Here is a 57,671-nt window from a genome sequence, read left to right as displayed (position 1 = left end):
GAACCCGGACCCGGCCGTCTCGTGGACCGAGCGCGAGCGCCTGTTCCGCCTGCCGCGCAGCACCTGGGAGAGCTACGACCCGTCGCTGATCTCCGAGGGCGGCGGCGTGTACCCGCGCACCGCGAAGTCCGTCCCGATCACCCCGCAGGTCCGCGAGGTCCTGGGGATCGACGAGGGCGTCACGGCGCTCACCCCGGACGAGCTCATCCGGTGCGTGCTCACCTCGCCGGTGGACCTGCTGTGGAACGGCGGGATCGGCACCTACGTCAAGGCCAGCGGCCAGACCCACGCGGACGCGGGCGACAAGGCCAACGACCAGGTGCGGGTGGACGCCACCGAGCTGCGCGTGAAGGTGGTCGGTGAGGGCGGCAACCTGGGCCTGACCCAGCCCGCCCGTATCGAGTTCGCCCGGGAGGGCGGCCGGGTCAACAGTGACTTCATCGACAACTCCGCCGGTGTGGACACCTCCGACCACGAGGTCAACATCAAGATCATGCTCGACCGCGAGGTGCGGTCCGGCGAGATGGCCAAGGCCGACCGCGACCAGCTGTTCATCGACATGACCGACGAGGTCGCGTCGCTGGTCCTGGACAACAACTACTCCCAGAACGCCGTCCTGGCGGCCGCGCGCAAGCAGACCCACGAGATGCTGCACGTCCACGGCCGCTACATGCGTCACCTGGAGCGCACCAAGGTCCTCAAGCGCAAGCAGGAGGACCTGCCCTCCGACAAGGCGATCGCCGAGCGCCGTGCCCAGGGCAAGGGGCTGACCGGCCCCGAGTTCGCCACGCTGCTCTCCTACACCAAGATCAGCCTCAAGGAGCAGATCGGGCTGTCCGACCTGGCCGACGACCCGTACCTGGCGTCGACCCTGACGGACTACTTCCCGACTCCGCTGCGGCTGGACCGCTTCGCCGCCGGTGTGCAGTCGCACCCGCTGCGCCGCGAGATCATCGTCAACCAGGTGACCAACCAGATGGTCAACCGGTCGGGCACGACCTTCGCGTTCCGCCTCAACGAGGAGCTGGGCTCCAGCGCCGCGGACATCACCCGCGCCTACCTGGTCACGCAGGAGATCCTGGGCCTGCGCCAGTACTGGGGCGAGATCGAGGAGCTGGACCACGAGATCTCCGTGGACAGCCAGCTGGTGCTGCTGCTGGAGATCCGCAAGCTGGCCGAGCGCTCCGCCCGGTGGCTGCTGCGCAACCGGACCTTCCCGTTCGACCTCGCCAGCGAGATCGGCTTCTTCGCGGAGGGCGTGGGCGAGGTGCTGCCGCAGCTCCGGGAGCTGCTGCGCGGACGCGACCTGGAGGCCTTCGAGGAGCGCCGCGACCGGTACACCTCGCTGGGCGTGCCCGAGGACCTCGCGGAGCGCGTCGCCGTGATGGTCCCGGCCTACTCCACTCTGGACCTGGTGGAGATCGCGCACCGCACCGGCCAGCCGGCCGACCGGGTCGCCAGCCTCTACTTCGAGCTGGCCGACCGGTTCAACATCAGCTGGTGGCGTGAGCGGATCATCGACCTGCCCCGGGACGACCGCTGGGGCACGATGGCGCGTTCGGCGCTGCGCGACGACCTGTACTCGGCGCACGCGGACCTCACCAACCGGGTGCTGGAGTCCGGCGGCGAGGGCTCCAACGAGGAGCTGATCGCCACCTGGGCCGAGCAGAACGAGGACTCGGTGCAGCGCGCCGGGATCACGCTCTCGGAGATCCAGGAGAACGAGCGCTTCGACCTGGCCACCCTCTCGGTGGCCCTGCGGTCGATCCGCTCGCTGGTCGACTAGCCGACCGAGCACGGAGGGGCGTCCGGACGACCGGGCGCCCCTCCGGCGTGTCCGGGCCCGTGCCCGCCCCGGGACCCGAACCGTGACGGCGGCCTCTCCGGGCGGGGTCGGCGGGCACGAGTGGGGGGCGCCCTCCCGCTGGGACCTACACTGGGTCCCGTGGCAGAACTGGACCCAGCAGAGAAAATCAAGGAACTCGCGGCGACCCTGGCGAGTGTGACCGCCGTGTTGGACCTGGAGGCGATGCAGACCCAGATCGCCGAACTGCGCGAGCAGTCCGCGGACCCCGAACTGTGGGCCGACCAGGCCAACGCGCAGAAGGTGACGCGCCAGCTCTCCAGCCTGGAGTCCATGGTCAACAAGGTCAACGGCATCGGGCAGCGCCTCGACGACCTCGGGGTGCTCTACGAGCTCGCCGAGGCCGAGGACGACCCCGACACCAGGGCCGAGGCCGACCGTGAGCTCGAACAGCTCCGCAAGGAGATCGGTGAGCTGGAGGTGCGCACGCTCCTCAACGGGCCGCACGACGAGAGCGAAGCGATCGTCACCATCAACTCCCAGGCCGGCGGCGTCGACGCGGCCGACTGGGCGCAGATGCTCCAGCGCATGTACCTGCGCTGGGCGGAGCGGCACGGCTACCCCACGGACGTCTACGAGACCTCCTACGCGGAGGAGGCGGGCATCAAGTCCACCTCGTTCGCGGTCAAGGCCCCCTTCGCCTACGGCACCCTGCGGGGCGAGCACGGCACCCACCGGCTGGTGCGCATCTCGCCGTTCGACAACCAGAACCGGCGCCAGACGTCGTTCGCGGGCGTGGACGTCGTCCCGATGGTGGAGCAGAGCGACCACATCGAGATCGACGAGACCGAGCTGCGGGTGGACGTGTACCGCTCCAGTGGTCCCGGCGGTCAGGGCGTCAACACCACCGACTCCGCCGTGCGCATCACCCACATGCCCACGGGCATCGTGGTCTCCTGCCAGAACGAGCGCTCGCAGTTGCAGAACAAGGCGACCGCGATGTCGATGCTCCAGGCCAAGCTCCTCGCCCGCAAGCGCGAGGAGGAGCAGGCCGCGCTGGACGAGATCCGCGGTGACTCGGTGAGCAGCTGGGGAACCCAGATGCGCAACTACGTCCTGCACCCGTACCAGAGCGTGAAGGACGTGCGCACCGGCGCCGAGACCGGCAACACCTCCGGCGTCCTCGACGGCGAGATCGACGCGTTCATCGACGCCGAGATCCGCTGGATGCGCAGCCGGGAGAAGAACGAGCAGAACTGACCCGTGGCGTCCCCGCCCGAGCGGCGGGGACACGCCCGGTCGCACGAGTGGAACCAGGAGGGGTGGAACCCGCCCCGTAGCCCGCCGGTGACGCGCACGACTCCGCAGTTTTACCGAAACTGCTATATGTGAACGTTATCATCGGTTGACACCTCCGATATGCTCGTGGCTGTTGTCCGATAGTGCTCTGATCTCCACAGATCTCTCGGGTGCGACAGGACCTGGACAATCCGGGCCCCTGCCCCCTCTAAACTGTCGGTGGCCATGCGGCCGGTACGATCCCGCGCGGAGCTCAGTCCGCCGGGTGCCCATACCTTCGAGAGCCTTGTGATGCGCCTGTGATCCACTTCGATAACGTCACCAAGCTGTACCCAACTCAGAAGCGCCCCGCGCTCGACGGTGTTTCCATCGACGTGGACAAGAGCGAGTTCGTCTTCCTGGTCGGCCCGTCCGGCTCCGGCAAGTCGACCTTCCTCAGGCTGGTGCTCAAGGAGGAGAAGCCCAACGAGGGACGGGTGCACGTCGCGGGCAAGGACCTCGCGCGCCTGTCCAACTGGAAGGTCCCGCACCTGCGCCGCCGCATCGGCTGCGTCTTCCAGGACTTCCGCCTGCTGCCGAACAAGAACGTCTTCGAGAACGTCGCCTTCGCCCTGGAGGTCATCGGCAAGCCCCGGCGGTTCATCAAGAAGGTCGTCCCCGAGGTCGTCGAACTCGTGGGGCTCGAAGGCAAGGCCGGGCGTATGCCCGGGGAACTCTCCGGTGGTGAGCAGCAGCGCGTGGCCATCGCCCGCGCCTTCGTCAACCGCCCGCAGATCCTGCTGGCCGACGAGCCCACCGGAAACATCGACCCGGCGACCTCCATCGGCATCATGAAGGTGCTGGACCGAATCAACCGCACGGGCACGACCGTCGTCATGGCGACGCACGACGCCGCCATCGTCGACTCGATGCGCAAGCGCGTGATCGAGCTTGAAGAGGGCTTGGTGGTGCGCGACCAGACGCGCGGCGTCTACGGCCAGGCGTACTGACCCCTGGCACGCTCGTCGCCGGGCGGTCGGCGACCGCGAGACCACCGGCACGGCGAAGCCCCGAAGGATGGACCTTTAACAGATCATGCGAGCACAATTCGTTCTCTCCGAGACGTGGATCGGCCTACGTCGCAACCTGACGATGACCATCGCGGTCATCACGACCGTGGCCATCTCCCTCGCCTTGTTCGGTGCCGGTCTGCTGGTCAACCAGCAGGTCTCCGAGATGCGCAACTACTGGGACCAGCGGATCACGCTGACCATCTACATGTGCAACGACATCTCACCGACCGCGGCCTGCCAGGAGAACGGCGCGGCGACCGAGGAGGATCGCGAGGCCCTCGAGGCGCAGCTGACGTCGCTGTCCGAGGTCGAGGACTTCCGGTACCTCACCGCCGCCGAGGCCTGGGCCGACTTCCAGGAGCGCATCGGCTCCTCCAACGAGGCCCTCGCGGAGGCCGCGCAGGAGGGTGACATCCCGGAGAACTACCGGGTGCAGCTCACCAACCCCGACAACTACGACACCGTGCGCGCGGCCGTCGACGGGGCCGCGGGTGTCGACTCCGTCTCCAACGACCAGCGCGTCCTCGAACAGTTCTTCGGGCTGCTCGACGGTCTCAAGTGGGCCGCCCTGGTGGTCGCCGGTGTGCAGCTGGCCGCCGCCGCGCTGCTGATCGGCAACACCATCCGGCTGTCGGCCTACAGCCGCCGCCGGGAGACCGGCATCATGCGCCTGGTCGGTGCCTCGAACTTCTACATCCAGCTGCCCTTCCTCCTGGAAGGCGCCATCGCCGGTCTCATCGGTGGTGTCATCGCGTCCGGGTTCATCGTGGCCACGAGGTACACGCTGCTCACCCAGATCGAGGAGTGGTTCCAGTTCGACGTGGCCCTGGGCACGGGCTCGCTGCTGTACGTCATCGGAGTCTCGATGATCCTCGGTGTGCTCCTGTGCACCGTGACCTCGTTCCTCACCCTGCGCCGCTACCTGAAGGTCTGACGGGTCACCGCCGGAATCAGGCGGGCGCCGGGTACCGGGGGGCCACACGACGTGGCCCCCCGGACGCATGAAGGGAGACAACCGTGGCCAAGGAAACCGGGCGGAAACTGATCGCCCAGAACCGCCGCGCCCGGCACGAGTACCACCTCGACGAGACCTACGAGGCGGGGCTGGTCCTGACCGGCACCGAGGTGAAGTCCCTGAGAGAGGGACGCGCCTCCCTGGTGGACGGCTTCGCGCACATCCACGACGGTGAGGTGTGGCTGGAGGCCGTGCACATTCCCGAGTACTCACAGGGCACCTGGACCAACCACTCGGCCCGCAGATCACGTAAGCTACTCCTGCACCGCGAGCAGATCTCCCGGCTGATCGGCAAGACCCGGGAGCCCGGGCGCACGCTGATCCCGCTCTCCCTGTACTTCAGTGACGGGCGGGCCAAGGTGGAGATCGCTCTGGCTCGCGGTAAGCGTGAGTACGACAAGCGCCATGCCATCGCCGAACGCGAAGCCAAGCGTGACATGGAGCGCGCGCTTCGCCGTCGGCGTTGAGCTGTCCCACATGAGGCGCCTGAAAGGAACACACAAGGTGTCCCCCCGTCCCCTCGGCCGCAGGATCGCGGCCGCCAGCAGTGGCCTGATCGTCGCCCTGAGTCTCGCGGCGTGCACGACCCACCCCAGTCCCGAGGTGGCAGTCAGGTCCTTCCTGCTCGCCTGGCAGGACGGGAACCACGCCGAGGCCGCCCGCTACACCACCGGTGACCCGGAGGAGGTCGAGCGGGCGCTGACCGACGTCCACGACCAGCTCGACCTCGCCTCCATCCGGTTCGACCTCGGCCGGATCTCCACGGAGGGCGGGTCCGCGAGCGCCGAGTTCGGTGCCACCGCGGACCTCGGCATCGGTGACCCGGTGTGGAACTACACCGGGCGGATGTCGCTGACCAACGGCCCCACCGGCTGGGTCATCGACTGGTCCCCCAGCGTCATCCACCCCGACCTCTCCGAGGGCGAGCGCCTCGCCGTCAGCTACGAGATCAAGGACCGGGGCCAGATCCTCGACCGGTCCGGCGAACCCCTGGTCTCCGCCGACAGCGTCACCGCCTTCGGCGTGCTGCCCGCCGACATGGAGGACAAGGAGGCGGGCGTCACCGAGCTCGCGGAGCTCCTCGACGAGGACCCCGACCCGCTGCTCAACCGCGTGCGCTCCGCCCCGCCCGAGCAGTTCCAGCCGCTGGTGCTCATGCGCGACGCGGACGACGCCCTCCTGAACGAGGCCCGGAGCATCACCGGCGTCGACACCCAGGAGGTCGAGGTCAACCTGTCCCCGACCGTGGCCCCGTCCGTCCTCGGAGAGGTCGCGGGCACGTCGGAGCACCGCGTCTCCTCCCGTGTCGCGGGCGCCTACCAGGCGGGCGACACCGTGGGCCTGAGCGGCCTCCAGAACATCTTCCAGCAGGAGCTGGCCGGCACCGCCACCACGCAGGTGGTCAGCCTGGGCGAGAACGGCGACCAGACCGACGTCCTGGAGTCCTGGGAGGGCGTGCTCAGCGGCGGCGTCGAGACCACCCTGGACCTGGCCACCCAGCACGCCGCCGAGAACGCGCTGGAGGCGCTGCCCGGCGACGGCTACCTCGTGGCGGTGGACACCACCAACGGCGAGGTCCTCGCGGCGGCCAACGCCTCCGGCAGCACGGCTGACGACGCCGCCTTCACCGGCTCCTACGCCCCCGGCGGCACCTTCACCATGGTGTCGGCCCTGGCGGCCCTGGAGTCCGGCGCCGCCACGGCGGACAGCGCCATGCCGTGCGGGTACCAGTCCGAGGTGGGGGACCAGGTGTTCACCAACCCCAGCAACGGCTTCCTCGCGGAGAACCCCACACTGGTCCGCAACATGACCTACATGTGCACCGTCGGCTTCGTCGACATCGCGCCCGAGGTCGGCGCCGACACGCTCACCGAGGTGTCCGCGCGGCTCGGTCTGGGTGCCGACTGGCAGCTGCCGCTGCCCGCCTCCCCGGGCACCGTGGACATCGCGGACGGCGACGCGGAACTGGCGTCGGCCATGATCGGTGACCACGGGGTCCAGGTCAGCCCGCTCTCCATGGCCCTGGCCGCCGGGGCCGTCGCGGACGGTTCCTGGCACGGCCCGACCCTCGTCCGGGAGGAGGGGCCCAGCCCGGCCAACGCCAACGAGCTGGACGAGGCCCATCTGGAGGTGGTGCGGGAGGGGCTGCGCGACGCGGTCACCCTCCGGATCCCCGAGGTGAACGTCGGTGAGGAGCAGGTGTACGGTCAGGCGGCCCGCGCCGAGCAGGACGGTACCGCGCTGCACTGGTTCGTGGGCTACCAGGGGGACGTCGCCTTCGCGGTGCTCGCCGAGATCGACCCGCAGATGAGCCAGTACCAGCAGTACGCCGTCACCTCCGCGACCAGCTTCCTCAACGGTCTGGCCACCGGTGCCGTCCCCGGGAGCGAGGGCGTTCCCGGGGCCGAGGGGCTTCCCGGCGAGGAGTCCGCGCCGCCGGAGGGCCTCGGCGTCGAGGGCGAGGCGGGAGCCGACCTCGCCGGCCAGTGAGAAACGGCCGGTGAGAACACGGATTCAGGACGCCGCCGGAGCAACCCACGGGTGCTCCGGCGGCGTCTTTCCGTGTGACTGGTGTCGCGCCAGGGGGAGCGGACCAGTGTGAGAGGCAGGACCTCGTCTCGGGGGAGGCCCTGTCGCCTTTCCAGGGCGGCCCCACCCAGGCCGACCGCCCCCGTGAGCCGCGTGGACCGCTCTGGAGTCCGCCTCACGGGGGTTTCTCCCTGCCCGGGGCAATCCCCCGCCGTCGCGGGGAATCAGCTTGGTTCCCACACCGTTCAACAGGTAGAGTGACGATCACGCGAGTGCTCGTTCACTCGCTTGTCGGCCGCCCGGAACCCTCGGGTGACAGGTGGTCTTGACAACTTCACAGGGGGTGATCGGTTTCGACTTTGGTAGCCGTTCCAGGGGAAGCGGGTCGAGGGTTGTGTTTGTGACCTCGTTAATCCTGCATTCGCGTAAATTCAAGTGCCAATTCCAAGCGCACTGAGTTCGCTCTCGCTGCCTAAGCGATAGCGACTCTGTCGGCCCGGGCTCGTCATCGGCTCGGGATCCGGCACCATTCAGATGACTCACCGCTCAGATCAGGCCACGGGGCCTGAGCGGGACATTTTCGTGGCTGGGCCCGTCAGCGATGTGTCTGTACAAGCGCTGGGGCCGAGTAGAACGACACTACAGACTGCACCCGGAGAAGCCCTGGCTCGATGCTGAAGGACGCGGGTTCGATTCCCGCCACCTCCACTTGTCTCGAAGGCGACCCTGCTCGCGCGTGAACGCGCTCGCGGGGTCGCCTTCGTCGTTTCTTCGGGGGGACGACCCCCCGGACCCCCCGATGTGCACTCGCTGGCGCTCGCGCCCAACGCGCCCCGTGGTGTGGGGGCCTCCGGCCTCCTCCCTGTGGGGCGCGTCGTCGTGTCCGGGGTGGTGCGGAAGGTGCCTGTGTGCGCCCTGGGGGTGTGCGGCCCGAGAGTGCCCGTCGTGGAGCCCGCTTCCGCCCTGGAGTCCGTATGACTACATAGGTTGTTATCCTAACTAGATTGCTCTACGGTCTAGGTAGATCAACCGACGGCGCACCGGTCCGGGCGCCCCCACGCCAGTGAAGGAGAACGGATGGACCGTCGATCGAGCTGGTTGAAGGGGGTCCTGGACCTGCTGGTCCTGGCCGGGCTCACGGAGGGCGAGAGCTACGGCTACGCCCTGGCGGCCCGGCTGGACGAGGCCGGGTTCGGCCGGATCAAGGGCGGGACCCTGTATCCGGTGCTGAACCGGCTGGAGGAGGCGGGCCTCGTCGTCGCGGAGTTCCGTGCGGCGGAGAAGGGGCCGGGGCGGCGCTACTACCACCTGACCGACCAGGGCCGCGCGGTCCTGGCCGAACAGGGCGCCGCGTGGCTGGAGTTCGACGCATCGGTGCGTGAGGTACTGAGGAAGGGCGGCATCGGATGAGCTACATGGACGAACTGGAGACCCTGCTGCGGGCCCGTGGCGTCACCGAGGAGCGGACCCGGGAGACGGTGGACGACCTCGCGGCCTTCGTCGCCGAGAGCGGTGTGGAGCCGGAGGAGGAGTTCGGTCCCGTCGCGGAGTTCGCGGACGACCTCGCGGGAGAGGACGCCGAGGCCGGGCCCGAGGCCCTGGTGTGGGGCGCGGACTCCTTCGTGGCCCAGGGGCGGATGAACGAGCTGGGCGCCCAGGGCTGGGAGATCGTCCGGCTGGACCGTCAGGGCCGGTTCGTGAGCCACCGGGACGAGCCCCCGCAGGCCTGGGAGTACCGGCAGGAGTCGGCGCTGGGCCGTGGCGAGCGGGAGCGGATGGCGCGGCGCCTGGCCCCGGAGGGCTGGGAGCCGTGCGGGCACTACCTGACCCACGCCTACTTCAAGCGGGCTCGGGCGGCCGTGGTCGGGCCGGAGGCGGTGCTGGAGGAGCGCCCCGAACCCACGGGGAGGCGCTTCTTCTGGGGCGTGCCGGGCGTGGCCGTGACCGTGTTCTTCCTGGCGGTGCTGGTGGTCTCGCTGGTCAGCCTGGGAAGGACCCTGTGGGAGGGCGACGCCGCCGACCGGGTGGCGACCCTGCTGGGCGCGGTGGTGGGCGGCGCGGTGGGTCTGGCGGCCATGCTCGTCGTGGTCTGGCTCGCCTTCAAGCTGCTGGCGAGGATCAGGAACCGCTGACCGCGCGGTCAGCGGACTTCGGTCAGTGAACCGAAGTGGTTTCGGGTGTCCCGCACGAGGGAGGCGAGCAGGGTCTCCGTGAGGGGCTTCCCCAGTTGGACCGCGCTGTCCAGGCCCTTCCACGGGGCGAAGGCGAACGACCACACGAGCTTGCTGCCGACGTCGAAGGGCAGCACGTGGTAGTCCTCCGCGAAGGCGCTGAACACGGGGAGGGTGGCCTCGGTGGCGTGGAACGACTTGCGCCGTCCGGCCTCGTCCCAGCGGAAGAACTCCTCCCGGATCCGGTAGGTGCCGAGCACGCTGGCCTCGCGGGTGGTGCCCACGCCGTAGGGCGCCTCGGAGGTGTGGAGCACCTCGGGCAGGGCCCGGCACCAGGACAGCGGCCGGGCCGAGGTGAGGCCCGCCCAGACCTCGTCGGGCGAGGCCGCGAGTTCGAGGCCCACCCGCCAGCGCATGGGCGCGGTCTCGAAGAAGGTCTCGTCGACGGGGTCGAGCCCGTAGCGGAAGGCGGTCACGGGAGGTCCTTTGCGTCCGGGGTCACCTCTGGCGAAGGTACCAAGCCCTCGGAAAACGCCTGACGGGGGCGGTACCCGTCGGCATCGCCCCCGTCGGTCGTCGCCTACTCCTTGGTGGCCCCGACGAGCCACGCCACCTTGTGGGCGGTCAGCGACACACTGCCGCTGTTGCCCAGGTGGACCCCGAACGAGGCGATGAACGCGAAGTCGTGCTCGCGGCGTTCGCAGATCACGTCCTCGACCGCGTAGACCGAGACGGGGTTGCGCACCCGCAGGCACAGGTCGGGTTCGTCCATCACCTCCGCCTGGACCTCGTAGCGGGTCAGCTCGCCTGCGAGCTTGCCGAGGTGTTCGCGTTCCTCGGAGGGCACGCGGGTCGGCTGCTGGTCGTTGGCCTGTCTCGACTGAGCCATGGTGGTTCCTTTCGTGTCAGGCACGGTGCTTTCCTCGACGCCCTGTCCGCAATTGTCGCTCAGGGTCAAGTTACTCATCCGTACCGTGCTCACGACACGCCGTTAGAACACCGAAGTGTCCGAAATCCAGCCGCCACGGTACATCACCGAGGAGACCGTGAGGTCGTCGTCCAGGACGAGGAGGTCGGCGTGGCCCCCGACCTCGATCCGGCCCGTGTCGGCCAGGCCCAGGGCGGCGGCGGGGACGGAGGAGGCCGACCGGATCGCGTCCGCCGCGGGCACGCCCAGGGCCGTCGCGTTGCGGACCGCCTGGGGGAGGACGATGGTGCTGGAGGCGATCGCCCCGTTCTCCACCAGGCGGGCCTCGCCGTCCTCGACCCGGACCCGCAGGTCGCCCAGGGTGTACTCGCCGTCGCCCAGACCGGTCGCGGACATCGCGTCGGTCACCAGCGAGACGCGCTCGGCCCCGGCCGCGTCGAACACCAGCCCGGCCGCGCCCGGGTGGACGTGCACGTTGTCCAGGATCAGCTCCACCGTCACCCGCTCGTCGCCCAGGACCGCGGCGATGGGCCCCGGGTCGCGGTGGTTCAACGGCCGCATCGCGTTGTAGACGTGCGTGGCCACGGTGGCCCCCGCGTCGATCGCGGCGAGGGTCTGCTCGTAGCTGGCCTCGGTGTGACCCACCGCCGCGACCACGTCGGAGGAGCGCGCGGCACCGATCAGGTCGAGTGCGCCCGGCAGTTCGGGCGCCACCGTGATCATGCGGACGTGGCCGCGGCCCGCCTCGACCCACGCGTCGAACTCCTTGGTGTCGGGGTCGCGCAGCAGCTCGGGGTCGTGCGCCCCGCACTTGGAGCGCGCGATGAAGGGCCCCTCCAGGTAGATTCCGGCCAGCTCGCCCTCCTCGCACAGGTCGGCCAGCGCGGAGACCTGGCGCAGCGTGTTCTCGGGTGTGGCCGCGACCAGCCCGCCGACCAGGGAGGTCACCCCGGACCGGCGGTTGAAGGCGACGATCTCCCGCACGCCCTCCGGGTCGGCCTCGGGGAACGCGTGCCCCGCCCCGCCGTGGACGTGCGTGTCGACCAGTCCGGGCGCGACCAGTCGTCCGCCGACGTCGTGCCGTTCTCCCGGGCCGGGGTCGCCCGTGCCGAGCTCGGCGACTCGACCGTTCTCGATCCGGATCCAGCCGTCGTGGGTGCGGTCGGCCGTGATGACGCGCGCGCCGGTGAGGGTGAGGGGTGTCTGGGCCATGTCTGGGCCTTCCCTGTCTCTGGGGGGTACCGCCGTGGGGCGGGGTGTCGGTTCGTGTGTCGTAAGTTACATTTCCGTGAACGCGCGGTTCGCCGGTGGTCGTGCGCCCCCTCCGGGCCGTCGCGTATCCCCAGCGGAGCAGGGTGATCCCGCTCCCTGGGACGGTTGTCCGCGAGGTGGACCGGCCCACGCGGAGCCCGACACCCCCAAGGAGGGGTGGCGGCACGCATTGACGATAGCGGCCGCCGCGCCTCATGATGGAGACATGTCCGCCGGTGAGCTGCTTGTCCAGCGCCTGCATGTCGATCTTCGACAGCAGGCGAGCGCGCTCTGTCGTAGCTAGCGCCCCGCGGGGCCCCGCCCCGCCACGGTTCTGACCCGTGCCCCCGTGCCCTTACGCAGACACCGGACGCTCATGACTCCCACCTGGGTCCCGGACCATCTCTCCCGGTCCGTGTGAGCACCCCCGACTGGACCACCGCACACGAGTCCCGGACGACGAGGTCCCACTCGGTCGAGGTCCACGAGGAACAGCGGTTCCCCTCCGGTGTCTTCCGATCACCGCCCCCCGCGTTCCTTCCGGTCGATCCGGCTCGCTCTGACCGAACCCAGGAGTTCTCCGCCATGACTCGCTTCACTGTGCTAGTCGCCGCTCCCCAGACCCACTCCTCCGTGCACACCGCCGCGCTGCGCGCCGCCGCCGAGGTCGCCACCCGCGCCGGGGTCACCTCGACTCCCGAGGTCATCGACCTGGCCGCGCTCGGCCAGGACCTGCTGGCCGAGTCCGCCGACTCGGTGACCGAGGCCCTGGAGAGGGTGAGCCGGAGCGACGTGCTCCTGGTGGCCTCGCCCCAGGTCCACGGCACCTACACGGGGCTGCTCAAGGTCTTCCTGGACCGACTGCCCGAACTCGGCCTGGGCCACACCGTCGCGGTGCCGCTGGCGGTCGTCGACGACCTGCGCAACAGCCACGGGATCGAGGAGGACCTGCGCATCCTCCTGGCCGACCTGGGCGCCTGGGTGGCCGAGCCGGGCCTCATCCTGGCCTCGGACGAGACCCACAGCCCCGAGAGCGTCGTGCGCGCCTGGGCCGACGTGGCCGCTCCCGGCCTGCGCCAGGCCGTCTCCGTCGCCGCCTAGCGAACGTCCGTGGTCCGGGTGGGGTCGGCCCCGCCCGGATCCCGTGTCCCGGTGGGGGTCGGTTCGCCGCGCAGCCGGCTGGTGTCGGCCTCGGCCTGGGCCACGTTGCCCCGGACCAGGACCACCACGACCAGGGTCAGCGCGAACCCGCCGACCCGCAGCGCCAGCGTGAGCGGGTCCTCGGGCAGCTGCTCACCGAAGAGCAGCGTGCCGACCACGACCACGAAGACGTTGCCGACCACGTTCGACACCGGCGCCGTGATGGAGGCCCGGGAGCGCTGGAGCGAGGTCTGGAAGAGCACGATCCCCACCGCCCAGCCCAGCGCGTACAGGTAGGGGAAGGGTGAGAGCAGGGCGGGCACGATCGCGGACAGGAAGCCGTTGTCGGCCAGCAGACCGCCCAGCCCCTTGCCCTGGAGCCCGGCACTGCCCTGCGCGAGCCCGGCCGCGGCGCCCATGGCGGCCGCCGACACGTACCGGCCCCGGCCGCCCACGAACCCCATCACGGCCACGCACGCCACGACGGTGACCACGCTGACGGCCACCAGCAGCGGGGTGTTCGCCGTGGTCCCGGTCTCGGCCCCGTCCACGGTCGACAGGCTGAGCAGGCCGAGGGCGACCGGCATGACGCCGAGCGCCACGTACTCGCCCCGGGTGATCCGCTCGCCCCCGACCAGGGTGACGATCAGCAGGGTGGTGGCCACACCGGCGGCGAAGGCGGGTTGGGCCACGGACACGGGGGCCAGACCCAGGGAGACGATCAGGCCCACGCTGCCCAGGGCGGCGAAGACGCATCCGAACACCCACCTCGGGTTACCCAGCAGTACCCTGGCGAGGTGGAGGGGCCGGTTGATCGAGATCGACTCGGAGCCGTGCAGCGCCCGCTGTTCCACGGTCAGGCCGATCGTGTAGACCAGCGCGGAGAGCAGCGCGACCAGGAGTCCGATCACGGTGGGGGCCTTTCGGCTCGGTGCCGCTGGACCAGGCTGGGCCAGAAGGTTGACGGCATCCATATAACCAGTTCTAGTCTTGTCTGGCGAGTGACTACCCCCTGGTGGGCTGACGAGGGGGGTCGTCGCTCCGGTGCTGAACAGGAACCTGTAGCTATCGCGGCGGCGAGAGATGGGGCACGGTGCAGGACCCGGGCGAGGACGCCATCCCCGAGCAGCGCGACCCCGACGGACGGGCGCCCCGCGCCGACGACGACGCCCCCGCCCAGGCCGGTCGGAACCGCTGGTCGTGGCGCCTTCCGTACCGGCTGACCGCCGACTACTGGCGTGACCGCGACTGGCGCGACCTCGTGGTCTGGCGCCGCCCCGGCTCCCGGTTCGAGCCGGGCCCGCTCGGCCTGCTCGGCGTCATGCTCTCGGCCATGGCCGTCACCATGCTGCTCCTCCAGACCGGTTCGGGCGGGCTCGACGGGGGGCGGGACGCCGCCGACGACGCCCCCGTTCCGGTGCCCGGACCGCCCGACGGCGAACTGCGGATCATGATGGTGGGCGACGCCGCCACCCAGGGGAGCAGCGGGGACCACACCTGGCGCTACCACCTGTGGTCCCACCTGTCCCAGCAGGACGTGGAGTTCGACTTCGTCGGCCCCAGCGACGACATGTACTCCCTCGACTCCGAGGAACCCGGCGACCTCAACTACGCCGAACCCGACTTCGACACCGACCACGCGGCGCGCTGGGGCGCCACCGCGCGGGAGCTGTCCTCCGACATCGCGCAGGTCGCCGCGGAGCACGACCCCCAGTACCTGTTGCTGCTCGCCGGGACCGAGGACATCCTCGCCGGGGGCGGGGCGGACCAGGCACTCGACGGCGTCGCGGAGACCGTCTCCACGGTGCGCGTGGTGCTGGACGACGCCCGCTTCGTGGTGGGCGAGCTCCCCGACGTGGACGGCACCGACGACGACCGCCGGATCAACGACGAGATCGCCCGCTTCAACATGGGGCTGGTCGACCTCGCCGGTCAGCTCACCTCGGCCACCTCGCCCGTGGTCGTCGCGCAGGTCGCCAGGGAGTACGCGCCGGCCTTCGACAACTGGGACGCCACCCACCCCAACGTGCGCGGGGAACTCAAGATCGCCGCCGCCTTCGCGGACGCGCTGGCCGCGCCGTTGGGTGTGGGGGACGGGTTCCCGCGCCCCCTGCCCGAGCTCTCCGCCGGTCCGCTGACCGCGCCCGAGCCCGAGTACGAGGAGACCGACGACGGGCTGCTGCTGAGCTGGAAGAACGTGCCGGGGGCCACCGACTACCGCGTGGTGCAGCGCCGGGTGGAACCGGACCCCGACGACGCCGGGGTGATCCCCGCCGACGTCGAGAGCGCCGATGACGACCGGTTCGTGTTGGTCGGATCGCTCTTCAGCGGTGCCCGGTACGAGTTCGTCGTGCGTCCGCTCAAGGGCCGCGACGAGGGCACCGAGTCCGAACCCCTCCAGCTGGTGTGGGACGACGACCCCCCGCCCGCACCCTCCTGGGTCCGCGTGCACGACGGCGGGTCCCTCGTGACGTGGGAGGACGTGGCCGAGGCCGGGCACTACGAGGTGTGGCTCCGGCAGCTGGAGTGCGTTCCGGACCGGCGGGCCGCCACCGGTGACCGCCGCGTGTTCACCACCCCGCGCGACCTGACCGGCCCCCGTCCGGGGAACCCGGCCACCGACGACCAGGAGGTCCCCGGCGGCACGGAACCGGGGGTCGAGGAGCCGGGCCCGACCCCCACCCTGCGCCCGGAACCGCCCCGTGTCGACCCCGAACCCGCCCCCGAACCCTCCGTCCCGGCGGCCCCCGCACCCCGCGAGTCCTGCGCTCCCCTCGACGGGCGGGGTCCCGGATCCGGCGACGGCTGGCGCTCCCTCGGCTCCGTCGGTGAGAGGCCGCGCTGGGCGGCGTCGGTGTCCGGTCCCCACGAGATCGTGGTCCGCAGCCACCGGGACCACGTGGAGGGCGGCTACTCCGGCAGCGTCGTCCTCTCGGAGCACTGATGCGGACCGCTGCGCGTGTGGCGGTCGGAGCGCTGCCCTGGCTGGTGGGCCTGCTCGCCGGGGCGCTCGCGCTGGGGCCCGCCCTCGGCCCGGGGTACGTGCTCCGGTACGACATGCTCTTCGTCCCCGGACTCTCGCTGCCCACGGTGCTGGCGGGCGCGGACGGCTTCCCGAGGGCGATCCCGAGCGACGCTGTGGTCGCCGCCCTCTCCCTCGTGCTTCCCGGGGACGCGGTGCAGACGCTGGCCCTGCTGGCGGTGTTCATGGTCGGGGGCGCGGGCGCCTTCCGGCTCCTGGTCCGCCTGGCGCCCGGGGCGTCCGCCGGTGGCGGGCGCGTGCTGGGCGCCGGGGCCGCCGGTGTCCTGTACGTGTGGAACCCGTTCGTGGCGGAGCGGCTGCTGCTGGGGCAGTGGGCGGTGCTCCTGGGGTACGCGGGTCTGCCGTGGGTCCTGTGGGCGGTGGTGCGGTTGGCGTCGGACCGGACGGGGCTGGCCGGGGTGGTCCGCGCACTGGTCCCGGCGGCCGTCGGGGGGTTCTCCTCGGTGGTGCTGAGCGCGCTCACCGCCGGTCCCCAGGCTCTGGTCGGCCCGCGCCGTCTGCGGAACGCGGGCCTGTTCGCCCTGGCTCTGGTCCTGGTGTCGCTGCCGTGGCTGCTGCCGTCCCTGACCAGCGGCGCCGCGACGGACCCCGCGGGGGTGGAGGCCTTCGCGGCGCGCTCGGACACGCCCTTCGGCACGGTGGGGTCGCTGCTCCTGCTGGGCGGGGTGTGGAACGCGGGGGCGGTGCCGCCCGGCTACGGCGAACCGGTGACCGCCACGGCCCGGGCGCTGGTGTGCGCGCTCTCCCTGGCGGGCTGGGTCTGGTGGCTGTGGCGGGCCCGCCCGGTGGTGGGGGTCGGGCTGTCGGTGTCGGCGGCGGTCGGGTTCGGGATCGCGCTCCTCGGGGTCTCCGCTCCGGGCCGGGAGTTCCTGGCCGCGCTGATCGGACTGTGGCCCGGGTTCGGTCCGCTCCGTGACGGCCAGCTGTACCTGGCGCCGCTCTCCCTGGTGCAGGCGCTGGGAGCGGGCGCCGTGGTGCTGTGGCTGCTGCGTGTCCTGCCCGCCCATGAGGGGGCGGGCCGGGATCGAGCGGGGGCCACCGGGGAGGGGGAACGCCCCGGGGGCTCCCCGGTCCCGTTGTGGCGGGTGGTGACGGCGGTACTGGTGGTGCTGGCGCCCGTGGTGGTGTTGCCAGGACTGCTGTGGGGGGCCGGGGGACGGCTGACACCGGTGGAGTATCCGAGGGAGTGGGTGGCGGCCCAGGAGGTGGTGGCGGCCGACGACCGCCCGGGGGCGGTGCTGGTCCTGCCCTGGAGCGCCTACCGGGGACCGGAGTGGTCGGGTACGCCCGTGGTCGTGCTCGACCCGGCGACGAAGCTGTTCGACCGCCGCACGATCTGGAATGACGACCTCAGCGTCGGCACGGCCGACGGGGGCCGGGTCGTGGTGACCGGCGAGGACGCCCGAGCCCGGGAGGTCGCGCGCCTGCTCGAACCCGATCCCGCGACCGGCCTGCCCGGGGAGCGGTGGCGCTCCGATCCCGACGCCCTGGCGGAGCTCCTCGGTGCCCTCGGGGTCCGCTTCGTGGTCGTCTCGGCGCCGGTCGAGAACCGGTTCTGGTCTGGGGCGGAGTTCCTTTCCCCGGTGGTCGAAGGTGCCGATCTGGCTCTTCTGGAAGTGGATGACCAGCACATCAATGCGGACAAAGACCCGCGATCGGGGTTGGAAGTTACCAGTGGGTTAGTTACAGTTGGGGCAATCATCTGGTCTATGGCTAGATCAGGTTCTAGTCTCGGGTTCCAGCGTCCCCAACCAAGAACGGAGCGGGGCGCGCGGAAGGAGATCCCCAAGTGATCAAGGTAATCGCCGCCTGCGTGATCGGCGCGGCTCTGGCGGGGGGTGCCACCGTGGTGGCCACCAACCTCGCCACCGAGTCCACGGCGACCGCGGAACCGGTGAACGAAACCCTCTACAACTACGGCGACCGCTAGACGTCCGTACTTGCCGAGGCAGGCGGGCGCCCCGCCGCCAGTGGGGCGCCCGCCCCGCCCCCACGGTCGCACCCCTCGTGACCGACCATCCCCAATGACGCCCGGTCGACGGGCCCCTTCGGCGTGCGCTCGACGCTTCCCCCGAGTGCTCGCCCAGCGTGCGCACGCGTGTTCTCCGAGTGCGCGCCAGGGTCCGCCGGGCACCGCGCGGAAGGAGAGCGTGTGGTCTTCCAGAAGGTCCCAGCCCGGGTGGAGCCCGACCTCCCCACGGTCACCCCCGCCCAGGCCACCGTTCCCTCCCCGGCCGTGGCCCCCGAGTCCGCCACGACCTCCGCGCGGGTCGAACCCGACGACCCCGGGACCGACCCCGGCCCCCGCCTCGACGGCGTCCGGATCGTCATGATCAACTGGCGCGACCCCTGGCAGTCCACCGCCGGCGGCGCCGAGGAGTACGCCTGGCGGATCAGCCGCCACCTGGCCGAACGCGGCGCCATCGTCACCTTCCTGACCAGCCGCGAACCCCACCAGGCCCGGGTCGAGACCAAGGACGGCATCGTTATCCGTCGCATGGGCGGCCGGTTCACCGTCTACCCGCGCGTCATGGCCTGGCTCGCCCTGTGGAGACGCGAGTACCACCTCGCCTTCGACTGCATGAACGGCGTCCCGTTCTTCTCCCGGCTGGTCCTGCGCCGCCGCACCAGGGTGGTCAGCGTGGTCCACCACGTCCACGACCTCCAGTTCAACGCCTACTTCCCGGCGCCGCTGGCCTGGCTGGGGCGGTTCCTGGAGTCGGCCGTGGCCTCCCGCGTCTACCGGAACTGCACCACCGTCACCGTCTCCGAGTCCTCCCGCGCCGCCATGCGCGACAAGCTCGGCTGGCGGGCGCCCATCGAGATCGTCCACAACGGCGGCCTGCCCGCGGCCCCGCCCGGAACGGACACCGCCCCGCCCCCGCTCACCGCCGACACCGCCCCCGCGCTCGTCAGCCTGGGCCGCCTCGTCGTGCAGAAGCGGGTCTCCCGCGTCGTCGACCTCGTGCGCGCGCTCGACGGCGCCCACCCCGGCCTGCGCGTCCACATCATCGGCAGGGGGCCCGAGGGCGAACACCTCGCGACGCAGGTGGCGCGGGACGGCCTCCAGGAGCGCGTGGACCTGCACGGATTCCTCTCCGAGGAGGACAAGGACACCGTCCTGGCCTCCTGCCACCTGCACGTGACCGCCTCCGAGTTCGAGGGGTGGGGCCTCACCGTCATCGAGGCCGCACGGCTCGGCGTGCCCACCGTGGCCTACGATGTGGACGGACTTCGCGATTCGGTCCGCGACGGCGAGACCGGATGGCTCGTCCGCGAGGGCCAGACCCTCCAGGACGTCGTCTCCCGTGCCCTGGCGGAACTGTCCGACCCCCGGCGCTCCGAGGAGGTGCGGCGGGCCTGCCGCGCCTGGGCGTCCCGGTTCACCTGGGAGGCCAGCGGGGCCCGCATGACCCGCCTGGTCGCCGCCGAACTCGGTCTGGACGCCCCCGCCCGCACCGCCCCCGGCACCCCCGACCCCACAGCAGGCAAGAAAGCGAAGATGTGACTTCGGCGGAATCCACCGCCAGGCGCGAACCGGAGGATTCCAGAACACCGACCGCCCCGGGCGGAGTGGACGAGCGGCTGCTGGCGCGGCTCAAGGTCCTCGCGGTGTGTCTGCTCCTGGGAGCACTGGCTGCGAGCATCGACCCCGGCAGGATCGTCAGCGACACCAAGATCGACCTGACGGTCAACCCCCTGGGGTTCATGGAGCGCGCCCTGCACCTGTGGGACGCCGCGTACTTCGGCCAGCTCCAGAACCAGGCCTACGGGTACTTCTTCCCCAACGGCCCCTTCCACCTGCTGTTCGACGTGCTCGGCATGCCCGAGTGGCTCATCCAGCGCCTGTGGATGGCCGTGCTGCTCATCGCCGCGTTCGTGGGGGTGTACAAGGTCGCGGAGGCCCTGGGCCTGGGCACCGTCAACACCCGCATCATCGCCGGTGTGGCCTACGCGCTCGCCCCGCGCGTGCTCACCCTGCTCTCGTACAACTCGGCCGAGCTCCAGCCCATGCTGCTCATGCCGTGGATCCTGCTGCCGCTCGTCCTGGGCGCCCGGCACGGCTACCCGCCCGCGCGCATGGCGCTGCTCTCCGGGCTGGCCTTCCTCCTGTGCGGCGGCACCAACGCCGCCTCCGAACTGGCGGTCCTGGTCGTCCCCGGCCTCTACCTGCTGACCCGGGCGGGCGGGCCGCGCAAGTGGCGGCTGATCCTGTGGTGGTCGGGCGCGCTCGTCCTCGCGTCGTTCTGGTACATAGTCCCGCTGCTCATCATGTCGCGGTACGTGTACTCGTTCATGCCCTACACGGAGGACGCCGCCGTCACCACGGGGATCACGTCCCTGTTCAACGCCCTGCGCGGCACCTCCAACTGGATGGGCTTCCTGCCCGACATGGGCAACACCGCCCTGCCCTCGGGCGCGGAGCTCTCCCTGACCCCCTGGCTGGTCGCGGTCACCGCGCTGGTCGCCGGGCTGGGCCTGGCGGGGCTGATCAACCGGCGCACGCCCGAACGCCTCTTCCTCATCAGCTGCCTGCTGGTGGGCACCGCGATCGTCGTCGCCGGGTACACCGGTGCCCTCACCGGCCCCTTCGCTCCGACCATGCGCGAGCTGTTCGACGGCGCCCTCGCGCCCTTCCGCAACGTCCACAAGTTCGACGCGCTCATCCGCCTGCCGATCGTCCTGGGCCTCGCCCACCTGCCGGTCGTGGTCGCCCGCGACTGGGCCGATCGTCGTGGCGTCGGCGACCCCGGGGCCGTCGCCCGGGTCCGCAGGACCGTGGCCGGGGCCAGCGCCGCCGTCTTCCTCGTCACGCTCGCCCCCATCGCGACCGTCGGCATCGCCCCCAAAGGCGGGTTCGAGGAGATCCCGGACTACTGGTACGAGGCCGTGGAGTGGCTGGAGGACCGGGGCGACGAGCGCGGCATGACCATGGCGCTGCCCGGGTCCGCGCGCGGTGAGTACGAGTGGGGCCGCCCGCTCGACGAACCCGTGCAGCCGCTGCTCTCCGGTGCCTGGACCAACCACCAGATCATCCCGTGGGGCTCCTCCGGCATCTCGCGGATCAACCACGAGATCGACCAGCGGGTCTCCTCGGGGCGGGGGTCCGAGGGGCTCGCGGACACCTTCGCCCGGCTGGGCGTCACCCACCTGATCGTCCGCAACGACCTCCAGCGGGTGGGAAACAACGGCGGCTGGCCCGCCCGTGTCCACCAGTCGCTCCAGAACTCCCCGGGCATCAGTGAGGCCGCCGAGTTCGGGCCGGTGATCGGCTCGGTCGACCACTCGTCCGCCTCCCAGTGGTTCGACCAGCCGTACCCGTCCCTCACCGTCTACGAGGTGGAGGACGCCGCGCCCACGGTCGGCACCGTGCCTTCGGGCGACGCGCTCAGGGTCACCGGCGGCCCGGAGTCCGTCCTCCACCTGGCCGAGCAGGGCATGGTCAACGACGACCGCCCGATCCTGATCGGGGACGACCCCGGCGCGGACGCCGTCGCCGCCGAGGACACGATCGTCACCGACACCGTCCGGCGCCGCGAGGTCGTCTACTCCGACGTGCGCCGCAACGTCTCCGCCACCCTGACCGAGGACCAGGAGCTGGAGCGCGACGTCCCCGCGCCCGACATCATGGACCCCGCCTGGGAGGAGTACGTCTCCCACGCCGAGGACCTGGGCGTGGCCGGGGTGACCGCGTCGAGCTCCGAGGCCGGGGTGGAGTCCCGGGCCAGCGACCGCGACCCGGGGCACGCCCCCCACGCGGCCCTGGACGCCGACCTCGGCACCGCCTGGCGCTCCAGCGCGTTCGCGGGAGCCATCGGCCAGTGGATCGAGGTCGAGTTCGAGGAGCCCCGGGACCTCAGCGGTCTGAGCGTGGCCTTCGAGCAGCTGTCCGGAGAGCCGCCGCCCTCGCGGGTCACCCTCGTCACCGACGAGGGGCGCACCGAGGCGGCCGTGGCCGCCACCGACGAGCCCCAGGAGCTGGCCGCCCCGCCGGGACCCACCACCACGCTGCGGGTGCGGATCGACGAACTGGCCTGGGAACCGGAGTACCGCTTCGGCACCCGGGTCGGGATCTCCATGATCTCCCTGCCCGGTCTGGAGGCCACCCGCACCCTGCGGGTGCCCGGGCCCGCCGACGCCGGATCCCACCTCTTCACCGGGTCGACGGGCACCGCCCCCGGCTGCATGGAGGGGTCGCACGTGTGGGTGTGCAACCCGCGCCTGGAGGTGAGCGGTGAGGACTCCAGCAGGCTCGACCGCACCTTCGAACTCTCCGAGGAGGCCGCGGCCGGACCGCACTCCATCTCCGGCGAAGTGGTGCTCACCGACCCCCGGGAGGCGGAGAACGCCGCCAACCGCGCCGACGGGTACCCCCGGGTGACCGGCTCCTCCACGGCCGTCGGCCACCCCGCCGCCATGGGCCGGGGCGCGCTCGACGACGACGAGACCACCGTCTGGTACCCCGACCCGGAGGAGAAGGCCCCCTGGCTCGACGTCGAGCTGGGCGAGCCGACCTCGATCGACCACATGAGGGTCGAGTTTCCCCGCGCCGACAGCGTGATGCGGCCGATCCGCGTCACCGTGGAGGGAGGCGGCACCGTCCGTGAGGGATGGCTGGACGGCAGCGGTCGCGTCGACTTCGCGGAACTGACCGCCTCGTCCCTCCGGGTGACCTTCGAGCGCCCCGAGGGGCAGGCCCTGGAGATCGGCACGGTCGACCTCCCCGGGGTCCCCGCCGTGGACCCGCTCCCCGAAGGCGACGCGTCCACCACCTGCGGTCTGGGCCCGACCCTGCGCGTCAACGACCGGCGCGTGGAGACGAGGATCAGCGACGGCACCCTCGCGGACCAGCTCACCGGACGTCCGTTGCGCTACGAGACGTGCACCGACCTCGACCTCACCGAGGGCGAGAACCGGATCGTGGTCGACCCGGGCAACCGCTACCAGGTGCGCTCGGCACTCGTCGGGACCGGAGACGGCCCCGGCACCGCCGGAGGGACGCCCGAGGTCCGCATGGCCGAGGTCGACACCGTGCACTCCTGGGGGCCGGGGGAGCGCCGCTTCGACGTGGACGTCGACGAGGACAGCCTCCTGGTGGTCAACGAGAACTTCAACGAGGGCTGGGAGGCCCGGATCGACGGCGGCGACGGTCCGCTCGAACCGGTGCGGCTGGAGGGCTGGAAACAGGCCTGGGTGCTTCCCGAGGCGAGCTCGGGCACCGTCACCCTCACCTACACCCCCGACGCCGTGTACCACCGTGTGCTGGTGGCGGGCGGGGCCCTGGCCGCCCTTCTCGTCGTGCTGGCGCTGTGGCCGCGCCGCTGGCTGCCGGGCGGGAGGCGGCTCACGGCCGAGCCCCCGCGCGGTGCGCGCGCCCTGCCCGGCACCGGTCCCGGATGGCTGCCCCGGCGCGTGGTGCTGCCGCTGGGCCTGGCCTACGGGGTGTGGATCGCGGGCTGGGCCGGTGCGGCCGCGGTCGGCGTGATCCTGCTGACCCTGTGGTGGCTGGCCCGTCGGGCCCCCAGGCGACTGCGCCACGCGAAGCCCGGGCGACCGTCCCTGGGCGGCCGGGCCCTGCCCCACCTGGCGGGTCCGTGGGTGGTCACGGTGTCGTTGGCCCTAGCCGGACTGGCCATGGCCTCGGGGACCCACCTCGTGGTGAACATGCCCTTCCACGACATCACCGAGACCCTCGGCACGGCGCTGCGCGGCTGGGTACCGCAGGTCCTGTGCCTGCCCGCGATGGCCCGTCTCGTCCTCGCACTGGGACAGCGCGGAGCCGAGCACGATCCCCCCTCGGGCACCCCGGAGGAGGGCGCCGAGGGGGCCACGGCCGACGCCGACGGCGAGCGCCGGGAGACCGCACCGTCCGAGAACGGATCCGGGCCGAGCCACGGAACCGTACGCCTGCCCGAGGCCGGTCACGACGTCGAGGAGGTGCGCGGGTGAGGATCCCGACGCGGACGGCCCAGGAGCCTGGACGGAGCCTGCCCCGGGGCACGGTCCTGGTGGCGGCCGGTGCGTTCCTGCTGACCCTGGCCCTGCTCCTGCCGCTGTACGTGCACGACCGGGTCGCCCCGCACCCGGCCGACGCCTCCCTCGGCCTGCGCATGGTCGACGACGACGCCCGTTTCCTGGACACCGCGACCTGGACCCTGGCGGAGGGGGTCGACCTCGAACGGGACACCCGGGTGGAGGCCTCCGCGCACGGCGCCGACTGGTCGGCCTGGGAGATGACGGTGAACACCACCTCCTCGGAGCGGGTGCTCGACCACTGGAGCCGTCGGGTGATCGTGGACCGGGAGACCGGCCGGGCCGTGAACTGCTGCGGTGAGCACGTCGACGGAGACCGCGCGGTGCGCCAGGCCGGGCTGGTCCTGTACTGGCCGCCGGGGGCGCCCGAAGGGGACCACTCCTTCTACGACGCCGAGGTGCGCTCGGCGCCCTCGGTCGTGTTCGAGGAGGACGACGAGGTCGCCGGGGTGGCGGTGCGCCGCTACACACAGACCGTGGACGCCACCCAGGTCCCCGACTCCGCGCGGGACGTACCGGCCGCGTTGTTCGACCCAGACGCCGAGGGCACGGTCAGCGTGAACCGGTGGCTCACGGCGGAGCGGACCTTCTGGGTCGAGCCGACCACCGGCATCCTGGTGAACCTGGAGGAGAGCAGGTCCGAGACCCTGCGCCCGCAGAACGGCTCGGGCGAGGTGGAACTGCTCGACGCCGAGCTGGCGCTGGCGGAGGGACAGGTCTCCGGGTACGCCGAGCAGGCCCGGGTGCGGTCGCTGCTGCTGCGCGGACTCGACCTCTGGGCCCCCTGGACCCTGGGCCCGGTCGGTGCGGTCGCGGTCCTGGCCGGGCTGCTCGGTGCCTGGCGTGCCCGGCCCCCCGAGCAACCGGGGGAGCGTGCGCGGGAGGACGCCGGAACCGCCTGACCGCGCGGGGGACCGTGGGCGGATCGCATAGGATCGCGGCCATGTGCGGTCGCTATGCCCAGTCCAGGAACGTGCACCAACTCCAGCTGGCCTTCTCCCTCCCCGAGGAGGCAGTGGGCGCCGCGGGGGACCCACGCGCCTGGCCCCCTCTGGAGGAGCTCGACCCGGACTACAACGTCGCGCCGGGCAGCCCGGTGTACGCCGTGCTCGGGCCCCCGCCCCAGGGCCACCCCACCGGCGAACCCGGGCCGCGCTCCCTGCACACCATGCGCTGGGGCCTCGTGCCCTCCTGGGCCAAGGACCGCAACGTCGGCTACCGGATGATCAACGCCCGTGGCGAGACCGTCGCGGACAAGCCCGCCTTCCGGGTCGCCTACCGGCGCCGCCGCTGCCTCATCCCCGCCGACGCCTACTACGAGTGGCAGCTGCTCAACAGGGACGGCACCGCCGAGGCCAGCACGTCGCCCGTCACCGACCCCCAGCACCGGAAGCGCAAGGCGAAGGCGGCCAAGAAGCCCTTCTCCGTCCACTACCCGGGGGACGAGCCGCTCGCCATGGCCGGGATCTTCGAGCGCTGGCGCGACCCCGAGGTCGACGACCAGAACGACCCCGCCGCCTGGGTGTGGACCTGCGCCGTCATCACCACCGAGGCCGCGCCCGAACTCGCTCACATCCACGAACGCATGCCCGTCGTGGTGCCGCGCGAGGACTGGGCCGTCTGGCTCGATCCCACCACGGGCGCCGACGAGCTCGCCGACCTGCTGGACCGGACCCCGGTGGACCGGTTCGCGGTGGACGAGGTCTCCACCGACGTCAACAGCGTCAGGAACAACCGCCCCGACCTGCTGGAACCGGTGGAGGACGCCGTCCCCGCCGAACCGGAGACACTTTTCTGACCCGGGCGAGGCTGGACAGGCCCGGGGACGGCCTGTGTATGGTGTGCGAGGCCACGGGGGAGTGCTTCCCCCGGCCCGGGACACCGTGATCGAGATGTCCCGGCACGTTCGACGTGCGCACATGTGAATACGCAACGCGGGAGCTCGCGCCATGGCGGGCTGAGAGGGCGACTCAAGGGTGTCGCCGACCGCAGAACCTGTTCGGGTAATTCCGACGTAGGGAGGCATGCCATGACGGCTATCGACGGTCGTGACGTTTCCACCACCGACGAGCACCGGGTGACCACGGGTCCCATCATGGGATCTCGTAAGGTCCACGAGGAGATCACCACCCCCGGGGGCACGACCCTCCGCGTCCCGCGCCGCCGGGTGGATCTCAGCAACGGCAGCCACTTCGATCTGTACGACACCTCCGGCCCGTACACCGACGACTCCGCACACATCGACGTCCACCGGGGACTCCCGCGCACCCGCGCGTCCTGGGCACCGGCCCCCGTCGACGGCGCGGTCACCCAGCTGGCCCACGCCCGGGCCGGGACCATCACCCCCGAGATGCGTTTCGTGGCCGCCCGCGAGGGGGCCGACCCCGAGTTCGTCCGCGACGAGGTCGCGATCGGCCGCGCGGTCATCCCGGTCAACCGCAACCACCCCGAGTCCGAACCCACCATCATCGGCAAGAACTTCCTCGTGAAGATCAACGCCAACATCGGCAACTCCGCCGTCACCTCCTCGGTGCCCGAGGAGGTCGAGAAGATGGTGTGGGCGACCCGCTGGGGCGCCGACACCGTGATGGACCTGTCCACCGGCAAGCGCATCCACGAGACCCGCGAACGCATCATCCGCAACGCGCCGGTGCCCATCGGCACCGTCCCGATCTACCAGGCTCTGGAGAAGGTCGACGGCGACCCCACCAAGCTGAGCTGGGAGATCTACCGCGAGACCGTCATCGAGCAGGCCGAACAGGGCGTGGACTACATGACCGTCCACGCGGGCGTCCTGCTCCGGTACGTCCCGCTGGCCGCCCGCCGGGTGACCGGCATCGTCTCGCGCGGCGGCTCCATCATGGCCGCCTGGTGCCTGGCCCACCACCGGGAGAGCTTCCTCTACACGCACTTCGAGGAGCTCTGCGAGATCCTCCGCCGCTACGACGTCACCTTCTCCCTCGGTGACGGCCTGCGCCCCGGCTCCATCGCGGACGCCAACGACGAGGCCCAGTTCGCCGAACTGCGGACCCTCGGGGAGCTCACCCACATCGCCCGCTCGCACGACGTGCAGGTGATGATCGAGGGCCCCGGCCACGTGCCGATGGACAAGATCAAGGAGAACGTGCGCCTGGAGGAGGAGCTGTGCGGCGAGGCGCCGTTCTACACGCTCGGCCCCCTGGCCACGGACGTCGCTCCGGGCTACGACCACATCACCTCCGCGATCGGCGCCGCGCAGATCGGCTGGCACGGCACCGCGATGCTCTGCTACGTGACCCCCAAGGAGCACCTGGGGCTGCCCAACCGCGACGACGTCAAGACCGGCGTCATCACCTACAAGCTCGCCGCCCACGCCGCCGACGTCGCCAAGGGCCACGCCCGCGCCCAGGAGTGGGACGACGAGCTGTCCAGGGCGCGCTTCGAGTTCCGGTGGCAGGACCAGTTCCACCTGTCGCTGGACCCGGAGACCGCGCAGGCCTTCCACGACGAGACCCTGCCCGCCGAACCCGCCAAGACCGCGCACTTCTGCTCCATGTGCGGACCCAAGTTCTGCTCGATGAAGATCTCCCAGGACGTGCGCAGGTACGCCGAGGAGCACGGCCTGGACACCGTCGAGGCGATCGAGAGGGGCATGGCCGACAAGTCCGCCGAGTTCGCCGAGGGCGGCAACCGCGTCTACCTCCCGCTCGCCGACTAGTCGACGGGCGTGACGGGCCCGTCGCTCCGCAGGGGGCGGCGGGCCCTATGCGGGCTTGTGGGCACTGGCGACCAGGTGGACGCCGACGTAGTCGTCGGAGTCGGCGGCCCGCAGCTCCATCTCCACCAGCCGTGCCATGGAACGGGGATCACGGGCCAGCATCAGCTCCACGGTGGAGGCCGACAGCACCGTGCGCGGCTTGATCCACTCCAGCTCCAGACCGGCCTCGGTGACCATCTCCGTCAGTTGCTCCGCGGTGAAGCAGCGGGTGATCGAACCGTCCGGCCAGGGCACCAGGAGCACGTCCGCGCTGGGGGCGTGGCTCAGCTCCGGCCAGGCGTCCTGCTCGGCCAGCAGCGCCATGCCCAGGACCACGGAGTCGACGCAGACCAGCACCCGGCCGCCGGGGCGCAGCACCCGGGCCACCTCGGACATCGACGACTCGGTGGCCAGCTGCCGGGAGAACACCCGGTTGTCCGCGATGACCCCGTCGAAGGACTCGGGGCTGAAGGCGCGCAGGAAGGCGGAGTCACCGACCACGTGCCGGAGCCGACCGCGCGGCGTGGGGGGCGGTACCACGGCGCGACCGTTGACCAGGGTGAGCGGACGGCGCATGGCCATGTCCACCGAGGGCAGCAGGGTGACGACGTCGTGTCCGGCGGCCACGGCGCGCGGAGTGCCCTGGAAGTCGGGGCTGGACAGGTCGAGGAGCCGGGCGGGCCGCTCGGGCAGCCAGCGGCTGATCTGCGCCTCCGCGACCGCCCAGTAGAAACGCCAGTAGTCCGAGAGCCGGTCCGTGGTGGCGAACTGGGCGGCGGGCGATCGGGGGCGGTCGGAGGCCGGAGTCGAGGACGGTCGCACGTGCACTCCTCTCCCATCCTTCAGTGAGTCCTACCCGCACTCTGCCATGCCTCACCTTCACCGACGCGGTCAAACCACAAACTTCGGATCCGGGACCCCGTCCCGCTCCCAGGGCGGAATCAGCTCGCGGAGGTCGTTGTTGTCACCAGCACCGTCCGGGACGTGGTTCCGGAGCGGGAACTCGGGAGCAGGGAAGGGGTTGGATCAGGAGCATGCCGACCGCTGGTGCGTGCCTGGAGCGCGGGGAAACGGCGTTGGCGCCACGCGGCGTCGACGCGCAGGTCGGGGGTGTGGGAACGTATCGTTGGGATACGGACACCCCACCAGGGACCAGCGCGAGGAGGCCGAAGGGCTTGGACCAGAGCCAGGAGACAGCCGGGGAACGGGACGAGCGGTTCGAGAGGGACGTGCTTCCCTTCCTCGACCAGCTCTACTCGGCGGCGCTGCGCATGACACGCAACCCCTCGGACGCCGAGGACCTGGTGCAGGAGACCTTCGCCAAGGCGTTCGGTTCCTTCCACCAGTTCAAGGAGGGGACCAACCTCAAGGCGTGGCTGTACCGCATCCTCACGAACACCTTCATCAACTCCTACCGCAAGAAGCAGCGGGAGCCGAAGCAGGCCGGGACCGAGGACGTCGAGGACTGGCAGCTCGCCCAGGCCGCCTCGCACACGGCGGCGGGGCTGAAGTCCGCCGAGGCCGAGGCGCTCGAACACCTCCCCGACAGCGACGTCAAGCGCGCCCTCCAGGAGCTTCCCGAGGACTTCCGGATCGCGGTGTACCTCGCGGACGTCGAGGGCTTCGCGTACAAGGAGGTCGCCGAGATCATGGGCACCCCCATCGGGACGGTCATGTCCCGGCTGCACAGAGGGCGGCGCCAGCTGCGTTCCCACCTCGAGGAGTACGCGGTGGACCGTGGCTTCCTCGCCGCGACCAGAGCCGCGGAGGCGTCGGCCGTCGCGTCGGGGTCGGCGGCGGGGGGTCGAGCACAGGTGAGCGGGTCGGATCGAGGAGATCGGCAATGAGCGGCGGTCACGACAAGTCGGAGACGGACACCCCGTGCAGCGAGGTGCTCGACAAGCTGTACACCTACCTTGACGGTGAGCTGGCGGAGAGCGACTGCCCCGAGGTCAGGGCGCACCTGGACGGGTGCAGCCCCTGCCTGGACGAGTACGGTCTGGAAGAGGCCGTGAAGAAGCTCGTCGCCAAGCACTGCGGTTGCGATCCGGTCCCGCTGGACCTGCGTGACAAGGTCCTCGGGCGGCTCGCGGAGGCGCGCAACGAGCAGCTGGCCCGTGAGGCGAGGGCGGACTCCCCCGGGGCGCCCGCCTGACACCGGTCCGATCCGTCGGCGGCCCCGGGCCGCCCGGGACGAGGGTGGCGAAAGCTGGAATTCCAGCTTTCGCCACTTTTTGTGTATCCAGGGATGCTTGTTGTGTTCTGATGCGTTCTGGGCTATTTGTGTGCTTTTGTAGAAAGAGTTCGCCGCATCCCCCTGAACTCGGGGGGTTTTGGTCACAGGGGTGCCGAGTTGGCGGTTCCTGAGGGGTTCGACACGCCCGATGCCTGGAATCGGTTTTCGGTCGTGACCGAGTCGGAATGAATTTCCTTGAACTTGTGAGAGACCGTTTCGATCGCTCACGATGGGTAGTCATGCCTGATGAGGTTGGCCGACCCCGCGTCCAGGATCGCCCGGGGCGCCGATGGTCCCCGGCGTCGCACCTGTGACCTATTGTCACTCTGTGTAACCATCTGGAATGACTAATTGAATTAGTAATTCCACGCTCCGGAACTTCACGTCCTCTCTGGCTTCGTCTCTGCCCTCGGTTCGGGTTGGGGGTAATCAGGATGGTGTCGTGGCCCGTTAAACTGGAGGCCTTATCCAACGAATAAGGTCATTTGCGCGGCGTGCCCGGTGGATGAGGGGGCAGGCGCCACGGGGAGAAGGGGGTCGACGATGCTCGTCACCATGTTCGGTTCGATGATGTCCGCCGTTTTTGTGGCTTCCACTTTTACCGGATGGGCTTGGTGGTAGAACAGAACCGGTGAAACCATGACAGTCCGGTCGTCGTCGGTGGGGGGTGAACGGGGGTGCGGGCTCTTCCTTGGGGCGCGCGTGTCTACGTCGGGATCATCGTTGTCAGTGCTGTCGCCATCATGCTCGTCGGTCCCTACGCGGGGATCGACCTGGGGACCCTGGTACTCATCGCGGTCCTCTTCGTCGTCGCGGAGTCGATAAGCACACACGTCGTCGTCGTCGACGTCAAGGAAGCCGGAATCTCACCGAGCTCGGCCGTGGCCCTGGCCGCCGTCGTGCTGGTGGGCCCGGCCGGGGCGGCCGTGGTCGGATTCGCCTCCTGCCTCGCGGTCCGCAGACAGGGCCTGGTGAAGCGAGCCTTCAACGGAGCCCAGTTCGCGCTGGCGGCCTACGTGGCCGGACAGGTCTACCTCCTGCTCGGAGGCACGGTGGGGGTGCCGGGGCAGTCCGACTTCCCCGGCATCGTCCTGCCGTACGTCGCCGCGGTCCTGACGCACACGCTGCTCAACTCGTTGCTCATCGGCGCGCTCATGTGGTGCCTGGGCGTCACCCGGCCCGCCGGTGCGGGGCCGATGCGCTGGCGCCCGCTGGCCGCCCTGGAGGTCGCCTCCGTGGGTTACCAGATGCTGGGCCTGGCGATCGCGGCCATCTGGGGCGCGGTGGGGATCATCGCCCCGCTCCTTGTCCTGCTGCCGCTGTTCATCGCGCGGTGGGTGTTCGGCCAGCAGACCGCCGAGGCGCGCGCGCACGAGGCCACCCTGGCCACCCTGTGCCAGGCCGTGGAGACGAAGGACTACTACACCCGGGGCCACTGCATGCGGGTGGCCGAGGGCTCCGCGATGATCGCCGCCGAGCTGGGCATGCCCGCCGAGCGCGTGCAGAAGATCCGGTACGCGGGGATGCTGCACGACATCGGCAAGCTCGGGGTGCCCACCAAGGTGCTCCAGAAGAACGGCAAGCTCACGGACGACGAGTACGCCGCGATCAAGCTGCACCCCACGCGCGGGTACGAGATCGTCCGCGAGATCAGCTTCCTGGACGAGGCCCTCGCGGGCATCCGGCACCACCACGAGCGCCTGGACGGGCGCGGCTACCCGATGGGGCTGGTGGGGATGGAGATCCCCGAGTCCGCCCGGATCATCAGCGTGGCCGACGTCTTCGACTGCCTCACCTCCACGCGTTCCTACCGCAAGGCGTGGTCCGTGGAGGACGCCATCACGGAGCTCCGGCGCTGCGCGGGCAGTCAGTTCGACCCCCGAATGGTGGAGGCACTCGTCCGGGCCGTCACCCGCGAGGGATGGGAGACGCCGGACATCGCGGAGCCGCCGGGCGGTTGCTACGGCGCGTCCGGGACTCCGGAGTCCGGTGAGACGGACGCGACGGTGGCGTCCGCCCCGCAGCGGAGCGGAACCACGACGGTGGCCGAGTCCACGTCGGCGGCCGCGGTGACGGGGGGCCAGGAGCGGTGATGACGCAGAGGCAGTCGGACGGGACTCCTCCCGGACCGCACCCCGGCGGCCCCGAGGGCGGGGCACTGGGCCACGAGCGTTCCTGGGGGCCGGTCTGGCGTACCGCGAGACCCTTCCGGGCCCTGCTCGTGGGCGGGGTGGGCGCCGCCTCCCTGGCCGCCCTGGTGTGGACCGCCGCGACCGGGTTCCACCAGCCCTACGTGGCGCTGGCCTTCTGCCTGGTCATCGCCGGTGGCGAACTGGCCAGGATCACCCTGCCCGGGCACCGGGAGTCCGCGCCGATCGCCCTGGCCGGGGCGATCGCGTACGCGTTCCTGCTCAGTCTGGGCGGTGAGCCGATCCACCACACGGCCTGGCAGGTCGTGGCGGTGGTCGCCCTGGGGGTGGCCCTGGGCGAACTCCCCCACGTGGCGGTGGGCCACGGCCCCCGGCTGGAGGACGTCGCGCGCAGGGTGCTCACCGCACTGCTGCTCGCCGTCGCCTTCCGGCCCCTGGTGGAGGCCCTGTCCCTGACGGGGCCCTCGGTCGTGGTCGCCCTGCTGATGACGGTCCTGGTCGCCCTGGCGTGGGCGCTGGACGTCGCGGTCTCCGCCGTGCTGCGCGCCGAACGGCTGCGCACCCGACTGGTCGTGGCCACGCGCGACGAGGCCCGCGCACAGGTGGCCACCGGGGGCGCGATCGCCTCCAGCGGCGTGCTGATCGCCCTGGCCTGCACGGTCACGGGTCTGGTCGGGCTGCTGGTCTTCCTCGCTCCGCTGCTGGTCTCACAGGTGGCCTTCCGCAGGCACGCCGAGGTGCGCCGCACCTACCTGGAGACGGTGCGGGCGCTGTCCCGGGTCACCGAGGTGGGCGGCTACGTGGAGAACGGCCACTCGCGGCGGGTCAGCCAGCTCTCCCACGGCATCGCCTGCGAACTGGGACTGGCCGAGGCGGAGCTGCTGGAACTGGAGTACGCGGCGCTGATGCACGACATCGGCCAGCTCTCCCTGCGCGAGCCCATCGCGGGCGGCGCCACCGTGCTCTCCTCGCCGAGGGAGCAGCGCCGGATCGCGGAACTGGGTTCGGCCATCATCCGGGAGACCGGGGTGCTGGACAACGTGGCGGAGATGGTCCGCCGCCAGTGCGAGCCGCTGGCCGGTGACGGCGACGAGGGCGTGCCCCCGCTGGGCAGCCGCGTGATCAAGGTCGCCAACGCCTTCGACGACCTGGTCGGGGAGAACGGTGACGCCGAGCGCCGGGCCGCCGTCGTGGAGCGCCTGCGCATGGACACCGGCAGCGAGTACGACCCCCGGGTGGTCGACGCCCTCGCCTGCGTGCTCGCCCGCGGCTGACCGAGAGACCGCGGTGCTCGCGAGCCCCCGTGGTTCCGGTTGTCGCCCGGCACCCGCTCCCGTGCGGCGTCGGGTACCGCGTGGGCGGAACGCCGCCGACACGATCCTGGCGTCCCCGTGACCGCGTTCGGCGGTGACCCGTTCGGCCGGGTCCGCGACGGCCTCCGGCGTGAGGACGCGGTGGCCCACGGCGTCCCTCTCCAAGTGCGGGAGACAGCTCGCTGGACGGGGGCGGGGGCATCGTGGGGGCACCACTCCACGGCGGGAGACCGCACCGAGGGGTCGCCGCTCGGGGGCGCCCGGTGGCCGGGGGACGGTCGCGGTGGGCGGGGTAGGGGTCTCAGTCCCGGGGCGGACGCAGGCGCGTGACGAACTTGTAGCGGTCGCCACGGTAGAGCGATCGCACCCACTCCACCGGGTGCCCGTCGCCGTCGAAGCTGTGCTGGCAGTGCAGGACCAGGGGCAGGCCCACGTCCACGCCGAGCAGGCGGGCCTCGTTGGGGGTCGCGAGCACGGTCTCGATGGAGGCCTCCGCCTCCGCGAGGGAGACGTCGTAGGCGCTCGCGAGAGCCTCGTAGAGCGACGCGTAGCGGTCCAGCTGCCTCCGGAGCCCGGGAAAGCGTCGCGCGGCCAGGTGGGCCGTCTCGACGGCCATGGGCTCACCGTTGGCCAGCCGGAGCCGTTCGATCCGCAGCACGCGACCGCCGGAACGGATGGCGAGGAGCTCAGCGAGCTGGTCGTCCGCGTTGATGTAGCTCACGTCCAGGATGCGGGTGGCCGGGTGCAGGCCGTGCGCCCGCATCTCCTGGGTGTAGCTGGTCAGCTGGAGGATCTGGGCGACCTTGGGCTTGGCCACGAACGTGCCCTTGCCCTGGATGCGGAGCAGCCGACCCTCGACGACCATCTCGGTCAGGGCCTGGCGCACCGTGGTGCGCGAGGTGCCGAACTGGGTGGCCAGGGCGCGCTCGGGCGGGACCGGGTTCCCCGCCGGCATGGCCTCGATCAGCTCCAGCAGCTGCTTCTTGACCTGGTAGTACTTGGGCACTCTGGGGTTGCCGTCCAGTGTGTGCTGACCAGTCATCAGTCTCCTCCGCCGCGTTCCGCGCCCCGCCAGGACGTGGTCGGTGCGGCCGCCTTCCGGCCGTCGATTGGTGTGGACCACTGGTCGAGTGCGTGTCCCTTGAGTATGCACGGCTTCATGGGATGATTTGTGAGTGCCTCACCTCAGCGACCTCATTCGCCGCCACACGTCACTCAAGCAGGCGGACCTGGAGTGGATCCACTCGCTGGTCTCCGACTGGCAGCTCCTGGCCGACCTCTCCTTCGCGGACCTCGTGCTGTGGGTGCGCCTGCGGGAGGACGACGGATGGATCGCCATCGCGCAGATGCGACCCACCACCGGCCCGACCGCCTTCCAGGACGACCTGGTGGAGGCGGTGCTCCGGGACGACATGACCGATGTCACGTCCCGGACGGCGCCCCGTGTGGTCGGACGCCGCGCCCTGATCGACCGCGCCTGGAGCGAGGGCCGGATCTGCCGCGACGGCGACCCGGACTGGTCCGGCGGGGTCCCGGTGCGCGAGGAGACCATCCCGGTCCGCCGCGAGGGCAACCTCATCGCGGTCATCCAGCGCAGCACCAACCTCAGCTCGGCGCGCACGCCCAGCCGCCTGGAGCTCACCTACCTCCAGAGCGCGGGCGACCTCGCCCAGATGATCGCGGAGGGCGCCTTCCCGTTCAGCGACCAGGGACCGCTCATGGTCCGCTCGCCGAGGGTGGGCGACGGCCTGCTGCGCCTGGACCAGAACGGCGAGGTGGTCTACGCCAGCCCCAACGCGCTCTCGGCCTACCGTCGGCTGGGCCTGACCGCCGACCTCGTGGGTGCCCGCCTGGACCGCACCACGCTGGAGCTGGCCGCCCAGGGGGAGGCCCGCGACGAGAACCTCACCTACACGGCGAGCGGGCGCGCTCCGCAGGAGGCCGAGGTCGAGGCGCGCGGGGTCACCGTGCAGCTGAGGGCCATACCGCTGGTGATCGACGGGGTGCGGATCGGCGCGCTGGTGATGGTCCGCGACGTCACCGAGCTGCGGCGGCGCGAGCGCGAGCTGATGACCAAGGACGCCACCATCCGGGAGATCCACCACCGGGTGAAGAACAACCTCCAGACGGTGGCGGCTCTGCTGCGGCTCCAGTCGCGGCGCCTGGACATCCCCGAGGCGCGGGCGGCCCTGGACGAGGCGGTCGGCCGGGTGGGCTCGATCGCGATCGTGCACGAGATGCTCTCGCACACCCCGGACGAGGTGGTCGACTTCGACGACATCGCCGACCGGGTGATGCAGATGGCGGCGGAGGTGTCCTCGACGGGGCAGGCGGTGGTGCCCAGGCGCGACGGCCACTTCGGGCTGTTGAACGCGCTGGTGGCCACGCCGCTGTCGATGGTGCTGGCGGAACTGGTGCAGAACGCGGTGGAGCACGGCCTGGGGCAGGGCCCGGGGCTGATCGAGGTGCGGGTGCGCCGGTTCGACACCGGCCCGGCCCACCCGGGGCCGAGCAGCCTGGAGTTGGCCGTCTCCGACGACGGTGGCGGTCTGCCGGAGGACTTCGACCTGGAGGGCACCACGAGCCTGGGTCTGCAGATCGTGCGGACCCTGATCGTGGGCGAGCTCGGGGGGACCCTGGCGATCAAGCCGAAGGACGCTGGCGGGACCGAGGTGGCGATCAGCCTGCCCCTGGAGCACGAGGAGCGCGAGGTTCCCTGAGGGGGCGAGGGGCGGGGGCGTCGCTTCCGGCCCGGCCTCCCGCGCCGGGGATGTGACTCCCCGCCGCGCCCGCGGGGGTCGTCGTTCAGCCGGGGCGGTTGGTCAGCTGCGGACCATGGGGCGCAGCGCGGTGCCGCGGCGCTTGATACGGCGTCGTTCCTCTTCCGAGGTGCCTCCCCAGACGCCGCCGTCCTGGCCGCTCTCCAGCGCCCACTTCAGACACGCGGAGCTGACCGGGCAGCGCTGACAGACCGCCTTGGCCTCCTCGATCTGGATCAGTGCGGGGCCGTGGTCGCCGATGGGGAAGAAGAGTTCGGGGTCTTCGTCACGGCAGGCTGCGTCATGGCGCCAGTCCATGCGGTCACTCCTCACAGTGAGGCGATCATTTGTGAAGCTTTTCACGATCGGAATGTGCAAGGGCGCCCGGCGGAGGGGGTCCACCGGAGGGTCGTCAAGGCCGAGGTAAGTGAGGTTTCACCCCACGGCCACGTGGGAAGCGCCCAAATTAACTCGCCCGTAACTCGCGGCGATAACTTGAGCGTGACAGGAACGCCGGAGGCACGCAAGAGTCCCCGAGGCCAAAGGTCCTGTTCGGCGTGTCGGGTGCGTCACAGTCGCTGGGAATGGCGGCTTTCGACGTTATTAACAGAAGATTCGTAATGCCTTCGGTACCGAGTGGAAGTTGACCTCTTCACGCTCCCCCAGGTATTCACCGTCGATTTGGAAGGCCCGGGGATGGGACGACGAGATGCGCAGCGAGGCCTGGTCGTGCCAGGTCACGTAGCCGTCCCCACGTGCGGGAAGGCCCTTCGGGAAGAACATTTGGGAAAGAACCCAGCCAGTCAGCGCGTGCGAGGACTGGGTCAGCGCGAATGCGTCCAGGCCCAGCTCGAATCGTGAGGCCGGGGTGGGCTGAAGTGGCAGCGCTCCCGCGTACGTCCAGGGAGTCGTGTTGGTGACCAGCGCGAAATAGACGTCCTCCAGGGACCTTCCGTCGTTGGACACGCTCAGTGACGGATCGCGGATATCCCCTCGGAAGAACAGCTTTACCGCCGTCTCCGCGTACAGCGCCGGAGTGGCCTTGCGGCCGTTGCCGCGTTCCTGCTCCACCTGCTGCACCACATCGGCGTCCCAGCCGAAACCCGCGCAGAAAGTGAAGTAACGGTCGTCCTGGTCGCCGGTGATCCGGCCCAGCCCGATCTCGCGCTCACGTCCGGCCCGGATCGCCTCCAGGACCGCGCCGGTCGCCTCGACCGGGTCGCCGGGGACCCCCAGGGAGCGGATGAAGACGTTCGCGCTTCCGCCCGGGATGACGGCGTACCGGGGGCGGGGCAGGCCCTCCGGGGTGGTGAGGAGCCCGTTGACGACCTCGTTGACGGTGCCGTCACCGCCCAGGCTCAACACGAGTTCGTACCCGTCGGCGGCGGCGCCCCGCGCCAGCTCGCGCGCGTGGTCGCGGTAGGCGGTCTCGACGGGGGTGACGTCCAGCTCGGAGGCCAGGGCGGCCAGGATCACCTCGCGGGAGCGGGAGGTGGTCGTGGTCGCCTGGGGGTTCACGATGAATAGGGCTCGCACCCGCCCAGTCTAGGGCGTGTTCCTTGGATCATCCCGCGCTCGCGTTGATGGCGGCTCCCCCCCCGCAGGTGGAAGCATCCACGGGAACACGCCCCGGGCGTGCGGTGCGTGTGAGGGGGAGCGGACGGGAGCCAGAGGAGCGCGCGTCACGCGGTGTGGGGCTGGCCGGGCGTCGGGAGGGCACCCGAGGGGCGGGCCGGAGAGGGGGACACCGGGAGCGCGTATAGGCTCGTCGGGTGTCTTCGCGTCCCTTCACCATCGTCATCGCCGCCGTGCTGGAGGCCCTGATCGGGCTGGTCTCGGCGGTCGCCGGAATCTACAGCCTGTACACCGCGATCGCCGGGCGGGCCACCGATCCGGTCTCCTCGGCACTCCCGCTCACCGTGATCGGTGTCGGGGTCGGCGCGCTGCTCGTCTTCGTCGCGTACGGGCTCTGGAACCTGCGCGACTGGGCCCGCACCCCGGTGGTCGTCACCCAGATCTTCATGGCCGTGGTGGCGTACTACATGTACACGGGGGAGCAGTACGTGATCTGCGCCGTCATGCTCGCCGTGGCGGTGGCCGCGGCGGCCGCCGTCCTGGCGCCGCCGACGACCGCGGTGCTGTTCTCCGACACCGAGGGGCGCCGGTAACGGTCACCGCGGCCGTCGGCCGCGCACCGGTCAGTCGTCCGTGGTGAGCGCCTGACGCAGTTGGGCCAGGGTGCGCGCGAGCAGACGCGACACGTGCATCTGGGAGATCCCGAGCTCCTGGGCGATCTGCGACTGCGTCATGTTCCCGAAGAAGCGCAGCAGCAGGATGCGCTTCTCCCGGGGCGGCAGCTGCTCCAGGAGCGGCTTCAGTGACTCCCGGTACTCCACGCCCTCCAGGGACTCGTCGACGATCCCCAGGGAGTCGGCCACCGCCGGGGCGTCCTCGTCCCCGCTGTCGGGGGCGTCCAACGACACCGTCGAGTAGGCGTTGGCGGACTCCAGGCCCTCCAGCACCTCCTCCTCGGTCATCTGGAGGTGCGCGGCCAGTTCCGCGACGGTGGGGGAGCGCCCCTCGCGCTGCGACAGGTCGCTGACCGCCTTGGTCAGCGAGAGCTTCAGCTCCTGGAGACGGCGCGGTACCCGCACCGCCCAGCCCTTGTCCCGGAAGTGGCGCTTGATCTCACCGACGATCGTGGGGGTCGCGTACGTGGAGAACTCCACCCCGCGCTCCAGATCGAACCGGTCGATGGACTTGATCAGCCCGATCGTGGCCACCTGCGTGAGGTCGTCCAGCCACTCGCCCCTGTTACGGAACCTGCGGGCCAGGTACTCCACCAAGGGCAGGTGGAGCTCGACCAGTTCGTCGCGGATCGCCCTGCGCTCGGGCGCGTCCGCGTCGAGGTCGTTAAGGCGCTCGAACAACTCTCTCGCGCGCGCCCGGTCGGGCACCGCGTGCTCGGTCTTCGCTGTCAGAGCGGGCCCCCTTTCGCTCACGCCGGCTCCAGGGCGCCACGGCGTTTGTACAGGACGATGTAGACGCGGTCGTCCGGACCGACGCCCGCGTCGACATCCCCGGCGAGAGCGGAGAGCACGGTCCAGGCGAAGGTGTCACGTGCGGGCAGGCGTCCGTCCGCCGTCATCACCGAGACCGAGATGCGCATCCCGTCGGGGGTGAGTTCGAATTCCGTGGTCAGTTCTGTGCCGGGAAGCGCCTGGGAGAGGAGCATCGCGCAGGCCTCGTCAACCCCGATCCTCAGGTCCTCGATCTCGTCGAGGGTGAAGTCGAGTCGGGCGGCCAGCCCTGCCGTCGCCGTGCGCAGGACAGACAGATAAGCGCTGTCGGCGGGCATGTTGACGGTGACAGCGTCGCGTACACCGGTGGCGTCGGCCGTGGGCACAGCGGTTTCTTCGGTCACGTCCCTCCTTCGGGGGGCGAGGTTGCCGCTTGAGAGCAATGTATCTCGTTTCACCCTGCCACTGACGCAGGGAGAAGGGATCGTGTCCAGCCCTCGGAGGGCGAACACGAGACGAATGGTCCGCCCGGGCCCCTCGCGGAAGCCAGTGCGGTCAGCGCGTCGCCGTCCGGGCGACGGACCGTCAACACATCCCTGGGGGGCGTTCCCAGGGTACGCGCCGCGTCGGCGGGGCGCCGACGACCTCAGCGGGGCCGGTGCGCGACCACCCGTTCCACCATGCCCATCATCAGCCGGTCGTGGTGTCCCACCTCGAACCCGACCTCCTCCGCGACGGCGCGGGGCAGCCTGCGCGGGTGCTTGCGCAGGCGTTCACGCAGCCGGAACGGGAACCGCGTGTACTCGATGTGGTCGACCAGCAGCAGACGCCCGCCGGGGACCAGGACACGGTGCATCTCCGCCAGGGCGCGCCCCTGGTCGGGGATCGTGCAGAGCGCGAGCGCGCACAGGACGGTGTCGAACGACTGGTCCGCGAAGGCGAGCCGCTGGGCGTCGCCCTCCACCAGGTGCACCAGGCGGCCCTGTTCCTCGGCCCTCTCCCCGGCCCGCGCGAGCATGGCGGGGCTCAGGTCCACCCCCGTGAGCATGACCTGCGGCGGGTAGTACTCCAGGTTGATCCCGGTGCCCACGGCCACTTCGAGGGTGCGCCCCCGCGCGCCGCCGCACAGCAGCCGACGCGTGCGGCGGATACTCGACGGTTCCAGCCGTGATCCGGTGTCGTAACCTCCCGCCCTCTTCTCCCACAGCTCGCGAACCTTCTCCGTACGCGCGTCCATGCCTCTCCCCGGGCAGGTGGATGTCACGTGACGACTCTGGGGGCGGGAGCCCCCGGGGTCAAGGGCATCGGGAGCACGTCCCCGTGAACCGGGACACGACGGCGCCCCGTGACCCCGGTGTCCGGGTCACGGGGCGCGGAGAGCGTCGGTCACAGAACCTTGGAGAGGAAGGCCTGGGTGCGCTCGTGCTGGGGGTTGGTCAGGACGTCGGCGGGGGTGCCGGACTCCACGACGACGCCGTCGTCCATGAAGACCAGGGAGTCCCCGACCTCGCGGGCGAAACCCATCTCGTGGGTGACCACGACCATGGTCATGCCGCCCCGGGCGAGGTCGCGCATGACGTCCAGGACCTCACCCACCAGCTCCGGGTCCAGCGCGCTGGTGGGCTCGTCGAACAGCATCAGCGACGGCTCCATGGCCAGGGCGCGGGCGATCGCCACGCGCTGCTGCTGGCCGCCGGAGAGCTGTTCGGGGTAGGCGTCCGCCTTGTCCGGCAGGCCGACCCGCTCCAGCAGCTCCCGGGCGCGTTCGGTGGCCTCGGCCCGGGGCACCTTCTTGACCTGCACCGGGGCCTCGATGATGTTGCCCAGCACCGTCAGGTGCGGGAACAGGTTGAAACGCTGGAAGACCATCCCGATGTCGCTGCGCTGCGCGGCGATCTCGGTGTCGCGCAGCTCGTACAGGCGCCCGCGCTTCTGCCGGTAGCCCATGAGCTCGCCGTTGACCCACAGGCGCCCCGCGGTCAGCTTCTCCAGGTGGTTGACGCAGCGCAGGAAAGTGGACTTGCCCGACCCCGAGGGGCCGACCACGCACATGACCTCGCCGCGCTTGACCTGGAGGTCGATGCCCTTGAGCACCTCCAGGCGCCCGAAACTCTTGTGGACGTTCTCGGCCACGACGAGGGCGTCCGCGGGCAGTTCGGTGCCCTCGGCGGTCTCCACGACGCCGTGGTCCTTGGTCTGGTCGGCCATCAGTGCGCCCCTCCCACGATGCTCTGCCGGACCCCGCGCCCGCTCCGGTTGAACCTGCGTTCGATGAAGTACTGGCCCACCATCAGGACGCTGGTGATGGCCAGGTACCACAGGCACGCGGCCACCAGCATCGGGAAGATCTGGTAGCTCCGGGTGCCGATGGCCTGGAGCTGGTAGAAGAGCTCGATGGTCACCGGTACGTAGGCGAGCAGCGCCGTGTCCTTGAGCATGGCGATGGTCTCGTTGCCGGTCGGCGGGATGACCACCCGCATCGCCTGCGGCAGGGTGATCCGCCGCATGATCCGGCTCCGGCTCATGCCGAGCGCCTGCGCCGCCTCGGTCTGGCCCTTGTCCACGGACTGGAGGCCCGCGCGGATGATCTCGGCCATGTAGGCGCCCTCGGACAGCGAGAGGGCGAGGAGGCCCGCCGTGTAGCCGGTCAGGAGGGTGCGGGCGTCGATCTCGAAGAAGCGGGCGTCGCCCTCCAGACCCAGCCACGGCATCCAGTAGTTGTCGAACGGCAGCCCGATGTGGATGGTCGAGTACAGGATGGCGATGTTGCCGAAGAGGACCGCCAGCACGAGCCGGGGCACTCCGCGGAAGAACCACGTGTACAGCCAGGAGACCGTGACCAGCACGGGGTTACCGGACAGGCGCATCACCGCGAGGATGACGCCGAGGAGGACACCGATGACCATCGACAGCACGGTCGCGCTCAGGGTGACCCACACGCCCCGCAGCACGGGGTCGGAGAACATGTTGTCGAACATGAACGGCCAGTTGAACGCGGGGTTCGTGAACAGCATGTGCACGAACATCGCGGCGAGGACCAGGATGATCCCGGCGGCCACCCACCGTTCGGGGTACCGGACGGGGACGGCGGTGATCGGTGCGGCCGAACGGCCCGGGGTCGGTTCCTTCGACCCCGGGCCGCCCACCGGTTCGCTCGGTGAGGTCACAGTCAGACTTTCGCTTGGTGTACGGACGTGCGCGGGACCCTAGACGGCCGGGTTGACCTCGGCCTCTTCGAGGGCTCCGCCCTCGATGCCCCACTCCGCGAGGACCTCCTCGTAGGAGCCGTCCTCGATGATGGAGTTGAAGGCCGCGGCGACGGCCTCGGAGAGCTCCTCCTGCTCCTGGTTGACGACGACGCCGTAGGGCGCCGCGTCGTACTGCTCACCGATGAACTCCAGCTGCTCGCCGGTCTGCTGGAGCGCGTAGAGGGCGGTCGGCAGGTCGGCCAGGGAGGCGTCGTTCAGGCCGGAGACGATGGTCTCGGTGGCCTGGGGCTGGGTCTGGAACTTCTCGATGGTGATGGCCTCCTCGCCCGCCTCGACACAGGCCTCGCTGCGGGCCTCGATGTCGGTGTCGTGGGTGGTGCCCGTCTGCACGGCGATGCGCAGGCCGCACGCGTTGTCCGGGTCGACGCCGTCGGGGTTGCCCGCCGGGGCGAACCACTGGGTGCCGGAGGAGAAGTAGCTGACCATGTTCACCGCCTCCATGCGCTCCTCCGTGACGGTGAAGGAGGAGGCGCCGAGGTCGTAGGTGCCGGTGTCGACGCCGATGATGATCGAGTCAAAGGTGGTGGGCTCCCAGTTGGCCTCCAGGCCGAGCTTGCCCAGCGCCGCCTCGATGAGGTCGACGTTGAAGCCGAGCACGGTCTCGCCGTCCTCGTCCAGGTACTCGCCGGGCGGGTAGGAGGCCTCGACGCCGATGGTGACGGAACCGGCCTCGGCCACCGCGTCGGGCAGCAGCGCGGCCAGCTCCTCGTCGACGGCCACGTCGGGGGCCTGGGGGGCGTCCGCGTCCTCGGAGGCCCCCTCGCCGTTGCCGCAAGCCGCCAGGGCCAGGACGCCGGCCGTTGCGAGGGCGGTGAGGTAGGTCCGGGGCTCGGACAGGGGCTTGCGCAGGGCCATGGTGGGTCTCCTTCGGGGAGCACGGAGTGCCTGGTCGAGGGGTGGGTCCGCGCCCTCGCGGGACCGACCAGTGGTGATATGGGATGGATGCGGCGCCGTGGGCGACACGTCGGTGACGTTCCATTCTGTCGACCCGCGATTTTCCTCCGGTCACCGTTGTGAGAGAATTGCGTAACGGGTCATCCCCGTGAGATGCGGACGCGCAGTACTCGTATAAGAGTCCGGCGAAGACCATCCCTCCCGGCGCACACCCGGTCATGGCCGACCGGTGCCGACGAGGGCCCCCTGGCACCCTGACGTCTTCGCGCGCGCTCCGTGGCCCACCGTCCACGTCATGGCCGACGCGGACGTACAGCAGACCGAGGGGTTTGAGTAGTGACCACCTTTTCTTCGCGTACCCAGAACACGTCCCCGCTGGACGAGGACCCGGCCTTCGCCATGCACCGTGGCGGAAAGCTGCACGTGACCTCCTCCGTGGACGTGAGCGACCAGGAGGGCCTGTCCCTCGCCTACACCCCCGGTGTCGCCCGTGTCTGCGACGCCATCGCCGAGAACGCCGAGCTGGTCGAGACCTACACCTGGAAGAGCAACCTGGTCGCCGTCGTCACCGACGGCACCGCGGTGCTCGGCCTGGGCAACATCGGCCCGGAGGCCTCCCTGCCGGTCATGGAGGGCAAGTCGCTGCTGTTCAAGCAGTTCGCGGACGTCGACTCCGTGCCGATCGCGCTCAACTGCACCGACGCCGACGAGATCGTCGAGACCGTCGTGCGCATGTCGCCGTCCTTCGGCGGCGTCAACCTGGAGGACATCTCCGCGCCGCGCTGCTTCGAGATCGAGGCCAAGCTGCGTGAGCGCCTGGACATCCCGGTCTTCCACGACGACCAGCACGGCACGGCCATCGTGACCGTCGCGGCGATGCACAACGCCGCCCGCCTCACCGGCCGCACCCTGGCCGACCTGCGCGTGGTCGTCTCCGGCGCGGGCGCCGCCGGGGTCGCCGTCACCAAGATGCTCATCGACGGCGGGATCGGTGACATCGCCGTGGCCGACTCCAAGGGCATCATCCACCAGGGCCGCGAGGGCCTGACGCCGGTCAAGCAGGAGCTGGCCGAGATCAGCAACAGGGCCGGGCTCCAGGGCTCCATCGAGAGCGCGCTCAGGGGCGCCGACGTGTTCGTCGGCCTGTCCGCCGGTGAGGTCCCCGAGTCGGTCGTGGCCACGATGGCCGAGAACGCCGTCATCTTCGCTATGGCCAACCCCAACCCGGAGGTGCACCCGGACGTCGCCCGCAGGTACGCGAGCGTCGTCGCCACCGGGCGCAGCGACTTCCCGAACCAGATCAACAACGTGCTGGCCTTTCCGGGTGTCTTCCGTGGCGCCTTCGACGTCCAGGCCACCGACATCACCGAGAACATGAAGCTGGCCGCCGCCAAGGCGCTGGCCGAGCTGGTCGGTGACGACCTCAGTGCCGACTACGTGATTCCCAGTCCCTTCGACGAGCGGGTGGTCCCGGCGGTCTCCGCCGCCGTCGCCGCCCAGGCCCGCGAGGACGGCGTCGCCCGACGCTAGGTCGTGGCACAGGACGGGGCCCGGAGACCGCGCGGTCTCCGGGCCCCGTCGCGGTGGGGCCAGGTCCACCGGGAGCCGGGGTGACACGGGTACCCGGAAGCGGGGGAGCGGGCCAGTGCCCGGGAGGGGGCCGCGTCCGTAGGTTCTCCAGGGACATCCCGCGCCGCCTGCGGCCACACGACCCCCTGGACACCCCGTGAACGCTCTCTCCCCAGCCCCGCCCGCCCTCCGTGCGGGCGGTACCGCCCGTCGGATCGCGACGGCGTCGGCGGTCGTGCTCGCCGCCGTCTCGGCGCTGCTGCTGACACCCCGGCCCTACGAACTGTCCGCCGCGACCAGCGGGGACGCGGAGCTCGCCGCGCTGGTGCGGCAGGGGATCGACGACACCACCGGCTTCCACGGGCTGTCCGTGGCCGTCGTCGAACCCGGCCCCGAGGGGGACCTCCGGGTACGCTCCGCCGGGCTCGGAGAACAGGGGGACCGGGGTGAGACGGTGGACGGGCGCACCCCGTTCGGCTCCGCCTCGGTCGCCAAGGTCCTGCCCGGGATGCTGCTGGCCGACATGGTCGACCGCGACGAGGTCGGCCTGGACACCACGGTCGGGGAGCTGCTGCCCGACCTCGGTTTCACGGACCCGGCGGTCGCCGCCCTCACCGTGGAGGAGCTGGCCACCCACACCTCGGGGCTGTCCCGCGAGGACACGACCCCGCCGCAGACTCTCTGGCAGTTCGCCGCCAAACGGCACCCCTCCCCGCCCACGTCGGTCGACGGGTTCCTGCGGACCACGGCGGAGGACGCCGTGGTCGACCCCGCGCTGAGGGGTGCCAACCACTACTCCAACACCGGCTTCTCCCTGCTCGGGCACGCACTGGCGGAACACCTGGAGACCACCTACGCGGACCTCGTCCGGGAGCGGATCCTCGACCCACTGGGCATGGCGGACACCGAGGTGTGGACCCGGGTGGGCGGAGAGGTGCCCGACCCCCGTGTGCACGACGCGGACCGGGGGCGCCCGATCGAGCTGGACCGCTGGTCGGCCCACGGGCCTCAGGGCGGGGTGACCACGACCGCGCACGACCTCGGCCTCCTCCTGGCCGCCATGATGGACGGCTCGGCGCCCGGAGCGTGGTCGGCCGAGCCGATCGCGCCCGGCGACGTCGACCGCCGCGAGCAGGGACTCGGGTGGTACGTGGAGACCCTCGGCGGCCGGGCGATCACCTCCCACGGCGGCAACGCCACCACCAACGGGCACACCGCCTGGATCGGCTGGTCCGGTGACCGGGGCGCCGTCGTCCTGTCCAACACCCACCGGTTCAGCGAGGACGTCGGGATCCGGCTCCTGGGGGTGGACCAACCGAGTCCCGACAACGCGGCGGGGGAGCGGGTGTACTCGGCGGCCACGGTGGCGTTGACCCTGCTCCCGGTGCTGGCATGGCTGGGCTTCGCGGCACGCCGCCGCCCGGGACGCTGGGTGCGCCGTCCCGCGGACCGCCTCGGTGCGGTGTCCCACGGGACCGTGGCGGTCGCCCTGCTCGCCTACGCCCACGCGGCGGGCTTCTGGCACCTGGTCTCGCCGTGGGTGTGGACCACGGGCGCGGGCCTGGCCGTGGCGGCGGTGCTGGTGAGCGTCCACCGGTGGGAGCGGCTGCCGGTCGCACGCGGGCCACGGCCCTGGGCGCGCTGGCTGTCCACGGCCCCGCCCGCGCTGGCCGGGTTGGTCCTGCTGGTGGCCCTGGCCCTCGTGTGAGCGCCCGGGGCCCTCACAGCAGTTCGGCGGGGGAGCCGAACTCCTCGGTGAGCAGGGCGAAGGCCGTGCGCAGGTCAGCCAGGGCGGCGTCCGGGGTGTCCCCCTCGCCGTGGGCGGAGACCCCCGCGCGGAGCACGGCGCGGGCGCACCAGACCCCGTCCTCGTCCTGCTCGATCGTGTACGGAACCAACACGGGGTTCCTCCTCCTTCGCCGACCCGCGTGCACGGAGGGGCCCGGAGGACCACGCCCCCGCGCGGTCCTCCGGGCCCCGTGCCGGGCCGGTCTCGGTCAGTCCTTCTTCTGGTCGTCCTCGCCGGTGGCGGTGGACCAGGGGTCCCCGCCGGAGGGCGGCATCGGTCGGGCCTCCGGTTCCGGCCCGGGGTCGGGCGCGGTCTCCGGTTCGGCCTCGGGCCGGTCAGCGGCCCCGGACCCGTCGGAGGACGCGGGGCCCTCCTCGCGGTCGGGCGGCCCCCAACGGCCCATGTCGCGTCGGATCACCTCGACGGTGTCGTCGAGGATGCGGCGCAGGTCGTTGCTGGCGGACTCGCCCACCTGTCCGGCCCCGCGCACCATGTCACGGACCTTCACGGAGAAGTCCCGCAGGGCGTGCTCGAACTCGGAGCGGTCCGGCCCGCCGGGCTTCGGCCCGTCGTCGGAGTCGGTGCCGGAGCAGGAACGCTCCGAGCCCCCGGACTCTCCGCGGCCTCCCCAGGCCGCGCCGAAGGCCCCGAACCCCTGGGCGAACCGCTCCCACTCACGGGCCCAGACACCGTTGTCGTCCCGGTCCCGGTCCCGGTCCTCGGACTCCGTCCGCCGCTCACCGCCGGAACCCTCACGGCGTCCCTCACCCGAGGCGAACTTGAGTTCGTCGCGCAGCGAGCTGATCGTCTCGCGGACGTCCTGCTTCACGGCGCGGGCGATGTCGCGGACCGAGTCGGTGATCTCCCTCTCCAGGTCGTCCAGGTCGCTCTCGCGGGCCCGCAGCTCCTCGCGCCCCTTGTCGGTGAGGCTGTAGACCTTGCGGCCGCCCTTCTCGGTGTGCGTGACCAGCCCCTCCTCCTCCAGCCGCGCGAGCCGGGGGTAGATGGTGCCGGGAGAGGGCGAGTACACGCCGAGGAAGCGGTCCCGGAGCAGACTGATGATCTCGTAGCCGTGGCGCGGGCTCTCGTCCAGCAGTTTGAGCAGGTAGAGCCGGAGTCTGCCGTGGCCGAAGACGGTGCTCATTCGGAGGCCCCCTCGGGGATCGCGGCCGGGGCCTCGGGCGCGCGCCGCAGCAGCGCGGTCCGCCCGGACACGGTGTTGACACTGATGGAGGCCGGGTCGACGCCCACGCCGATCTTGCCGGTCAGGGCGGTGCGGGCCGGGGCGCTGCGGCGGTCCAGACCGAAGTCCGAGTCCACCTTGCCGGTGACGGTGCGCAGCTCGACGGAGGCCGAGGTCTCCGAGGGCACCCGCAGGGCCACCTCGCCGGAGACCGTGGTCACCCGGACCCGGGCGGAGGCCGCGAGGTCGGTGTCCACGAGTACGTGGCCGGAGGCGGTCTTGGCGCGGAGCTCGGCCAGGCGGCCACCGGCCACGGCCAGCTGTCCGCTGGCACTGTTGAAGGAGAGGGTGCCGCCCGGGGTGCGTACGGAGGCGTTGGCGGAGGCCGTGTTGACCTCGGTCTCCCCGGAGACGCCGTCCAGCGTGACCTCGCCGGTGGCGGTGCGCACACGGGTGCGGGAGGTCAGGCCCGCCACGACCACCGGGGCCCCGGCCGTGGTGACCTCGACCGGGCAGTCACGGGGGACCCGGAGGTCGACCGTGGCCCGTCGCGAGGCGATGTTGCGGTACCGCCCCAGCTGGATGGGCTTGAGCCGGTCCAGCAGCCCCTGACCGGTGAGGTCCTGGTAGTGGATGGTGAGGATGCCCGCCTCCTGGGTGACCTCCAGGGGCTCGCCCTCGATCTCGGAGATCTCGAAGGTGACCGGGTCGTCCGTCGGGATGATGTTGACCTGTCCGCTGACGATGCGCACCTTGAGGGCGACGATGCCGTCCAGGGTGTGGGTCGTCGGACTGTCGATGGACCAACGTGCCATCGTGGATCCCTTCCGCTCGCTCTCGATGACTTCACGATATGTCGCGAGTCGGCCGAACTCAAGATATGTCGCGGATTTCAGGGTCGTGTCAGGGACGGTTCGGGGTCGGACCCCGGGAACGGCCGAGGGGCCCGGGTCGGTGAAGACCCGGGCCCCTCGGCCGGATGACGCCGCTCGGCGCGGCTCCGCGTGACTACTCCTCGTCCTCGTCGTCCAACCGGGCCAACCAGGTGGCCAGGCGTTCGACGGGGGTCTCGAACTCGGGGTTGACGTCGGTGAACACCCGCAGCTGCTCGGCGAGCCAGGCGAAGCTGACCTCCTCCTCGCCGCGGCGGTTCTCCAACTCCTCGATCCCGCGATCGGTGTAGTACATGGAACCGGTCCTATTCCGCGGGCGGGAACACCGTGTCCACCAGGGCACGCTGCTCGGCCTCGTGGCGCTTGGCCGAACCGGCCGCGGGCGCGGAGGAGGCCGGACGCGAGATCCGGGTGAACGGGCGGTCGAGCTGCTCGGAGAAGACCAGCGCGACGAAGGGCCACGGACCCATGTTCGCGGGCTCCTCCTGGACCCACAGGACCTCGCCCGCGTTCGGGTAGGCCTTGAGCTGCTCGCGGATCTCCTCGATCGGCAGCGGGTAGAGCCGCTCCGCCCGGATGATGGCGGTGTGCTTGTCACCGCTCTTGCGGCGGGCCGCGTCCAGGTCGTAGTAGATCTTGCCCGAGCAGATGACCACGCGACGGACCTTGTCCGCCGAGATCGAGTCGTCCCCGATCAGCGGCTGGAAGTGGCCCGACGTGAAGTCGTCGGTGGCCGAGGTCGCGGCCTTCAGGCGCAGCAGCGACTTGGGCGTGAACACCACGAGCGGACGCTCGAACGGCGACTTCGCCTGCCAGCGCAGCAGGTGGAAGTAGCTCGCCGGGGTGCTCGGCATCGCGACGGTCATGTTCTCCTGAGCGCACTGCTGCAGGAACCGCTCGATGCGGGCCGAGGAGTGGTCCGGGCCCTGGCCCTCGTAGCCGTGCGGGAGCAGCATGGTGACGCTGGAGCGCTGGCCCCACTTCTGCTCGCCCGCGCTGATGTACTCGTCGATGACGGTCTGCGCGCCGTTGACGAAGTCACCGAACTGCGCCTCCCACATGACCAGCGCGTTCGGCCGGGTCAGCGAGTAGCCGTACTCGAAGCCCAGCGCCGCGTACTCGCTGAGCAGCGAGTCGTGCACGAGGAACTTCGTGGTCCCGTTGTCGAACTGCTTGAGCGGCGTGTACGTCTCGCCGGTCTCGCGGTCCATGAGCGAGGCGTGGCGCTGACCGAAGGTGCCGCGACGGCTGTCCTGGCCGATCAGACGGACCGGGTGGTCGTCCAGCAGCAGGGAGCCGAAGGCCAGCAGCTCACCGGTGGCCCAGTCGACGGCGTCGGTCTCGACCATCGTGGCGCGACGGGTCAGCTGGGGCGCCAGCCGCGGGTGCGGCGTGAAGCCCTCGGGCATCGTCACCTGGGTGTCGATCACCCGCTTGACCGTCTCGGTGCTGATGGCGGTCTCGACCTTGGAGTGGTCCAGACGCGCCTCGGTGAACACCTCGGGCTTGACCACGGCGCCCGGCTCGATCGGCTTCTTCTCGACCTCGCGGGTCTCGGTGAAGGCCCTCTCCAGCTCGGACTGGTAGTCGCGCAGGGCCTGCTCGGCCTCCTCCACCGTGATGTCGCCGCGCCCGATGAGGGACTCGGTGAACAGCTTGCGGGTGGAGCGCTTGGCGTCGATGACGTCGTACATGAGGGGCTGGGTGAACGCGGGGTTGTCGCCCTCGTTGTGCCCACGGCGCCGGTAGCAGACGAGGTCGATGACGACGTCCTTGTTGAACGCCTGACGGTAGGCGAAGGCCAGGTGGGCGACCCGGACCACGGCCTCGGGGTCGTCCCCGTTGACGTGGAAGATCGGCGCCTGGACCATCCGCGCGACGTCGGTGGCGTACACGCTGGAGCGGCTGTCGGTCGGCGAGGTGGTGAAGCCGACCTGGTTGTTCACGATGACGTGGACCGTGCCACCGGTGCGGTAACCCCGCAGCTGGGACAGGTTCAGCGTCTCGGCCACCACGCCCTGACCGGCGAAGGCCGCGTCACCGTGGATGAGGATGGGCAGCACGGTGAAGCCGTGCGGGCCCTTGTCCAGCACGTCCTGCTTGGCGCGGACGATGCCCTCGGCGACCGGGTTGACCGTCTCCAGGTGGGACGGGTTGGCGGCCAGCGAGATCTCGATGGACTCGCCGTCACGGGTCTGGAAGGTGCCCGCGGTGCCCAGGTGGTACTTGACGTCACCGGAGCCGTGCGCGCTGCGCGGGTCGAGGTTGCCCTCGAACTCACCGAAGATCTGCCCGTAGGACTTGCCGCAGATGTTGGCGAGGACGTTCAGGCGACCGCGGTGGGCCATGCCGATGACGGCCTCGTCCAGCTCGGCCTTGGCGGCCTTGGAGATCACGCCGTCCAGCAGCGGGATCAGCGACTCGCCGCCCTCCAGGGAGAAGCGCTTCTGACCGACGTACTTGGTCTGGAGGAAGGTCTCGAACGCCTCGGCGCTGTTGAGGCGGTGCAGGATGTGCAGCTGCTCGTCACGGTCGAGCTTCTCGTGCTCGCGCTCGACGTGCGACTGGATCCACTCCCGCTCCTCCGGGCTCTGGATGTGCATGTACTCGATACCCACCGTGCGGCAGTAGGTGTCGCGCAGCACGCCCAGCACGTCGCGCAGCTTCATGACCTGCTTGCCGCCGAAGCCCCCGGTGGGGAACTCGCGGTCCAGGTCCCAGAGGGTCAGGCCGTGCTCCAGCACGTCCAGGTCCGGGTGCTTGCGCTGCTCGTGGTCGAGCGGGTTGGTGTCGGCCATGAGGTGGCCGCGCACGCGGTAGGCGTGGATCAGCTCCTGGACCCGGGTGGTCTTGTCGAGCTGGGTCGCCTTGTTGACGTGGATGTCCTGGACCCAGCGGACCGGCTCGTACGGGATCCGCAGCGAGTTGAAGATCTCGTCGTAGAAACCGTCCTCGCCCAGCAGCAGCTGGTGGATGCGTCGCAGGAACTCGCCCGACTGGGCGCCCTGGATGATCCGGTGGTCATACGTCGAGGTGAGCGTCATGACCTTGCTGATGCCGAGCTCGCTCAGGGTGTCCTGGGAGGCGCCCTGGAACTCGGCCGGGTACTCCATGGCCCCGACACCGAGGATGGTGCCCTGACCGGGCATCAGGCGCGGCACGGAGTGCACGGTGCCGATCCCGCCCGGGTTGGTCAGGCTGATCGTGGTGCCCTGGAAGTCCGGAACACCCAGCTTGTTGTTGCGGGCCTTGCGGACCAGGTCCTCGTAGCCGCTCCAGAACTCGTTGAAGTCCATCTCGTCGGACTTCTTGATGGAGGGCACGACCAGCTGACGGGAGCCGTCGGGCTTCTGGAGGTCGATCGCCAGGCCGAAGTTCACGTGTTCTGGCTTGGCGACGCCGGGCTTGCCGTCGATCTCCGTGTAGGAGTGGTTCATCGAGGGCAGGGCCTTGAGGGCCTTGACCATGGCGTAGCCGATGAGGTGGGTGAAGGAGACCTTCCCACCGCGGCCGCGCCGGAGATGGTTGTTGATGACGATGCGGTTGTCGAACAGCAGCTTGACCGGCACCGCGCGCACGCTCGTCGCGGTGGGCAGGGTCAGGCTCGACTCCATGTTGGTCGCGGTGCGGGCGGGTGCGCCACGCAGCCGCTCCTCGTTGACCTGGAGAGCATCGTCGGTGTTCTTGGGTGCAGGGGCCGCGGTGGCCTTCTTCTTCGGCGCGGGTGCGGCGGGGGCCTTCTCGGTCTGCGCCTTTGCGGTCGCAGTGCCCCCACCCTTCCCGTTGGCCGAGTCCGCGGGCTTGTAGTCCGCGAAGAAGTTCCACCAAGCCTTGTCAACCGAATTCGGGTCGGTGAGGTACTTCTGGTAAAGCTCCTCGACCAGCCACTCGTTCGGGCCGAAATCTGTCAGGGGTTGAGACGCCTCAGACGACACGGCGGAGATCGCCCACTTCCGCAGCTCGCTTGTGAATGATTAGGAAAGACGGGTGGCTGCTGGCAAGGCGGGCTCGAAGAAGCACGGAGTCGCTCCCCTTCGCAGGGAAGAATCTGTCCTGGCCAGCACTCGTCGGGTACAAGGCTACTTGTACCGACCTCCCTGACGGGAACATCGGTGTAGTTGAAACTGGGAGATACCTAACAATCTTTCACACGAACCTTGTCTCTACGTGCTGGTTACTTTGCGTTGCGTGGTCAACGTGATGCGTTTACTCCTGTTTGTCGGGGTTCTCGGTGGGCATTCCTGTGACCGCCTCCGGCCAGGGCCCCTGTGGCGCGCACCACGTTTCCCGTCGGCGCCCGTGAGCGCGGCCACCGGACAGCAACCGACGGCGACCGGACGGCGTCCGACGGTGAAACGCCGGTGACCGGCGGCGGGGATGCCCGGATCTGCGCGCTCTTCCCAGTTCTCCCCCATGGCGGAGCCCCCCGAGCCTACGATCGGCCTACGAACGCGGCATGTCGGGTGGGAGGACCATGAAGGGACTCGGAGAACTGGAGGCCGCCATCATGGGAGCCCTGTGGAGCTCGGAGGGTCCGCTCTCCGTGCGCGAGGTCCGGGACCACATGGTCTACGACCGCGAGGTCGCCTACACGACCGTCATGACGGTCGCCAACATCCTCTTCCACAAGGGCCTGGTGGACCGTGAGAAGGACGGCCGGGCCTGGGTCTACTGGGCCCGGGAGACCCACGCCGAGTACACGGCCCGCGTGATGGGCGAGGTCCTGGAGACGGGGCCCGACCCCGGAGCCACCCTGCTGCGCTTCGTGGAGCGCTTCAGCGACGAGGAGATGGCCCGGCTGCACCACGTCTTCCGCCAGGTGCGCGACCGGCGCGGCCCCGGTCGCACCCGCACCTCACCGACGGCGTAGCGAACGCACGCTCGGGGTGGCGACCGCCGCGAGCGTCGCCGCCAGGGTCAGCCCCGCCACGATCAACAGGGACCGTTCCGGTCCGATGGCCTCCGCCACCGGACCGATCGCGATCTGTCCCACCGGCATCGCCACGAAGGAGCCCAGGGCGTCGTAGGAGTACACGCGGGAGAGCCGCTCGGGCGGGACGTTCTCCTGCACCGACACCTCCCAGGCCACGGTGAACTGCTCCACGGCGACCCCGCCCGCGAACATCGCCGCGAACAGCAGCGGGACCAGCGGGGACGGCCCGGCCAGTACGAAGAACGGCAGGGTCTGGAGCGTGACCAGCGCCGTTCCGTAGAGCAGCGCCCGCTGCGGCTGCCAGCGAGCCGCGAGCACACCGCCGACCAGCAGCCCCAGGCTGTTGGCGGCCATGAGCAGACCCCACGTGGTCCGCCCGAACGTGTCGTCGGCGATCCCCGGCCCCAACACCGCCGTGACCGACGACCACCCGGCGTTGACCACCATGAACTGCAGCACGATGATCCACACCCACGGCCGGGCCACGAACTCGCCCCACCCGTCCAGGAGGTCGCGGAGCACCCCACGGCTCCGCGCCGCCGTGGACGGGACCCGCAGGAACAGGAAGACCACCCCGGCGGCGGCGAACAGCAGCGCGTCCACACCGATCGCCCAGCCCGGTCCGACCAGGCCCACGAGCACGCCGCCCGCCGACATCCCGGCGAACATGCCGACCTGTTTGGCGACCCCGGCCACCGCGTTGGCCTGGCGCAGAAGCGACCCGGGGACGGTCTGCGGGGTCAGCGCGGCGATCGCGGGCAGGTTGGCGGCGGCAGCGGCCCCGTTGAGCACGCTCAGCGCCACCATCAGTCCGAGGGTGGCCGCTCCGCTGATCAGGGACAGCGCCAGGAGCCCCTGGGAGAGCGCGGCCAGGAGACAGGCGCCCTGGATCACGACGGTGCGCGGGAGCCGGTCCGCGAGGACCCCGCCGAACAGCAGGAGCGCCACGTTGGCGAGGGACCGCGCGCCCACCACCAGGCCCACCTGGGCCAGGGAACCGGTCACGTCCAGGACGGCGAAGGCCAGCGCCACGTGCGCCATGCCGTTGCCGAAGAGCATCAGCACCCGGCCGGTCACCAGGAGGCGGAAGGGCGCGTGCGCCAGGGGCGCCGTGAATCCGGGGCCCGACGTGCGCGGCCCGGTCATCCGTGCCTCTGGTTCATCAGGGTCCGCCCTCCGGTTCACCGTGTCGACCGGGGAACCCTCTCCGACGCGCGGGCGCGGGTCAACCGGTTTTTCCGGGCCGACCGCTCAGCGGCCGAGGACCCAGCTGCGGCCCTCGGCGGCCAGCTTCTCCACCAGGGTGGCGCTGTCGTGCTCCTTGGCGAAGAGGTGCTCGGGGCGGGTGATCGGCACGATCCACAGCCACCGCACGGGGTCGCCCTGGAAGGACAGGCCGGAGGTGTCCGGCGGGATCCTGGTGGGATCGGTCACCAGCGGGGTCGGGTCCTCCAGGAGCAGGACCGCGCCCGCGCCGCCGCGCATGGAGCGGTCCTCGGCGTTGTCCAGCCACTTGATGGTGTGCCCGGTCCCGAACCACGTGACCGCACGCCAGGGGAACGCCCCGATCCACCGGAAGATCCGGGCCGCGTGGTGCGCGGGCAGCGTCGTGGCCAGCGCCAGCTCCACTCGCGCGTGGTTGGAGGTGTCGGCCATGTACCGGTCCAGGGTGGGCATCCGCTGCCCGCACATGCCCACGGTGGAGAGCACCGTGAAGGGCCGGTCGTGCGAGGGCGGCCGCTCCGAGACCCGCAGCAGGGGCGGGTGGCCGTCGGACACGTCCCAGTAGTGTCCGGGCTCGCCCACCCGGCGGTTCAGGTGGCTCAGCACGGTCCGCTGGACGCTGCGCCACGCCCCGGAGGCGCGCCGCCAGTCCCAGTAGGCCTCGGCGTGCACCACACGCGGCCACAGCTGGTCGCGCACCGCGTCCAGTTCCCACGCGTAGGCGCTGCGCCCGATCGCCTCACGGGCGTAGCCGGGCAGGCCGCTGTCGGCCTCCGCCCAGCCCGGGATCACCGCGAGCAGACCCTCCTCGTCCACCAGGGCCACCCCGTCGCCCTCCTCGAACCACACCGCGCGCAGTGTGGCCGGGTCGAAGCGCGGACGCCCCTGCGGGTGCTTGGTGTGGGCCTCCGGCATGAGCGGCGCCTGCCCCCGGTGGAGGCCGCCCGACCCGCTCTCGCGGGGGGCCGCCTCGTGGTTGGCCAGCCACACCGGGACCCGGATGCGCTCACGGGCGTCGAGCAGGTAGGCGGCCGTGGTGTGGGAGTCGCACTCGACGACGACGCGGCGGCTCTGGTAGGGGCTGATCTCGTCCAGCAGGACGTCGATCTCGGTCACCGGCCCTCCCACGCGCCGACGGGCTGTCATGTCGTCGTGTCCGCCGGAAGCGGGCGGAGCCGTCCGGCCTGTCCACGAGCTAAGTAGAATCGACGGTAGTGCCCTGACAGTCGGAGCAGCACCGCAGTCGCGTATAGGTCGTATAACGACCCGTGCCGCCACTTCCCTCCCGCACCGGGCGCAGACCACCGACTCCACTCCTTACGGATCCTTATGCCCGCCGAGCTCACATTCGTCGCCCCCCGCCGCGCCAAGCCGCCCCGGCACCTGGCCGACCTCAGCCCCGAAGAGCGGCTGGAGGTCGTCAGGGAGCTGGGGGAGAAGCCCTTCCGGGCCAAGCAGATCGCCAAGCACTACTACGGCGGGCTGGAGTCGGACACCGCGAAGATGACCGACCTCCCCGAGGCCTCCCGGGAACGGCTCGGCGAGGCGCTGCTGCCCACCCTGCTCACCCCCGTCCGGCACATCACCTGTGACAACGGGATGACCCGCAAGACCCTGTGGAAGGCCTTCGACGGGGTGATGTTCGAGTCGGTGCTCATGCGCTACCCGGACCGCGTCACCCTGTGCATCTCCTCCCAGGCCGGGTGCGGGATGAACTGCCCCTTCTGCGCCACCGGCCAGGCGGGTCTCACCCGTAACCTGTCCACCGGCGAGATCGTCGACCAGGTCGTGGCCAGCGCCCGCGACCTGGCGCGCGGCGAGGTCGCCGGCGGCCCGGGGCGGATCAGCAACATCGTGTTCATGGGCATGGGTGAGCCCATGGCCAACTACAAGCGGGTGCTCCAGACCGTCCGCCAGATCACCGACCCGGTCCCCGACGGGCTGGGCATCTCCCAGCGCGGCGTCACCGTCTCCACGGTGGGTCTGGTCCCGGCGATCAACAAGCTCATCGACGAGAGGATGCAGGTCCGCCTGGCGATCTCCCTGCACGCCCCCGACGACGAGCTCCGCGACGAGCTGGTGCCGATCAACACCCGCTGGAAGGTCGACGAGGTCCTGGACGCCGCCTGGCGCTACGCCGGGACCACCGGACGCCGCGTGTCCATCGAGTACGCGCTGATCAAGGACATCAACGACCAGGCGTGGCGGGCCGACCTCCTCGGCAAACTCCTCAAGGGCCACCTGGTGCACGTCAACCTCATCCCGCTCAACCCCACCCCGGGGTCGAAGTGGACCGCCTCGCGCCCCGAGGACGAGCGCGAGTTCGTCCGGCGCCTCCAGTCCCACGGCGTCTCGGTGACCGTCCGCGACACCCGCGGCCAGGAGATCGACGGGGCCTGCGGGCAGCTCGCCGCCGCCGAGAAGTAGACCGACGTGG

General features: G+C 70.9%; 49 protein-coding genes, 1 other RNA gene and 1 riboswitch (2 of these 51 only partly in view). Of the genes, 29 read left to right on the top strand and 21 right to left on the bottom strand.

Features of this window, described 5'->3' with window-relative positions; genetic code table 11:
* The 9 genes from ACFW3L_RS21670 to ACFW3L_RS21630 all read left to right on the top strand — a co-directional run.
* Positions 1–1,786 carry the end of an NAD-glutamate dehydrogenase gene (locus tag ACFW3L_RS21670; protein ID WP_378743269.1) on the top strand. It extends 3,095 nt beyond the left edge of the window, so the window shows 1,786 of its 4,881 coding nt (coding positions 3,096–4,881); its start codon lies beyond the left edge, outside the window; it ends in the stop codon at positions 1,784–1,786.
* A 159-nt stretch (positions 1,787–1,945) separates the two neighbouring features.
* Positions 1,946–3,064 carry a peptide chain release factor 2 gene (gene prfB / locus ACFW3L_RS21665; protein ID WP_378743267.1) on the top strand — a complete coding sequence of 373 codons (1,119 nt, stop codon included), beginning with the start codon at positions 1,946–1,948 and terminating at the stop codon, positions 3,062–3,064.
* A gap of 338 nt (positions 3,065–3,402) precedes the next feature.
* The gene (gene ftsE, locus ACFW3L_RS21660) at positions 3,403–4,092 is read left to right on the top strand and encodes a cell division ATP-binding protein FtsE (RefSeq protein ID WP_017542492.1); all 690 of its coding nucleotides are present in this window, start codon (positions 3,403–3,405) and stop codon (positions 4,090–4,092) included.
* A gap of 85 nt (positions 4,093–4,177) precedes the next feature.
* Positions 4,178–5,089: a permease-like cell division protein FtsX gene (ftsX, locus tag ACFW3L_RS21655; protein ID WP_378743265.1), complete on the top strand. Its 912-nt coding sequence runs from the start codon at positions 4,178–4,180 to the stop codon at positions 5,087–5,089.
* An 83-nt stretch (positions 5,090–5,172) separates the two neighbouring features.
* The gene (smpB, locus tag ACFW3L_RS21650) at positions 5,173–5,637 is read left to right on the top strand and encodes an SsrA-binding protein SmpB (RefSeq protein WP_378743263.1); all 465 of its coding nucleotides are present in this window, start codon (positions 5,173–5,175) and stop codon (positions 5,635–5,637) included.
* Positions 5,638–5,674: 37 nt separating this feature from the next.
* A complete protein-coding gene (locus ACFW3L_RS21645) occupies positions 5,675–7,660 on the top strand; it encodes a penicillin-binding transpeptidase domain-containing protein (RefSeq protein ID WP_378743261.1) in 1,986 nt (661 codons plus the stop codon).
* 378 nt (positions 7,661–8,038) lie between these two features.
* Positions 8,039–8,410: a transfer-messenger RNA gene (gene ssrA / locus ACFW3L_RS21640) on the top strand.
* A 366-nt stretch (positions 8,411–8,776) separates the two neighbouring features.
* Entirely contained in the window at positions 8,777–9,109 is a 333-nt protein-coding gene (locus tag ACFW3L_RS21635) for a PadR family transcriptional regulator (RefSeq protein ID WP_378743259.1), read from the top strand.
* A complete protein-coding gene (locus ACFW3L_RS21630; RefSeq protein ID WP_378743257.1) occupies positions 9,106–9,831 on the top strand; it encodes a DUF2812 domain-containing protein in 726 nt (241 codons plus the stop codon). The genes ACFW3L_RS21635 and ACFW3L_RS21630 overlap by 4 nt, the downstream gene beginning before the upstream one ends.
* 8 nt (positions 9,832–9,839) lie before the next feature.
* Here the strand turns inward: ACFW3L_RS21630 and ACFW3L_RS21625 are convergent, their stop codons facing one another.
* From ACFW3L_RS21625 to nagA, 3 genes are all read right to left on the bottom strand, one after another.
* Positions 9,840–10,346, bottom strand: coding sequence for an SRPBCC family protein (locus tag ACFW3L_RS21625; protein ID WP_378743255.1), 507 nt, complete (start codon positions 10,344–10,346; stop codon positions 9,840–9,842).
* A 104-nt stretch (positions 10,347–10,450) separates the two neighbouring features.
* Positions 10,451–10,759, bottom strand: coding sequence for a hypothetical protein (locus tag ACFW3L_RS21620; protein ID WP_378743253.1), 309 nt, complete (start codon positions 10,757–10,759; stop codon positions 10,451–10,453).
* A gap of 102 nt (positions 10,760–10,861) precedes the next feature.
* Positions 10,862–12,010, bottom strand: coding sequence for an N-acetylglucosamine-6-phosphate deacetylase (nagA, locus tag ACFW3L_RS21615; RefSeq protein WP_378743251.1), 1,149 nt, complete (start codon positions 12,008–12,010; stop codon positions 10,862–10,864).
* A 624-nt stretch (positions 12,011–12,634) separates the two neighbouring features.
* Between nagA and ACFW3L_RS21610 the strand changes: the two genes are divergently transcribed.
* Complete coding sequence (locus ACFW3L_RS21610) at positions 12,635–13,150, top strand: NADPH-dependent FMN reductase (protein WP_378743249.1); 516 nt, start codon at positions 12,635–12,637, stop codon at positions 13,148–13,150.
* Here the strand turns inward: ACFW3L_RS21610 and ACFW3L_RS21605 are convergent.
* Positions 13,147–14,100 (bottom strand): hypothetical protein, encoded by a 954-nt coding sequence (locus ACFW3L_RS21605; protein ID WP_378743247.1) that lies wholly within the window; start codon positions 14,098–14,100, stop codon positions 13,147–13,149. The genes ACFW3L_RS21610 and ACFW3L_RS21605 overlap by 4 nt on opposite strands.
* A gap of 182 nt (positions 14,101–14,282) precedes the next feature.
* On the opposite strand from ACFW3L_RS21605, the gene ACFW3L_RS21600 reads away from it, so the two are divergent.
* The 8 genes from ACFW3L_RS21600 (at position 14,283) to thiC (ending at position 27,963) form a co-directional block, all read left to right on the top strand.
* Complete coding sequence (locus ACFW3L_RS21600) at positions 14,283–16,133, top strand: SGNH/GDSL hydrolase family protein (RefSeq protein WP_378743245.1); 1,851 nt, start codon at positions 14,283–14,285, stop codon at positions 16,131–16,133.
* Entirely contained in the window at positions 16,133–18,025 is a 1,893-nt protein-coding gene (locus tag ACFW3L_RS21595) for a hypothetical protein (protein WP_378743243.1), read from the top strand. Before ACFW3L_RS21600 ends, ACFW3L_RS21595 begins: the two co-directional genes overlap by 1 nt.
* Positions 18,022–18,162: a hypothetical protein gene (locus tag ACFW3L_RS21590; RefSeq protein ID WP_017542507.1), complete on the top strand. Its 141-nt coding sequence runs from the start codon at positions 18,022–18,024 to the stop codon at positions 18,160–18,162. The genes ACFW3L_RS21595 and ACFW3L_RS21590 overlap by 4 nt, the downstream gene beginning before the upstream one ends.
* Before the next feature lie 222 nt (positions 18,163–18,384).
* A complete protein-coding gene (locus ACFW3L_RS21585; protein ID WP_378743241.1) occupies positions 18,385–19,740 on the top strand; it encodes a glycosyltransferase family 4 protein in 1,356 nt (451 codons plus the stop codon).
* Positions 19,737–24,182 carry an alpha-(1->3)-arabinofuranosyltransferase gene (locus ACFW3L_RS21580; protein WP_378743239.1) on the top strand — a complete coding sequence of 1,482 codons (4,446 nt, stop codon included), beginning with the start codon at positions 19,737–19,739 and terminating at the stop codon, positions 24,180–24,182. Before ACFW3L_RS21585 ends, ACFW3L_RS21580 begins: the two co-directional genes overlap by 4 nt.
* On the top strand, positions 24,179–25,168 hold the full coding sequence (locus ACFW3L_RS21575; RefSeq protein ID WP_378743237.1) for a DUF3068 domain-containing protein: 990 nt from the start codon (positions 24,179–24,181) through the stop codon (positions 25,166–25,168). The genes ACFW3L_RS21580 and ACFW3L_RS21575 overlap by 4 nt, the downstream gene beginning before the upstream one ends.
* 41 nt (positions 25,169–25,209) lie before the next feature.
* On the top strand, positions 25,210–26,064 hold the full coding sequence (locus ACFW3L_RS21570; protein ID WP_378743235.1) for an SOS response-associated peptidase: 855 nt from the start codon (positions 25,210–25,212) through the stop codon (positions 26,062–26,064).
* 126 nt (positions 26,065–26,190) lie between these two features.
* A riboswitch (TPP riboswitch) is annotated at positions 26,191–26,306 on the top strand.
* A complete protein-coding gene (gene thiC / locus ACFW3L_RS21565) occupies positions 26,296–27,963 on the top strand; it encodes a phosphomethylpyrimidine synthase ThiC (RefSeq protein ID WP_378743233.1) in 1,668 nt (555 codons plus the stop codon). Its footprint overlaps the riboswitch before it by 11 nt.
* Before the next feature lie 45 nt (positions 27,964–28,008).
* On the opposite strand, the gene ACFW3L_RS21560 is transcribed toward thiC, so the two are convergent.
* Positions 28,009–28,830 (bottom strand): class I SAM-dependent methyltransferase, encoded by an 822-nt coding sequence (locus ACFW3L_RS21560; RefSeq protein ID WP_378743231.1) that lies wholly within the window; start codon positions 28,828–28,830, stop codon positions 28,009–28,011.
* 347 nt (positions 28,831–29,177) lie between these two features.
* Here ACFW3L_RS21560 and ACFW3L_RS21555 point away from each other — a divergent pair, with 347 nt between their 5' ends.
* The 4 genes from ACFW3L_RS21555 to ACFW3L_RS21540 all read left to right on the top strand — a co-directional run bounded on the left by ACFW3L_RS21555 (position 29,178) and on the right by ACFW3L_RS21540 (position 33,662).
* Complete coding sequence (locus tag ACFW3L_RS21555) at positions 29,178–29,849, top strand: sigma-70 family RNA polymerase sigma factor (protein ID WP_378743229.1); 672 nt, start codon at positions 29,178–29,180, stop codon at positions 29,847–29,849.
* Positions 29,846–30,157 (top strand): mycothiol system anti-sigma-R factor, encoded by a 312-nt coding sequence (rsrA, locus tag ACFW3L_RS21550; protein ID WP_378743227.1) that lies wholly within the window; start codon positions 29,846–29,848, stop codon positions 30,155–30,157. The genes ACFW3L_RS21555 and rsrA overlap by 4 nt, the downstream gene beginning before the upstream one ends.
* Positions 30,158–30,981: 824 nt before the next feature.
* On the top strand, positions 30,982–32,331 hold the full coding sequence (locus tag ACFW3L_RS21545) for an HD-GYP domain-containing protein (RefSeq protein WP_378743293.1): 1,350 nt from the start codon (positions 30,982–30,984) through the stop codon (positions 32,329–32,331).
* Positions 32,331–33,662 carry an HD-GYP domain-containing protein gene (locus tag ACFW3L_RS21540; protein WP_378743225.1) on the top strand — a complete coding sequence of 444 codons (1,332 nt, stop codon included), beginning with the start codon at positions 32,331–32,333 and terminating at the stop codon, positions 33,660–33,662. Before ACFW3L_RS21545 ends, ACFW3L_RS21540 begins: the two co-directional genes overlap by 1 nt.
* A gap of 340 nt (positions 33,663–34,002) precedes the next feature.
* On the opposite strand, the gene ACFW3L_RS21535 is transcribed toward ACFW3L_RS21540, so the two are convergent.
* Positions 34,003–34,743 carry a GntR family transcriptional regulator gene (locus ACFW3L_RS21535; protein ID WP_378743223.1) on the bottom strand — a complete coding sequence of 247 codons (741 nt, stop codon included), beginning with the start codon at positions 34,741–34,743 and terminating at the stop codon, positions 34,003–34,005.
* Positions 34,744–34,876: 133 nt separating this feature from the next.
* Here ACFW3L_RS21535 and ACFW3L_RS21530 point away from each other — a divergent pair, with 133 nt between their 5' ends.
* Positions 34,877–36,421, top strand: a complete 1,545-nt coding sequence (locus ACFW3L_RS21530) for a sensor histidine kinase (RefSeq protein ID WP_378743221.1) — start codon at positions 34,877–34,879, stop codon at positions 36,419–36,421.
* A gap of 102 nt (positions 36,422–36,523) precedes the next feature.
* Here ACFW3L_RS21530 and ACFW3L_RS21525 read toward each other — a convergent pair whose 3' ends face one another.
* Positions 36,524–36,778: a WhiB family transcriptional regulator gene (locus ACFW3L_RS21525; protein ID WP_378743219.1), complete on the bottom strand. Its 255-nt coding sequence runs from the start codon at positions 36,776–36,778 to the stop codon at positions 36,524–36,526.
* A gap of 285 nt (positions 36,779–37,063) precedes the next feature.
* Positions 37,064–37,996 (bottom strand): diacylglycerol/lipid kinase family protein, encoded by a 933-nt coding sequence (locus ACFW3L_RS21520; RefSeq protein ID WP_378743217.1) that lies wholly within the window; start codon positions 37,994–37,996, stop codon positions 37,064–37,066.
* A gap of 236 nt (positions 37,997–38,232) precedes the next feature.
* On the opposite strand from ACFW3L_RS21520, the gene ACFW3L_RS21515 reads away from it, so the two are divergent.
* Positions 38,233–38,628: a hypothetical protein gene (locus ACFW3L_RS21515; RefSeq protein WP_378743215.1), complete on the top strand. Its 396-nt coding sequence runs from the start codon at positions 38,233–38,235 to the stop codon at positions 38,626–38,628.
* 30 nt (positions 38,629–38,658) lie between these two features.
* Here ACFW3L_RS21515 and ACFW3L_RS21510 read toward each other — a convergent pair whose 3' ends face one another.
* The 6 genes from ACFW3L_RS21510 to ACFW3L_RS21485 all read right to left on the bottom strand — a co-directional run bounded on the left by ACFW3L_RS21510 (position 38,659) and on the right by ACFW3L_RS21485 (position 43,604).
* Positions 38,659–39,417 carry an RNA polymerase sigma factor SigF gene (locus ACFW3L_RS21510; protein ID WP_199776574.1) on the bottom strand — a complete coding sequence of 253 codons (759 nt, stop codon included), beginning with the start codon at positions 39,415–39,417 and terminating at the stop codon, positions 38,659–38,661.
* Between the two features lie 41 nt (positions 39,418–39,458).
* Positions 39,459–39,884 (bottom strand): anti-sigma factor, encoded by a 426-nt coding sequence (locus ACFW3L_RS21505; RefSeq protein ID WP_026128903.1) that lies wholly within the window; start codon positions 39,882–39,884, stop codon positions 39,459–39,461.
* A 242-nt stretch (positions 39,885–40,126) separates the two neighbouring features.
* Positions 40,127–40,717, bottom strand: a complete 591-nt coding sequence (locus ACFW3L_RS21500) for a class I SAM-dependent methyltransferase (RefSeq protein ID WP_378743213.1) — start codon at positions 40,715–40,717, stop codon at positions 40,127–40,129.
* A 149-nt stretch (positions 40,718–40,866) separates the two neighbouring features.
* Positions 40,867–41,688 (bottom strand): amino acid ABC transporter ATP-binding protein, encoded by an 822-nt coding sequence (locus ACFW3L_RS21495; protein WP_378743211.1) that lies wholly within the window; start codon positions 41,686–41,688, stop codon positions 40,867–40,869.
* A complete protein-coding gene (locus tag ACFW3L_RS21490) occupies positions 41,688–42,647 on the bottom strand; it encodes an amino acid ABC transporter permease (protein WP_378743209.1) in 960 nt (319 codons plus the stop codon). The genes ACFW3L_RS21495 and ACFW3L_RS21490 overlap by 1 nt, the downstream gene beginning before the upstream one ends.
* 39 nt (positions 42,648–42,686) lie before the next feature.
* Positions 42,687–43,604 carry an ABC transporter substrate-binding protein gene (locus tag ACFW3L_RS21485; RefSeq protein ID WP_378743207.1) on the bottom strand — a complete coding sequence of 306 codons (918 nt, stop codon included), beginning with the start codon at positions 43,602–43,604 and terminating at the stop codon, positions 42,687–42,689.
* Positions 43,605–43,979: 375 nt separating this feature from the next.
* Here ACFW3L_RS21485 and ACFW3L_RS21480 point away from each other — a divergent pair, with 375 nt between their 5' ends.
* Both ACFW3L_RS21480 and ACFW3L_RS21475 read left to right on the top strand, forming a co-directional pair.
* Positions 43,980–45,173 (top strand): NADP-dependent malic enzyme, encoded by a 1,194-nt coding sequence (locus ACFW3L_RS21480; RefSeq protein WP_378743205.1) that lies wholly within the window; start codon positions 43,980–43,982, stop codon positions 45,171–45,173.
* 196 nt (positions 45,174–45,369) lie between these two features.
* On the top strand, positions 45,370–46,920 hold the full coding sequence (locus tag ACFW3L_RS21475) for a serine hydrolase domain-containing protein (protein ID WP_378743203.1): 1,551 nt from the start codon (positions 45,370–45,372) through the stop codon (positions 46,918–46,920).
* 13 nt (positions 46,921–46,933) lie between these two features.
* Here ACFW3L_RS21475 and ACFW3L_RS21470 read toward each other — a convergent pair whose 3' ends face one another.
* The 5 genes from ACFW3L_RS21470 to ACFW3L_RS21450 form a co-directional block, all read right to left on the bottom strand.
* Complete coding sequence (locus ACFW3L_RS21470; protein WP_378743201.1) at positions 46,934–47,113, bottom strand: hypothetical protein; 180 nt, start codon at positions 47,111–47,113, stop codon at positions 46,934–46,936.
* Positions 47,114–47,209: 96 nt separating this feature from the next.
* Complete coding sequence (locus ACFW3L_RS21465) at positions 47,210–48,145, bottom strand: helix-turn-helix transcriptional regulator (RefSeq protein ID WP_378743199.1); 936 nt, start codon at positions 48,143–48,145, stop codon at positions 47,210–47,212.
* Positions 48,142–48,999: a DUF4097 domain-containing protein gene (locus ACFW3L_RS21460; protein WP_378743197.1), complete on the bottom strand. Its 858-nt coding sequence runs from the start codon at positions 48,997–48,999 to the stop codon at positions 48,142–48,144. The genes ACFW3L_RS21465 and ACFW3L_RS21460 overlap by 4 nt, the downstream gene beginning before the upstream one ends.
* Positions 49,000–49,192: 193 nt before the next feature.
* Positions 49,193–49,372: a DUF6104 family protein gene (locus tag ACFW3L_RS21455; RefSeq protein WP_378743195.1), complete on the bottom strand. Its 180-nt coding sequence runs from the start codon at positions 49,370–49,372 to the stop codon at positions 49,193–49,195.
* 10 nt (positions 49,373–49,382) lie between these two features.
* A complete protein-coding gene (locus ACFW3L_RS21450; protein WP_378743193.1) occupies positions 49,383–53,012 on the bottom strand; it encodes a multifunctional oxoglutarate decarboxylase/oxoglutarate dehydrogenase thiamine pyrophosphate-binding subunit/dihydrolipoyllysine-residue succinyltransferase subunit in 3,630 nt (1,209 codons plus the stop codon).
* Positions 53,013–53,551: 539 nt separating this feature from the next.
* Here ACFW3L_RS21450 and ACFW3L_RS21445 point away from each other — a divergent pair.
* Positions 53,552–53,947 carry a BlaI/MecI/CopY family transcriptional regulator gene (locus ACFW3L_RS21445; protein ID WP_378743191.1) on the top strand — a complete coding sequence of 132 codons (396 nt, stop codon included), beginning with the start codon at positions 53,552–53,554 and terminating at the stop codon, positions 53,945–53,947.
* Here the strand turns inward: ACFW3L_RS21445 and ACFW3L_RS21440 are convergent.
* The gene (locus ACFW3L_RS21440) at positions 53,933–55,156 is read right to left on the bottom strand and encodes an MFS transporter (protein WP_378743189.1); all 1,224 of its coding nucleotides are present in this window, start codon (positions 55,154–55,156) and stop codon (positions 53,933–53,935) included. The genes ACFW3L_RS21445 and ACFW3L_RS21440 overlap by 15 nt on opposite strands.
* A 105-nt stretch (positions 55,157–55,261) precedes the next feature.
* The gene (locus ACFW3L_RS21435; protein ID WP_378743187.1) at positions 55,262–56,350 is read right to left on the bottom strand and encodes a suppressor of fused domain protein; all 1,089 of its coding nucleotides are present in this window, start codon (positions 56,348–56,350) and stop codon (positions 55,262–55,264) included.
* Positions 56,351–56,563: 213 nt separating this feature from the next.
* Between ACFW3L_RS21435 and rlmN the strand changes: the two genes are divergently transcribed.
* Complete coding sequence (gene rlmN, locus ACFW3L_RS21430; RefSeq protein WP_378743185.1) at positions 56,564–57,661, top strand: 23S rRNA (adenine(2503)-C(2))-methyltransferase RlmN; 1,098 nt, start codon at positions 56,564–56,566, stop codon at positions 57,659–57,661.
* A 6-nt stretch (positions 57,662–57,667) separates the two neighbouring features.
* On the top strand, positions 57,668–57,671 hold the beginning of the coding sequence (locus ACFW3L_RS21425; protein WP_378743183.1) for a hypothetical protein. It continues 467 nt past the right edge of the window; the window shows 4 of its 471 coding nt (coding positions 1–4); it begins with the start codon at positions 57,668–57,670; its stop codon lies beyond the right edge, outside the window.

It is taken from the genome of Nocardiopsis sp. NPDC058789 (assembly GCF_042745575.1).
Lineage (GTDB): Bacteria > Actinomycetota > Actinomycetes > Streptosporangiales > Streptosporangiaceae > Nocardiopsis > Nocardiopsis eucommiae.
The sequence above is the reverse complement of the archived record's forward strand: the minus strand, read 5'-3'. Positions and strand labels throughout refer to the sequence as shown.

Coding starts and splice junctions, on each gene's coding strand:
- ACFW3L_RS21595 (WP_378743243.1), top strand. CDS start 16,133: ATGCGGACCGCTGCGCGTGTGGCGGTCGGAGCGCTGCCCTGGCTGGTG.
- ACFW3L_RS21445 (WP_378743191.1), top strand. CDS start 53,552: ATGAAGGGACTCGGAGAACTGGAGGCCGCCATCATGGGAGCCCTGTGG.
- ACFW3L_RS21630 (WP_378743257.1), top strand. CDS start 9,106: ATGAGCTACATGGACGAACTGGAGACCCTGCTGCGGGCCCGTGGCGTC.
- ACFW3L_RS21485 (WP_378743207.1), bottom strand. CDS start 43,604: ATGGCCCTGCGCAAGCCCCTGTCCGAGCCCCGGACCTACCTCACCGCC.
- ACFW3L_RS21465 (WP_378743199.1), bottom strand. CDS start 48,145: ATGAGCACCGTCTTCGGCCACGGCAGACTCCGGCTCTACCTGCTCAAA.
- ACFW3L_RS21440 (WP_378743189.1), bottom strand. CDS start 55,156: ATGACCGGGCCGCGCACGTCGGGCCCCGGATTCACGGCGCCCCTGGCG.
- rsrA (WP_378743227.1), top strand. CDS start 29,846: ATGAGCGGCGGTCACGACAAGTCGGAGACGGACACCCCGTGCAGCGAG.
- ACFW3L_RS21635 (WP_378743259.1), top strand. CDS start 8,777: ATGGACCGTCGATCGAGCTGGTTGAAGGGGGTCCTGGACCTGCTGGTC.
- ACFW3L_RS21495 (WP_378743211.1), bottom strand. CDS start 41,688: ATGGCCGACCAGACCAAGGACCACGGCGTCGTGGAGACCGCCGAGGGC.
- ACFW3L_RS21535 (WP_378743223.1), bottom strand. CDS start 34,743: ATGACTGGTCAGCACACACTGGACGGCAACCCCAGAGTGCCCAAGTAC.
- ACFW3L_RS21455 (WP_378743195.1), bottom strand. CDS start 49,372: ATGTACTACACCGATCGCGGGATCGAGGAGTTGGAGAACCGCCGCGGC.
- nagA (WP_378743251.1), bottom strand. CDS start 12,010: ATGGCCCAGACACCCCTCACCCTCACCGGCGCGCGCGTCATCACGGCC.
- ACFW3L_RS21540 (WP_378743225.1), top strand. CDS start 32,331: ATGACGCAGAGGCAGTCGGACGGGACTCCTCCCGGACCGCACCCCGGC.
- ACFW3L_RS21500 (WP_378743213.1), bottom strand. CDS start 40,717: ATGGACGCGCGTACGGAGAAGGTTCGCGAGCTGTGGGAGAAGAGGGCG.
- ACFW3L_RS21460 (WP_378743197.1), bottom strand. CDS start 48,999: ATGGCACGTTGGTCCATCGACAGTCCGACGACCCACACCCTGGACGGC.
- ACFW3L_RS21610 (WP_378743249.1), top strand. CDS start 12,635: ATGACTCGCTTCACTGTGCTAGTCGCCGCTCCCCAGACCCACTCCTCC.
- ACFW3L_RS21570 (WP_378743235.1), top strand. CDS start 25,210: ATGTGCGGTCGCTATGCCCAGTCCAGGAACGTGCACCAACTCCAGCTG.
- ACFW3L_RS21545 (WP_378743293.1), top strand. CDS start 30,982: ATGCTCGTCGGTCCCTACGCGGGGATCGACCTGGGGACCCTGGTACTC.
- rlmN (WP_378743185.1), top strand. CDS start 56,564: ATGCCCGCCGAGCTCACATTCGTCGCCCCCCGCCGCGCCAAGCCGCCC.
- ftsX (WP_378743265.1), top strand. CDS start 4,178: ATGCGAGCACAATTCGTTCTCTCCGAGACGTGGATCGGCCTACGTCGC.
- ACFW3L_RS21525 (WP_378743219.1), bottom strand. CDS start 36,778: ATGGACTGGCGCCATGACGCAGCCTGCCGTGACGAAGACCCCGAACTC.
- ACFW3L_RS21620 (WP_378743253.1), bottom strand. CDS start 10,759: ATGGCTCAGTCGAGACAGGCCAACGACCAGCAGCCGACCCGCGTGCCC.
- thiC (WP_378743233.1), top strand. CDS start 26,296: ATGACGGCTATCGACGGTCGTGACGTTTCCACCACCGACGAGCACCGG.